Source organism: Roseibium sp. MMSF_3412 (assembly GCF_030733265.1).
In the GTDB taxonomy this organism is placed as follows: Bacteria; Pseudomonadota; Alphaproteobacteria; order Rhizobiales; family Stappiaceae; genus Roseibium.
Genome location: NZ_JASHJI010000018.1, coordinates 1 through 57,671 on the forward strand (window position 1 = coordinate 1; position 57,671 = coordinate 57,671).

The 57,671-nt window shown below is 57.8% G+C and carries 48 protein-coding genes (1 of these 48 running past the window's edge); 22 read left to right on the top strand and 26 right to left on the bottom strand.

Annotated features, from left to right (window positions below; translation table 11 throughout):
- Positions 1-158: 158 nt before the first annotated feature.
- Positions 159-1,166 (bottom strand): TIGR03842 family LLM class F420-dependent oxidoreductase, encoded by a 1,008-nt coding sequence (locus RBB49_RS23570; RefSeq protein WP_306145359.1) that lies wholly within the window; start codon positions 1,164-1,166, stop codon positions 159-161.
- Positions 1,167-1,411: 245 nt separating this feature from the next.
- Between RBB49_RS23570 and cofD the strand changes: the two genes are divergently transcribed.
- From cofD to cofE, 5 genes are read left to right on the top strand one after another with little or no spacing between them, the layout of a single operon-like run.
- Positions 1,412-2,374, top strand: coding sequence for a 2-phospho-L-lactate transferase (cofD, locus tag RBB49_RS23575; protein WP_306145360.1), 963 nt, complete (start codon positions 1,412-1,414; stop codon positions 2,372-2,374).
- Position 2,375: 1 nt separating this feature from the next.
- The gene (gene cofC / locus RBB49_RS23580; RefSeq protein ID WP_306145361.1) at positions 2,376-3,041 is read left to right on the top strand and encodes a 2-phospho-L-lactate guanylyltransferase; all 666 of its coding nucleotides are present in this window, start codon (positions 2,376-2,378) and stop codon (positions 3,039-3,041) included.
- Positions 3,038-5,416 (top strand): 5-amino-6-(D-ribitylamino)uracil--L-tyrosine 4-hydroxyphenyl transferase CofH, encoded by a 2,379-nt coding sequence (cofH, locus tag RBB49_RS23585; RefSeq protein ID WP_306145362.1) that lies wholly within the window; start codon positions 3,038-3,040, stop codon positions 5,414-5,416. Before cofC ends, cofH begins: the two co-directional genes overlap by 4 nt.
- Before the next feature lie 29 nt (positions 5,417-5,445).
- Entirely contained in the window at positions 5,446-6,450 is a 1,005-nt protein-coding gene (gene fgd / locus RBB49_RS23590) for a glucose-6-phosphate dehydrogenase (coenzyme-F420) (protein WP_306145363.1), read from the top strand.
- A 7-nt stretch (positions 6,451-6,457) separates the two neighbouring features.
- On the top strand, positions 6,458-7,216 hold the full coding sequence (gene cofE, locus RBB49_RS23595) for a coenzyme F420-0:L-glutamate ligase (RefSeq protein WP_306145364.1): 759 nt from the start codon (positions 6,458-6,460) through the stop codon (positions 7,214-7,216).
- Between the two features lie 7 nt (positions 7,217-7,223).
- Here the strand turns inward: cofE and RBB49_RS23600 are convergent, their stop codons facing one another.
- From RBB49_RS23600 to RBB49_RS23675, 16 genes are read right to left on the bottom strand one after another with little or no spacing between them, the layout of a single operon-like run.
- Positions 7,224-7,529, bottom strand: a complete 306-nt coding sequence (locus RBB49_RS23600) for a YciI family protein (protein WP_306145365.1) — start codon at positions 7,527-7,529, stop codon at positions 7,224-7,226.
- A gap of 8 nt (positions 7,530-7,537) precedes the next feature.
- On the bottom strand, positions 7,538-9,499 hold the full coding sequence (locus RBB49_RS23605) for a TRAP transporter large permease subunit (RefSeq protein ID WP_306145366.1): 1,962 nt from the start codon (positions 9,497-9,499) through the stop codon (positions 7,538-7,540).
- A gap of 14 nt (positions 9,500-9,513) precedes the next feature.
- Positions 9,514-10,566, bottom strand: a complete 1,053-nt coding sequence (locus RBB49_RS23610; RefSeq protein ID WP_306145367.1) for a C4-dicarboxylate TRAP transporter substrate-binding protein — start codon at positions 10,564-10,566, stop codon at positions 9,514-9,516.
- 25 nt (positions 10,567-10,591) lie between these two features.
- The gene (locus RBB49_RS23615) at positions 10,592-10,984 is read right to left on the bottom strand and encodes a YciI family protein (protein ID WP_306145368.1); all 393 of its coding nucleotides are present in this window, start codon (positions 10,982-10,984) and stop codon (positions 10,592-10,594) included.
- Between the two features lie 12 nt (positions 10,985-10,996).
- A complete protein-coding gene (locus tag RBB49_RS23620; RefSeq protein ID WP_306145369.1) occupies positions 10,997-11,653 on the bottom strand; it encodes a malonic semialdehyde reductase in 657 nt (218 codons plus the stop codon).
- A 19-nt stretch (positions 11,654-11,672) separates the two neighbouring features.
- Positions 11,673-12,509 carry a 3-keto-5-aminohexanoate cleavage protein gene (locus tag RBB49_RS23625; RefSeq protein ID WP_306145370.1) on the bottom strand — a complete coding sequence of 279 codons (837 nt, stop codon included), beginning with the start codon at positions 12,507-12,509 and terminating at the stop codon, positions 11,673-11,675.
- 1 nt (position 12,510) lies between these two features.
- Complete coding sequence (locus RBB49_RS23630) at positions 12,511-13,398, bottom strand: intradiol ring-cleavage dioxygenase (protein WP_306145371.1); 888 nt, start codon at positions 13,396-13,398, stop codon at positions 12,511-12,513.
- A gap of 10 nt (positions 13,399-13,408) precedes the next feature.
- Positions 13,409-15,166, bottom strand: coding sequence for an FAD-dependent monooxygenase (locus RBB49_RS23635; protein ID WP_306145372.1), 1,758 nt, complete (start codon positions 15,164-15,166; stop codon positions 13,409-13,411).
- Between the two features lie 21 nt (positions 15,167-15,187).
- On the bottom strand, positions 15,188-15,766 hold the full coding sequence (locus RBB49_RS23640) for a VOC family protein (RefSeq protein ID WP_306145373.1): 579 nt from the start codon (positions 15,764-15,766) through the stop codon (positions 15,188-15,190).
- Position 15,767: 1 nt separating this feature from the next.
- A complete protein-coding gene (locus RBB49_RS23645) occupies positions 15,768-16,850 on the bottom strand; it encodes a branched-chain amino acid ABC transporter permease (RefSeq protein WP_306145374.1) in 1,083 nt (360 codons plus the stop codon).
- 10 nt (positions 16,851-16,860) lie between these two features.
- Positions 16,861-17,724 carry a branched-chain amino acid ABC transporter permease gene (locus RBB49_RS23650; RefSeq protein ID WP_306145375.1) on the bottom strand — a complete coding sequence of 288 codons (864 nt, stop codon included), beginning with the start codon at positions 17,722-17,724 and terminating at the stop codon, positions 16,861-16,863.
- Positions 17,721-18,428 carry an ABC transporter ATP-binding protein gene (locus tag RBB49_RS23655; protein ID WP_306145376.1) on the bottom strand — a complete coding sequence of 236 codons (708 nt, stop codon included), beginning with the start codon at positions 18,426-18,428 and terminating at the stop codon, positions 17,721-17,723. The genes RBB49_RS23650 and RBB49_RS23655 overlap by 4 nt, the downstream gene beginning before the upstream one ends.
- Complete coding sequence (locus RBB49_RS23660) at positions 18,428-19,147, bottom strand: ABC transporter ATP-binding protein (protein WP_306145377.1); 720 nt, start codon at positions 19,145-19,147, stop codon at positions 18,428-18,430. Before RBB49_RS23660 ends, RBB49_RS23655 begins: the two co-directional genes overlap by 1 nt.
- 52 nt (positions 19,148-19,199) lie before the next feature.
- A complete protein-coding gene (locus RBB49_RS23665) occupies positions 19,200-20,480 on the bottom strand; it encodes an ABC transporter substrate-binding protein (RefSeq protein WP_306145378.1) in 1,281 nt (426 codons plus the stop codon).
- A 24-nt stretch (positions 20,481-20,504) separates the two neighbouring features.
- On the bottom strand, positions 20,505-21,566 hold the full coding sequence (locus tag RBB49_RS23670; protein WP_306145379.1) for a maleylacetate reductase: 1,062 nt from the start codon (positions 21,564-21,566) through the stop codon (positions 20,505-20,507).
- A complete protein-coding gene (locus RBB49_RS23675) occupies positions 21,563-22,438 on the bottom strand; it encodes a dioxygenase (protein WP_306145380.1) in 876 nt (291 codons plus the stop codon). The genes RBB49_RS23670 and RBB49_RS23675 overlap by 4 nt, the downstream gene beginning before the upstream one ends.
- Positions 22,439-22,535: 97 nt before the next feature.
- Here RBB49_RS23675 and RBB49_RS23680 point away from each other — a divergent pair, with 97 nt between their 5' ends.
- Positions 22,536-23,486: a LysR family transcriptional regulator gene (locus RBB49_RS23680; protein ID WP_306145381.1), complete on the top strand. Its 951-nt coding sequence runs from the start codon at positions 22,536-22,538 to the stop codon at positions 23,484-23,486.
- Between the two features lie 293 nt (positions 23,487-23,779).
- Here RBB49_RS23680 and RBB49_RS23685 read toward each other — a convergent pair whose 3' ends face one another.
- Positions 23,780-24,196, bottom strand: a complete 417-nt coding sequence (locus RBB49_RS23685) for a universal stress protein (protein ID WP_306145382.1) — start codon at positions 24,194-24,196, stop codon at positions 23,780-23,782.
- A 368-nt stretch (positions 24,197-24,564) separates the two neighbouring features.
- Between RBB49_RS23685 and RBB49_RS23690 the strand changes: the two genes are divergently transcribed.
- Positions 24,565-24,942 carry a nuclear transport factor 2 family protein gene (locus RBB49_RS23690; RefSeq protein WP_306145383.1) on the top strand — a complete coding sequence of 126 codons (378 nt, stop codon included), beginning with the start codon at positions 24,565-24,567 and terminating at the stop codon, positions 24,940-24,942.
- A 34-nt stretch (positions 24,943-24,976) separates the two neighbouring features.
- Positions 24,977-27,019 carry a trypsin-like peptidase domain-containing protein gene (locus tag RBB49_RS23695; protein WP_306145384.1) on the top strand — a complete coding sequence of 681 codons (2,043 nt, stop codon included), beginning with the start codon at positions 24,977-24,979 and terminating at the stop codon, positions 27,017-27,019.
- A 4-nt stretch (positions 27,020-27,023) separates the two neighbouring features.
- On the opposite strand, the gene RBB49_RS23700 is transcribed toward RBB49_RS23695, so the two are convergent.
- A complete protein-coding gene (locus RBB49_RS23700; protein ID WP_306145385.1) occupies positions 27,024-28,268 on the bottom strand; it encodes a S8 family serine peptidase in 1,245 nt (414 codons plus the stop codon).
- A gap of 366 nt (positions 28,269-28,634) precedes the next feature.
- The gene (locus RBB49_RS23705; protein WP_306145386.1) at positions 28,635-29,309 is read right to left on the bottom strand and encodes an exopolysaccharide biosynthesis polyprenyl glycosylphosphotransferase; all 675 of its coding nucleotides are present in this window, start codon (positions 29,307-29,309) and stop codon (positions 28,635-28,637) included.
- Positions 29,310-30,015: 706 nt separating this feature from the next.
- On the opposite strand from RBB49_RS23705, the gene rfbC reads away from it, so the two are divergent.
- The 5 genes from rfbC to RBB49_RS23730 all read left to right on the top strand — a co-directional run bounded on the left by rfbC (position 30,016) and on the right by RBB49_RS23730 (position 35,134).
- Positions 30,016-30,567 carry a dTDP-4-dehydrorhamnose 3,5-epimerase gene (rfbC, locus tag RBB49_RS23710; RefSeq protein ID WP_306145387.1) on the top strand — a complete coding sequence of 184 codons (552 nt, stop codon included), beginning with the start codon at positions 30,016-30,018 and terminating at the stop codon, positions 30,565-30,567.
- Between the two features lie 7 nt (positions 30,568-30,574).
- Complete coding sequence (gene rfbB, locus RBB49_RS23715; RefSeq protein ID WP_306145388.1) at positions 30,575-31,630, top strand: dTDP-glucose 4,6-dehydratase; 1,056 nt, start codon at positions 30,575-30,577, stop codon at positions 31,628-31,630.
- Positions 31,627-32,475, top strand: a complete 849-nt coding sequence (rfbD, locus tag RBB49_RS23720; RefSeq protein ID WP_306145389.1) for a dTDP-4-dehydrorhamnose reductase — start codon at positions 31,627-31,629, stop codon at positions 32,473-32,475. Before rfbB ends, rfbD begins: the two co-directional genes overlap by 4 nt.
- Positions 32,472-33,347, top strand: coding sequence for a glucose-1-phosphate thymidylyltransferase RfbA (gene rfbA, locus RBB49_RS23725; RefSeq protein ID WP_306145390.1), 876 nt, complete (start codon positions 32,472-32,474; stop codon positions 33,345-33,347). Before rfbD ends, rfbA begins: the two co-directional genes overlap by 4 nt.
- Before the next feature lie 176 nt (positions 33,348-33,523).
- Complete coding sequence (locus RBB49_RS23730; RefSeq protein WP_306145391.1) at positions 33,524-35,134, top strand: hypothetical protein; 1,611 nt, start codon at positions 33,524-33,526, stop codon at positions 35,132-35,134.
- A 104-nt stretch (positions 35,135-35,238) separates the two neighbouring features.
- Here RBB49_RS23730 and RBB49_RS23735 read toward each other — a convergent pair whose 3' ends face one another.
- The 3 genes from RBB49_RS23735 to RBB49_RS23745 form a co-directional block, all read right to left on the bottom strand.
- Positions 35,239-36,186 (bottom strand): glycosyltransferase family 2 protein, encoded by a 948-nt coding sequence (locus RBB49_RS23735; RefSeq protein ID WP_306145392.1) that lies wholly within the window; start codon positions 36,184-36,186, stop codon positions 35,239-35,241.
- A gap of 136 nt (positions 36,187-36,322) precedes the next feature.
- Complete coding sequence (locus tag RBB49_RS23740; protein WP_306145393.1) at positions 36,323-37,213, bottom strand: glycosyltransferase; 891 nt, start codon at positions 37,211-37,213, stop codon at positions 36,323-36,325.
- Positions 37,214-37,261: 48 nt separating this feature from the next.
- Complete coding sequence (locus RBB49_RS23745) at positions 37,262-38,629, bottom strand: O-antigen ligase family protein (RefSeq protein WP_306145394.1); 1,368 nt, start codon at positions 38,627-38,629, stop codon at positions 37,262-37,264.
- A gap of 616 nt (positions 38,630-39,245) precedes the next feature.
- On the opposite strand from RBB49_RS23745, the gene RBB49_RS23750 reads away from it, so the two are divergent.
- The 6 genes from RBB49_RS23750 (at position 39,246) to RBB49_RS23775 (ending at position 48,339) form a co-directional block, all read left to right on the top strand.
- A complete protein-coding gene (locus RBB49_RS23750) occupies positions 39,246-40,712 on the top strand; it encodes a lipopolysaccharide biosynthesis protein (protein WP_306145395.1) in 1,467 nt (488 codons plus the stop codon).
- A gap of 474 nt (positions 40,713-41,186) precedes the next feature.
- Positions 41,187-44,165 (top strand): right-handed parallel beta-helix repeat-containing protein, encoded by a 2,979-nt coding sequence (locus tag RBB49_RS23755; RefSeq protein WP_306145396.1) that lies wholly within the window; start codon positions 41,187-41,189, stop codon positions 44,163-44,165.
- A 466-nt stretch (positions 44,166-44,631) separates the two neighbouring features.
- Positions 44,632-45,567: a glycosyltransferase family A protein gene (locus tag RBB49_RS23760; RefSeq protein ID WP_306145397.1), complete on the top strand. Its 936-nt coding sequence runs from the start codon at positions 44,632-44,634 to the stop codon at positions 45,565-45,567.
- Between the two features lie 146 nt (positions 45,568-45,713).
- On the top strand, positions 45,714-46,631 hold the full coding sequence (locus RBB49_RS23765) for a polysaccharide pyruvyl transferase family protein (RefSeq protein ID WP_306145398.1): 918 nt from the start codon (positions 45,714-45,716) through the stop codon (positions 46,629-46,631).
- Between the two features lie 352 nt (positions 46,632-46,983).
- Positions 46,984-47,700 (top strand): SGNH/GDSL hydrolase family protein, encoded by a 717-nt coding sequence (locus RBB49_RS23770; RefSeq protein ID WP_306145399.1) that lies wholly within the window; start codon positions 46,984-46,986, stop codon positions 47,698-47,700.
- Positions 47,701-47,976: 276 nt separating this feature from the next.
- Entirely contained in the window at positions 47,977-48,339 is a 363-nt protein-coding gene (locus RBB49_RS23775; RefSeq protein WP_306145470.1) for a DapH/DapD/GlmU-related protein, read from the top strand.
- Between the two features lie 117 nt (positions 48,340-48,456).
- Here the strand turns inward: RBB49_RS23775 and RBB49_RS23780 are convergent, their stop codons facing one another.
- Positions 48,457-51,456 carry a right-handed parallel beta-helix repeat-containing protein gene (locus tag RBB49_RS23780; RefSeq protein WP_306145400.1) on the bottom strand — a complete coding sequence of 1,000 codons (3,000 nt, stop codon included), beginning with the start codon at positions 51,454-51,456 and terminating at the stop codon, positions 48,457-48,459.
- A 538-nt stretch (positions 51,457-51,994) separates the two neighbouring features.
- On the opposite strand from RBB49_RS23780, the gene RBB49_RS23785 reads away from it, so the two are divergent.
- The gene (locus RBB49_RS23785; RefSeq protein WP_306145401.1) at positions 51,995-53,191 is read left to right on the top strand and encodes a glycosyltransferase; all 1,197 of its coding nucleotides are present in this window, start codon (positions 51,995-51,997) and stop codon (positions 53,189-53,191) included.
- Between the two features lie 39 nt (positions 53,192-53,230).
- On the opposite strand, the gene RBB49_RS23790 is transcribed toward RBB49_RS23785, so the two are convergent.
- A complete protein-coding gene (locus RBB49_RS23790) occupies positions 53,231-54,490 on the bottom strand; it encodes a glycosyltransferase family 4 protein (RefSeq protein WP_306145402.1) in 1,260 nt (419 codons plus the stop codon).
- 269 nt (positions 54,491-54,759) lie between these two features.
- Between RBB49_RS23790 and xrtD the strand changes: the two genes are divergently transcribed.
- Positions 54,760-56,370, top strand: a complete 1,611-nt coding sequence (xrtD, locus tag RBB49_RS23795) for a VPLPA-CTERM-specific exosortase XrtD (protein ID WP_306145403.1) — start codon at positions 54,760-54,762, stop codon at positions 56,368-56,370.
- 75 nt (positions 56,371-56,445) lie between these two features.
- Positions 56,446-56,763 carry a hypothetical protein gene (locus RBB49_RS23800; protein ID WP_306145404.1) on the top strand — a complete coding sequence of 106 codons (318 nt, stop codon included), beginning with the start codon at positions 56,446-56,448 and terminating at the stop codon, positions 56,761-56,763.
- A gap of 801 nt (positions 56,764-57,564) precedes the next feature.
- Here the strand turns inward: RBB49_RS23800 and RBB49_RS23805 are convergent.
- On the bottom strand, positions 57,565-57,671 hold the end of the coding sequence (locus RBB49_RS23805; RefSeq protein WP_306145405.1) for an ExeA family protein. Its footprint extends 781 nt past the window's final position; 107 of the gene's 888 nt are visible here — the last part of the coding sequence; the start codon falls outside the window, past its right edge; the stop codon is at positions 57,565-57,567.

The window sequence follows — 57,671 nt, forward strand, 5'->3', positions numbered from 1 at the left end:
GCGAGGTGAGGCCATTTTGCCGTCCTTCGGATTTGGCCGTTTCAGCCATCTGCAGCGTCGCGAAAGGCTTGAAAATGAAGCACATTTCCTGCGCTTTCACTCCTTGCAGTTGGTCAAAACGATCCAAACCAAATTGACTTCATTTATGAGCCCGTACCCTAGGCTTTCCTGAAGCCCGGGATAATCTCGTTGCCGTAATCCGCGATGATTTTTTCCTCATCGCCACTGTCGAGATAGATGTTGAACTGGGTGACGCCGGCTTTCTCAAGCTCTTTCAGCTTCGCAATGTGCTGATCGGTCGTTCCCAGGACGGCAAAGGCATCGACGATGTCATCGGTAATGAAGTCCAGGAACGGATTGTCCTTCTGCCCGTGCTTCGAATAGTCGTAACCGCGCCGCTTCTCGATATAGGACGTCAGGCTCGACGGAATGTCTTCGTGGTCTGATCCGTATTTTTCGACAATGTCCGCCACATGGTTGCCGACCATGGCTGGGAACCATTTTACGTGCTCGCGCGCGCGTTTGATGTCTCCCGTATATGCGGGTGCTGCGGCCATGATCCGGTAGTTGTCCATGTTGCGGCCGGCTTCCTCGCCGGCTTTGCGGGCAGTGTCTCCGAGCCATTTGCAGATACCGGGATCCGCGATCTGCAGGATCAGCCCGTCGCCGACTCGGCCGGCCGTTGCCAGTGCTTTCGGCCCGTAGGCCGCGATCCAGATCGGCGGCTCGTGGCCGACCGCCCATGGGAATTGCACGGGTTCCGGGCATTCGCCATACTGGGCTTCTTCACCTCTTATGAGCTTGCGCAGCACGTCCGTGAACTCTTCGACGCGTTTCAGCGGCGCCGGCTTCATGCCCATGACGCGCACGGCGCTGTCACCGCGGCCGATACCGATGTCGAACCTGCCGCCGGACTGCTTCGCCAGAGAGCCGAAGAGGCTCGCGGCGACAGACCAGTCGCGCGTGTTCGGATTGGTCACGCACGGACCGAACCGCATGTGCTGGGTGTGCTCCATACACATCGCCATGGCCACGTAACTGTCCCGCCAGAGGATATGGCTGTCGTAAAACCAGCAATAGGTGAAGCCGGCATTCTCGGCTTGCCGAACCAGCGCCTTGGCACGATCAGCATCGACAAAACCCTTGAAGCAAATTCCAAATTCCATCCCGGTTTCCCCTTGCAATCGCACCAGTCACGGCACCTGTCATATTCTCGCCAGGCACTTGCTGTCAGCCGTTACCTTTCCGCGAAACAATGGGGCCGTCAATATTTTTTGACCATTTGATAAAAATTTATGCACTCAACCACTTGATCAATGCCCGTTCTTGGGCACTACTTGAAACTCGCGTCGGGTCCGTTGAATTCAAGGCACCCCCCAGACACTGAACCGCGCTACGAGGTAGACCCCGAATGGGTTCAAAAAAAGTGATAGCGCTGTCCGGTGGTGTTGGTGGCGCAAAGCTCTCGCAAGGTCTGGCAAACGTCATGCCGCCGGAAGATCTGACGATCGTCGTGAACACGGGCGACGATTCGCTTCACTATGGCCTGTTCGTGACGCCCGATATCGACACGCAGCTCTACACGCTGTCCGGCCGGGCGGATTTGCAGCGCGGGTGGGGACGGTCCGATGAAACCTGGAACGCAATGGATACGCTACGCGAACTTGGCGAGGATGTCTGGTTCAATCTGGGTGACAAGGATCTCGGGCTGAACCTGCTGCGGACGATGCGAATGGCGCGCGGAGATCGTCTGACGGACATTACCGCCGATTTTGCAAAACGCTTCGGGCTGACCAGCAGGATACTTCCCATGTCGGATGATGCGGTCAGCACCCAGATAAGATGTTCGGACCGCGACTACGAGTTTCATGAGTGGTTTGTGGAAGCAAAATGCGCTCCCCAGGTCGTGGACGTCGTTTTCAGGGGAAGCGAACAGGCGACCGTGACGCAGGAAGTCCGGGACGCCTTTGATGATCCCGCGCTTGCTGCCGTGATAGTGTGTCCGTCCAATCCCTATTTGTCGATTGCCCCGATCCTGGCGGTGCCGGGGATGGCGGATTTGCTTGCGCGGTGTCCGGCCCCGGTCGTCGGCGTCACGCCTGTTGTCGGCGGCGAAGCGATCAAAGGTCCGACCGCGGCCATGATGAAAGGCTTCGGCCTTCCGGTGACCGCTGCAGCAGCGGCGTCCATCCACGCGGATTTGTACGACGGCTATGTGGTTGACACCCGGGACGCAGACCAGGTGCCGGAGTTCGAAAGGATCGGTTCAGGTCTCGCCGCAACAACGCATGATACGATGATGGTCGATCTGGAAGCGAAATCGAGCCTGGCAAGGTCCGTCCTCGATTTCGCACGCAAGCTTGAAGGATCGTGACATGACGGTGTGGGCGCTCCTTCCGGTGAAGAAATTTGCAGAGGCGAAGACCCGCCTCGGCACCTGGTTGCCGGATGCACAACGGGCCGGACTTGCCCGTGCCATGTATGAGGATACGCTTGCCGCGCTTGCCGCTTCTACCGGGATCGAAAGGATTGCGGTGGTGAGCAGCGACGAACAAGCACACGCCATCGCAACCCGTGCAGGTGCGCTCTGCCTTGACGATCCCGGGCTGGATCTGAACGCCGCGCTGGAAGCAGGGCGTTCCGAACTGTTGTCCATGGGCGCGTCGATCATCGTTGTTTTCCCGTCGGACATTCCGGCACTTCGCCCGCAAGATGCCGACGCAGTCGTGGACGCCGGCCGTGAAGGCCGTGCGGCCGTGATCGTGCCTGATCACCTGCGCACGGGAACGAATGCGCTCCTGCTGCACCGGACCATGCCGCTTCGGTATTCGTTCGGACCGGACAGCTTCGAGGCGCACACACGCCTGGCGCGGGAAAGCGGGGTTGAGATGCACATGCTCAGGCTGCGCAACATTGAATGCGACTGTGACACGCCGGAAGACATTCTCCGCTTAACGGCAGTTCCGCCAGGCAAATTCACCACCCGAAGCCTGGAAAACCTGAAGCCCGCTTCGGAAGGTTCCGTGAGGTTCGCACGATGAACATACACCAGCACCGCTCGCTTATCAGCTCGATCATGGGCGCAGACGACATCAGCGGCCTGATGGCTGAGAGCCGGGCGAAACGGGATGCCGGCTTCGGTTCGATCGTCACCTATTCGCCCAAGGTCTTCATTCCGCTGACAAAGGCGTGCCGCGATGTCTGTCATTACTGCACGTTTGCCAAGCCGCTGCGCAGCGGTCAGAAAGCCTATCTCGAGCCTGAAGAAGTGCTTGAAATCGCCCGGCAGGGCGAAAAGGCGGGCTGCAGCGAAGCGTTGTTCACCCTGGGCGAAAAACCGGAGCTGCGATACAAGGCAGCACGGGAGGCTCTGGACAGGCTCGGGTTCGAGACCACGCTTGACTACCTGGCTCATGTCGCCGGGCTGGTCAGGGATCAGACTACGCTGCTGCCGCATCTGAACCCCGGAACGCTGACAAGGGAAGAGTTTGCGCAGCTCAAGCCGTTTGCAGCGTCGATGGGCATGATGCTGGAAACGACGTCTGAACGCCTTTCGGCCAGAGGCGGACCTCACTTCGGCAGTCCTGACAAGGCACCTCGCGTGCGGCTTGACACGCTCGATGCGGCCGGTCAGGCCGGTGTCGCATTTACGACCGGGCTGCTGGTCGGCATTGGCGAAACGCGAGAGGAACGCATCGACGCCATCCTGAAAATCCGTGCATCCCATGAACGCTATGGCCACGTGCAGGAAGTTATCATTCAGAACTTCCTTCCAAAGCCGGATACGAAAATGCGGGCCTTTCCGCCTGCGGACCCGTTTGAACACCAGTGGACCATTGCCGCCGCCAGATTGCTGTTGCCCGACGACATCAGCCTGCAGGCACCGCCCAATCTTGCAGCCGGCAGCGGCGCGGAATTGCTGGAAGCCGGAATAAATGACTGGGGCGGTGTTTCGCCGGTGACAATCGATCACGTCAATCCCGAAGCGCCGTGGCCGTCCTTGGACAGGCTGTCGGACATCACAGCCTCGGGTGGGAAAACACTGGCGCCGCGTCTGACAATTTATCCGCGCTTTCTGAAGAACGCGGAGACATGGCTCGACCCGAATATGCGCACCAGTGTGCTTCGAGCAAGCGATGCCGAAGGTCTCGCATTCGAAGGACGCTGGACACCCGGTGCTCTTGAAACACCACCCGTGATCCGCCCGGGCGGATCGGTCGATCCCGCCATCCGGGAGATACTGGACCTGCCACCTGGAACGGAACTGGACGAAAGGCAGATCGTTTCCCTTTTTGCGGCCCGGGGAAAGAGCTTTCACGCTGTCTGCGATCATGCCAACCGGCTGCGGCAAAGCGTGAACCGCGATGAAATCCACTACGTCGTCACGCGGAACATCAACTACACCAACGTGTGCACCTATAGCTGTGCGTTCTGCGCGTTTTCGAAAGGCAAGACGCACGAGACGTTGCGCGGGCCCGCCTACGATCTGGATATGAAGGAATTCGCCAGGCGCGTTTCAGAAGCCTGGGACCGGGGAGGCACCGAGATTTGCCTCCAGGGAGGAATTCACCCCGATTACACCGGCGAGACCTATCTCAATCTGCTGCGGGTCGCACGGCAGGCCGCGCCCGGCATTCACATTCACGCCTTTTCGCCACTGGAGATCTGGCAGGGAGCCAGAAGCATCGGCCTCTCGCTGACCGAGTTCCTGTCGCTTCTGAAAGAAGCCGGACTGTCCTCCTTGCCCGGGACGGCCGCCGAAATTCTGGATGACGAGATACGCGCGCTCATTGCTCCGGACAAGATCACGACCGACCAGTGGTTTGACGTCATGGAGGCGGCGCATGGTCTCGGTCTGAAGAGCACTTCAACGATCATGTACGGCCATGTGGAAGCCCCGGTGAACTGGGCCCGCCACCTGTTGCGGCTGAGACGTCACCAGCTGAAGTTCAACGGCTTTACCGAATTTGTTCCGCTTCCTTTCGTGGCGCTGGAAGCGCCGATGTATCTTCGCGGTCATTCCCGCCGTGGACCGACCTGGCGAGAGGCGGTTCTGATGCATGCAGTTGCCCGGATCGTGTTCCATGGCGCGATAGATCACATTCAGACGTCCTGGGTGAAGATGGGTCCCGAGGGGGCCGAAGTGTGCCTGCGTTCCGGTGCTGACGACCTCGGCGGCACGTTGATGAACGAGAGCATCACGCGGGCGGCCGGTGCCGTTCACGGCCAGGAATTCGCACCGTGGCAGATGGAGGATCTGATCCGGTCGATTGGCCGAGAGCCCGTTCAACGCTCCACCGTTTACGGACCGGTGTCCGAGGAACGCAGGCAGCGCGCCATGCAGGCCGCCCCTCTGGACGCGATGGTGAACACGCCGTTTACGGGCAAACGCCTGCGGCAATCGCAACAAGCATAGTAATTTTAAAACTCGACTGGAGTATCCCAATGTTTCGCATCGGCTATAAAGCGTCGGCAGAACAGTTCACACCCCGGGCATTGATGGAATATGCAGTGCTGGCCGAGGATCTCGGACTGGACAGCGCGTTTATCTCCGATCACTACCAGCCATGGCGGCACACGGGCGGCCATGCACCCCATGCCCTTGTCTGGCTCGGTGCGACAGGGGCCCAGACCAGGAGAATCCAGCTCGGAACTTCGGTGCTGACACCGACATTCCGTCACCACCCGGCCATGATCGCTCAGGCTTTCGGCACACTCGGTTCGATGTTTCCCGAGCGGATCATCTTGGGGGTCGGCACCGGTGAAGGGCTCAACGAAGTGCCCGCCATCGGTTGCGAATGGCCGGAACGGAAGGAAAGGTTCGCGCGCCTGCGCGAGGCGCTGCGGCTGATCCGGCAGCTCTGGCGCGAAGACCGCGTCAGTTTCGAAGGAGACTACTACAAGACAGAGAGCGCGACGATTTACGACCGGCCCGAAAAGCCCGTCCCGATATATGTCGCCGCCGCCGGTCCGATGATCGCAAAATATGCGGGACGCTTTGGCGATGGTTTCATTTGCACCTCAGGCAAGAACCCCGCGCTTTACGCCGAAACGCTTATCCCGAACCTCGAAGCGGGCTTGCAGCAGCAGGAACGGCAGCCGGATGCCGTCGACCGCATGATCGAAATCAAGCTTTCCTTTGACACGGACGTGGCCCAGGCCAAGGAGGACACGCGGTTCTGGGGCGCTCTGGCCTTGACCCCGGAACAGAAAATGACCGTGGAAGATCCGCTTGAGATGGAAAAACTCGCCGATAGCCTGTCATCAGACCAGACCGCCAGCCGCTGGATCGTTTCGGCGGACCCGGACGAAGTCGTTGAAAAAATCAGACCCTACACGGATCTTGGTTTCAACCACCTCGTGTTTCATGCCCCGGGTCCCGATCAGGCCCGCTTCCTGCACCAGTTCGCAGAACATGTGATGCCGCGCCTTCGCGCTGCTTTCGGTTGACGCGGCCGTGGCACGTCTTTGCCTTGAAACGCTTGACGATTTTCCGCTGGTGGAGCCGGGGGACGACCTTGGCGACCTCATCTGCGCGTCTTTGCACGCCGCAGGGCAGAGCCTGAAGGATGGCGATATTCTGGTCCTGGCTCAAAAGATCGTTTCCAAGGCGGAAGGGCGCTACCGGACCCTTGCCGACATCGTGCCCGGAGCAGACGCACGCGCGCTTGCCGCTGAAACCGACAAGGATCCGCAACTCGTCCAGGCGATCCTGGATGAAAGCACCGAGGTGGTCCGCAAACGCAGGGGCGTCCTGATCGTCCGGCACAAGCGTGGCTGGGTCATGGCGCAGGCCGGCATCGACCAATCGAACATTGAGGGAGGCGACGCAGGCCGTATTCTTCTGTTGCCTGAAGATCCGGACGCTTCCGCCTTCAGACTGAAAGAAGTACTTGAACACCGGTATGGAGTTGCGCTCGCGGTCGTCATCGCCGACAGCTTCGGACGGCCTTTCCGGAACGGCACCACGGGGATCGCGGTCGGCGCAGCCGGGCTGGAAAGCTTCATCGACAAGCGCGGCGAAACAGATCTTTTCGGCAAAGAACTCATGGTATCAACGATCGCGCATGCGGACGAGATCGCTTCGGCGGCCTCCGTTCTTATGGGACAGGCTGACGAGGGCAAGCCGGTTGTCCTGATCAGGGGGCTCGACAAATCGAAGCATGTCCCCGCTTCGGCTCTGATCAGACCGATCGAAGAGGATATGTTCCGGTAAGCCGCTTTCAGGTACCGTTCATGTTGTTTTGCCGGACGTGGACGGCAGAGATTTCGACCGTCTCCCACACATCCGCGGCCTTGAGCGGGTCGTCTGCAAAAAGCTGTTCGATCCGGGTCCGGTCTGGCGCATCCAGCAAAAAGAAGGAGCCGCACATGGTCTCGCCATCATCTTCCGTAAGCGGGCCGGACAGCAACACCTTTACGCCTTGGCGGGCAGGGGCCTCGCCGAGATAGGCGCGGTGAAGATCGATGACGTCCAGGCGCTGGTGCAGCGCATCCGGCCGGTCCTTGGCAAAGACGACAAAATGCACGGCAGCTCCTATTCAAACACAAGGCTGAGGGCCGGAATGAAGGTGAGCAGCAACGTAACGATCGTCATCATGACCACGAACGGAAATGTGCCGATGAAGATGTCGCCAAGCGTGGTGTTCTTGTCCGAGATGGTCGCCTTGACCACGTAGACCGTCAGTCCGAAAGGCGGCGTCAGGAGACCGATCTCCACGGCGATCACGGTGACGATGCCGAACCAGATCAGGTCGCCGCCAAGCCCGGTGACGATGGGCAGCGACAGCGGCAGAAGGATCAGCATGATCGAGGTGGAATCGAGGATCATGCCCATGACGATCACCAGGAGCAGGTAGATCATCATGAAACCCATCAGTCCGAGCCCGGCATCGGAGAACAGCAGGGTGATCTCCTGCGGGATCGTCGACAGCGTCAGCATCCTGGAATACATCGACGCGGCGATGATCAGAAGGAGGATCGAGACGGACACCAGACCGGTGTCGACCAGGACCTTCCAGAACCGGGCCCAGGTCAGGCTGCCCTTGGCAACGGCGACCGCTATGGAGGCAGCAGCTCCTGCCGCGCCCGCTTCCGTCGGTGTGAAGAAGCCGGAATAGATGCCGCCGAGCACGATGATGACGAGCACGGTGATCGGGATCAGCTTGACGACGGCAGTGCCCCAGGTTTCGCCCTCGATCACGGCTGGCCGGTCGCTTTGCATCACCATCTTGGGCCGGAAGCGGGCCATCAGGTAGATCCCGACACCGAAGACCAGCGCCAGGAGGATGCCCGGCACGATGGCAGCGAGGAAAAGCGCGCCGACGGACTGTTCCGCCAGAACGCCGTAGATGATCAGTAGCAGACTTGGCGGGATCAGCATGCCGAGGACAGAAGATCCGGCGACCACCCCGAGCGCGAAGCGATTGTTATAGCCGTTGGCCACCATCTGCGGCACCGCGACCCGTGAGAACACAGCCGCCGAGGCGATGGAAATGCCGGTGATCGAGGCAAAAACGGCGTTGGCGGCAACGGTCGCCATGCCCAGGCCGCCCCGGATCTTCTGCAGCATCCAGGCAGCGACCCGATAGGCATCGCGGCCGATATCCGCCGTGTCGACGATCAGGCCCATGAGGACGAAAAGCGGCACGACGCCGAACAGATAACGGTTGATGGCCCCGTCCGCGGCCAGTGCCAGCGAGCGCATCGCGACATTCGGATTGTCGCGGATCAGCCAGATGCCGAGGAAGCTGAGCAGGATAAGAACGACCGCGATATGCGCGCCGGAGAAGATCAGCATCAGCATGAAGAAGATGGCGGCGACACCGATCTCGATCCGTCCGAGATCTGCAAAAAACACCCCGTAACCGAGTATCAGCAGAAGCGCGAACCCGATCAGGATGGGCAGACCCTTGGGCGGCAGATCGACGGAGTGGCGGATTGTGAGGGGTTCCACGCGCGAGGCATTCAGGATTTCCTTCACATCGGTGAGCACCTGCGTTGCAAAGGCGAGACATGTCAGGATCGAGCCACCGAAAAGGCAGGCCTTGATCGGCCAGACAGGCGCGGTGAAAACGCCCTGCGCACCGAAAAACTCGTTCTCGATCCAGGCATCCACGAGCTTCGGCCATGTGCCCCAGGCGATCAGGGCGAAGACAAAAATGCCCGCGAGATGAAAGAACACGCGCATGACGGCGGCTGCGAAGGGCCTGTGCTCTTCGATACTGCCGATGAGAATGTCGGTGCGGGTCATGCGCCCGCTCATGACGGTGTGACCTGCCTGCAGAAAAACGATGGCAACGATGGAGTTGGCAACGATTTCCGCAACGCCCTGAACGGGCGAATTGAAAAATGTGCGGCCGATGATGTCCGAGCAGATCAGCAGCATCAGGCAGAAGATCCAGATCGACGCGGCCGCACTGACGGCGCCGGTGAGCGAGGAGACCCCGTTCACCGTCCGGTCGGCGCCGTGGCGGAATTGTCTTGATGTGATCGCCACGGCGAGCCCTCCGCTTATTTCTGCGTCCAGTCGATGCGCGGCTCGAGGCCCGCATCACGCACCTTGGCCATGTAGGCCTGCAGCACATCTTCAGCGCCTTTGGAGGCATTGGCGTCGGACCAGTCCTTGGCAAGATTGGGAAGACCGTCGGACCAGGCCGTGACTTCCTCGGCCGGCAAGGTCGTTACGGTCGCGCCGGCCTCCGGCAGTTTTGCGAGGAAGTTTTCATAGCGCTGCATCACCTCTTCGGCGTGGGCCACGGTGTATTCCTCACCAAGCTCCGTCAGCACCTTGCGCACATCGTCAGAAAGCCCGTCCCAGACATCCTTGTTGATGCCGAGACCACCGGTCATCTGCGCCCCGATCCCCACAAGCGTCACGTAGGGAGCGACCTCGTAATGCTTGTTCGGAAACGCGCCGGTGATGATGACCACCATGCCGTCGGCAACGCCGGTCTGGATCTGGTTGTAGTAGGTCGGCAGTGCCCCGTTCACCGGAACCGCGCCCAGATGCTTGATCCAGTTGGCAGACGGGCCGGGTGCCAGGATCTTGCGGCCTTCCAGGTCCTTCAGGGAATTCACCGGAAAATTCGTCAGAAGGTGGTAGGTTTCCACACCGCTGGCCCCGAGGAAAACGACATTCTGATCGTCCCAGGCCTTTTGCAGTGCGGGCAGTTCGCGGTGCAGTTCATTCATGATCTGCAGCGTCGCCACAAGATCGTCGGACACGAACGGCGTGAAATAGGTCATGTTCTGGAGCGGCATCTTGGAGCCTTCCCAGAGCGTGCCGACCCAGCCGGCATCGGTCAGACCGTCACCGACGGCTTCAAGCGTGTCCTTGAAGCCGTAGAGCGATCCGCCATAGGCTTCGGTCCACTCGATCCGGTCATCCGATCCCATCGCCTCCAGGCGCTTGTTGGATTCGCCGACCACCAGCGTGGACAGCTGGCCCACCCAGGGCAACACGGTTGGATGGCTGGAAGCCATGGTCAGGTTGTAGGTTTCGGCTTGCGCCGGTGCTGTGGCTGCCGCCACAACAAGGCTGAGTGCAGCTATCATGCGTTTCATCGTTGTTCCTCCCAAATAGCGGTCATCAGGAGACCGCGTGGCGTCCTGTCGAGAAATTCACCTCGACCGTGATCCGGCCTTCGTTGAGCAGCCAGGGCCGGATCGTGAAACTGCGCGCACCCGAGGAATGCATCGGGTCCGTCTCGGCGATCTCTCTCGCGTGGGCGAGGTTGTCGGCACGTATGATCACCATGCCTTCGCCGTTCCAGGTGTGTTCGTCATCGGCCCAGAAGGGACCGGCGCCGAGCATGATGCCTCGCTGTTCCAGGTCGACCTGGAACTTCAGGTGCTCTTCGATGTTTTCCATGACCGGCCCCATGCCGTTGGTCGGGCTGGTGAAGACGACGAAGAGCTGCTTTTGCAGCATCCCCGCCGAGGCTTTCAGGATGTCGTCCTTGGTGATGTGCGGGCCTGACATTGCATGATCCTCCTAAAGTGTCTGGCAGACGTCGGCGTAGTCGAACCTTGGCAGCCGCCGGAAAATCTTCGACGTATCGGCGTAGCCGAGGTTCACCAGAAAATTCGATTTGAGGGAGGTGCCATGGAAGAATTCCTCGTCCACCTTGTTGTTGTCGAAACCGGACATGGCCCCGACATCCAGCCCGACGGCTCTGGCGGCGAGCATGAAATAGGCACCCTGCAGCGTCCCGTTCCGGAAGGCGTTCACCTGAGCCGCCGTCGAGTTGTTTCGGAAGATGTCCTGGGCACCCGGGTTCGGCGGGAACAGCTTGGGCAGTTCTTCCCAGAAGTTGAGGTCATAGGCGATGATCGCCGTCACCGGTGCGGTGCGCATCTTGGGCCTGTTGGCTTCCATCAGGCAGGGTTCCAGCCGGTCCTTAGCCTCCTCCGAGCGGATGAATAGCACCCGCATAGGCTGCTGGTTCATGGACGTCGGACCCATTTTTGCGATGTCATAGAGCGCATGAAGTGTCTCTTCGGACACATCGCGGTTTTGCCAGCCGTAATGGGTGCGGGCGGCAGTGAACAGAAGCTCGAGGGTGGTCGGGTCCGCTGCGTGTTCCATCACCTGGAAGGCACGGGCGGCCTCTCTGGCTTCTGCGTGGGCGGCTTCGAAGGGATCGCTCATTGAAAGGGTCCTGGGTGTTTCATGGGGTGTGTTGAGAAAGGCCGAGCAGAGTGCGGGCCTCGGAAGCCGTTGCGACCGGCCGGTCATTCGCCGCACAGATCTCCGCCGTTCGCTTGACGAGGGCGGCGTTCGACGGCGCGAGCCGGTCCCGGTCGAGACGGATATTGTCCTCAAGCCCGGTGCGGGCATGGCCGCCGGCGGCAATCGACCATTCGTTCAGGGTGATCTGGCTCGCACCGATACCGGCGGCGCACCATTCGGCATCCGGCATCAGGCGTTCGACTGTTTTCACGTAGTAGTCGAATACGTGTTTGTCCGCGGGCATGGCGTTCTTCACGCCCATGACGAACTGGATGTAGATGTTGCCCGGGATGCGTCCGTCGCGGTTCATTGCCGCCGCCTGGTGGATATGGCTGAGGTCGAACGCCTCGATCTCCGGCTTGACGTCGTGGGTCTTCATTTCCCCGGCCAGCCAGTCGACGAGGTCCGGCGCGTTTTCATAGACGCGGGTCGGGAAATTATTCGAGCCGACCGAGAGCGAGGCCATGTCCGGTTTCAGCGGCAGCATGCCGCCGCGTTCCTTGCCCGCGCCGGACCGGCCGCCGGTGGAGAACTGGATGATCATGCCGGGGCAGTGCTTTTCCAGGCCTTCCTTGAGGCGGGCGAATTTTTCCGGATCGGAACTCGGGGTCTGATCGTCATTGCGCACATGCGCATGACAGATCGTTGCCCCGGCCTCGAACGCCTCCTGGGCGCTTTCGACCTGCTCGGAAACCGTGATCGGCACGGCCGGATTGTGCTCCTTGCGCGGCAGGGAGCCGGTGATCGCGACGCAGATGATGCAGGGCTTGGACATCTTACGCCTTCTTCGGTGCCAGCACGAAATCGAATTCCACGTCCCAGAAAGAGGGCCCGCTGAAGCCGGCCTCCCGGGTCTTTTCCGGGTCCTCGATCTTGCGGAAGTCAGCAATCAGGCTTTTCTTCACGCCGAAGACGCTGTCGGAATCGATATATTCGTCGTCCGGGTCGAAGATATGCGTGGTCAGCTCGTCGTAGCCGTCCTTGGACACGATGTAGTGAAGGTGAGCCGGCCGGAACGGGTGCCGTCCAAGCCGGTTGAGCATGTCGCCGACGGGGCCGTCTGCCGGGATCGAGTAATGCTTCGGCTTGACCGCCCGGAACCAGTATTTGCCGTCTGGTCCGGTCCGGAACACGCCGCGCAGGTTGAATTCCGGCTGGATGCCCTTCTGCTGGACGTCGTAAAAACCTTCGTCATTGGCCTGCCAGACATCGATCTTCACCCCTTCCATCGGGTTGCCGTCGATATCCTTGACCATGCCGCGCACCAGAAGGTCTTCGCCTTTCTCGTCGAGGCAGATGTTGTGGCCCATCTCGTATTCCGGGGCATCGCCCAGGTGGAACGGGCCGAGGACGGTGTTTTCCGAGGCTCCCGTCGGACGGCGCGAGTTGACCGCATCCACCAGCATGGAGACGCCGAGCACATCGGACAGGAGGATGAACTCCTGGCGCCAGTCATCGCATTTATGGCCCGTCGCCGTCAGGAACTGGATGGCCTTGAACCATTCCTCCTGCGTCGGCTCGATCTCCTTGACCGCCTCGTGCAGCTTGCGCGTTACGACTTCCATGATTTCCTTGAGGCGCGGGTCGCTGGCGTTCTTGTTGCGGCCCGTGACCACTTCCGCAGAGTTTTCTTCGGTGAAATAACCAAGTTCGTGAGCTTCCATCGGGCTCTCCTTAGCGTGCAAGAATTTTGGAAAAGACGCGCCGGAGATCTCCGGCGGGATCGCTGGTCAACCCCGTGCTGCGCCAGGCGACGTGCTGATCCGGGCGCACCAGAACGCAGCCCTTGTCGCTGACTTCACGTGCCCGCGCCCAATCACCGGTGTGATCGACGTATTTCCGGCGCGGACCGATCACGTGCACGACGACGTTGAGGCCAAACTCCGCACCAACCGACCTGGCGGTTTCTTCCCAGGCTTCGCCGCCGATGCCGGTGAAGAGGGTGAAGGTTCCGCCACCGCACAGGTCAAGCGTCGAGAACTTGTCACCGCTGTCGTGATCGAACAGCCAGCAATGGGGAATGCGGGCTCCGGGCCATGTGGTTGCCTGGTAGTGAAGTTCGGCATCACGTTCGAATGCCGGTTCCGGCTGGCCATCCGTTTCGATCGCGCTCGATTTGTAGCGCTGGTTCATTTCCACGCCATGGGCGTCGAACTCGTACTTCTTGAAGGCGATCGCCTTGCGGATGGCTTCGCGTTGGGTCTCGGCGGCATCGGTGCTGTCGCAGCGGGCAACCAGGTTCTGCTGCATGACTTCCGGATCGACGCCTTCGCCCATGCCGAGCGCTTCGAAGATCGGGCCGAACTCGGCAATGGACTGGTTGGCACGCGTCACGATCTGTCTGGCGACCGGCGCCCGTTCGACGCTGTAGCTGTCAAGCAGCGCTTCGCCTGCCTGACCCTTCAGAACCGCCGCAAGTTTCCACGCGAGGTTGAAACTGTCCTGAATGGACGTGTTGGATCCGAGGCCGTTCGACGGCGGATGCCGGTGCGCCGCGTCGCCCATGATGAACACGCGGTCCTTCTGCATGTGCGTCGCGTACATGTTGTTGACGGTCCAGGTGTTCGCCGAGATCAGCTCGATCGTGAGATCCGGATCGCCCACCAGCTGGCGGGCAACGTCGGTCGCCATGGCTTCATCGACTTCCGGAGCCGGCTGGTTGATGTCGTAGCCCCAGACAATCAGCCACTCGTTCCAGGGACGCACCATCCTGACAAGACCCATGCCGATGCCGCCGACATCCGCACCGGGCTGCATGATCCAATAAAGAACGGATGGTCTGTGCGCGACATATTTGGACAGGTCCGCCCTGAACAGAATGTTCATCGATCCGCCGACACCCATCTTGCCCTCGAAAGGCAGTCCGGCATGTTCGGCAACAAGGGAATTGCCGCCATCGGCACCGACAAGATACTTCGAACGGACGGTGAATTCCTTTCCCGACAACCGGTCGAGGCACGTGGTGGTGACACCTTCCGCGTCCTGTTCGTGGGAAAGGTACTGGGACGACATGCGCGCCTGGGTTCCCCGCGAACAGGCCGTCTTGAACAGAAGCGGCTCCATGAAGGTTTGCGGCAGGTCGTTCATCATCGTGGGCGAGGCCATCAGGTGTTCCGCCTTGGACAGCGGATGGTTGCCCCAGCTTTTCATGCGGCCGATTTCCTCGCCTGCAAGGCTTTCGCAAAAGACGTTCTCGCCCATCAGTTCCTGATGCGCTGCGAACAGATAGGCTTCGTCCTCGACGTCGCGCCCGAGATCCCTGAGGACCTCCATGGTGCGCTGATTGGTGATGTGCGCACGCGGCGTGTTGGCGAGCCAGCGATAGCGGTTGATCGCCATGTTTTCGATACCGTAGGTCGACAGAAGCGCCGCTGTTGCAGAGCCCGCCGGGCCGGTGCCGATGATCAGGACATCGGTGCTGAAATCAGCCATTTGTCTTTCCTCCAAAATCGATCAGGACCGGGGATCCCAGAGGCGCGCCTCGAAATCCGCCTCATAGGCCTTGCCGTCCGGGTAACTCACAAGTTCAAGCTGCATGCCCCAGGGGGCGAGGAAATAGACCCAGGTTTCACCGGCGGACGGGCCCTCGCTCATCGTCGTCGGCGCACCCAGCACCTCGATGCCCTTGTCCTGCAGGTAAGCGACCGCGCCATCCATGTCGGTGGTGTAGAAGGCGAGGTGATGCCCGCCGATGTCGGAGTTGCGCGGCGGCTCGTTTTTCTGGTCCGGTGCGGTGTACTGGAAGATTTCCAGGTTGGCGCCGTTCGCGCAGCGCACGAGCCGCATGGCCGGGATGGTCGCCTTCGGATCGACGTTGAGGTGATCTTCCATCCAGGTGCTGTCGCCGCCCGAAAAGGGGCCAAGCGGATAAAACGCCTGGCAGCCGAGCGTCCCGGTGAAAAACGTAACCGCCTGTTCCAGGTCAGGCACGGTGAAGCCGATATGATCCATGCCTTTCATGCCGGGCAGACCCTCGGCCGCCGCCATGGAACCGCTTGCGATCAGGCACAGGGCCGCAAGTGACTTTTTCATTTCAACCTCCCGGTTTTTCGGTGGAGCCGCCGGAGAGCCTGCGGCGGATGGGAAAGAGTTCGATGCCGGTGCGGTCTGTGAAGAGGCCCCAGAGGCCGCGCGGTGCGAACAGCATGATGACGATGCCGAGCAGGCCGAGGACCAGGAGGTACCAGGAGCCGTAGCCGGACAGGGAATTCTGTAGGGCGAAGAAGATGAGGACGCCGATGATCGGCCCCTCGATCGTGCCAATACCGCCGATGACGACGATGAAGATTACGTAGGCGGTCCAGTCCAGCACGGAGAAGGCGGCGTCGGGTGAAATCCGCGCCTTCTGCACGTAGATCAATGCGCCTGCGAGACCTGTAATGAAAGCGGTACTCAGGTAAACGATTGTCTTCAGGCGCTGCGCGTCAACACCGACCGAGCGGGCGGCATTCTGGTTGTCGCGCACCGCTGCGAGGCCGAGCCCCTGGCGGGAGCGCAGCAGCCGGTAGACGACACCGACCGTGACGACAGCCAGGATCAGTGCGAGCCAGAACGTGATGACATCGGTGGCCACGGATGTCTTGAAGCCGAACGTGTCTTTCAGAAAATCGAGGCCGAACATGTCCCGGGTCGCGCTGCGGGGCAGGGATGTACCCGTGCCGCCGCCAAGCGCCTTCCACTGCGCAACGGTCAGGCGCACGATTTCCGCAACCACCCAGGTGCCAATGGCGAAATAGGCGCCCTGCAGACGGAAGGTGAAGAAGGCGGTCGGGATGGCGAGCAGGGCAGCTGCGCTCCCGCCCAGCAGGATCGAGACGAGCGGATCGAGATCCAGAAGAATGACACCGCCGAACATGGCGTAGGCACCGATGCCGACAAAGGCCTGCTGTCCCACGGAGACGAGGCCCGCATAACCGGCGAGCAGGTTCCAACCCTGCGCCAGCACCAGCATGGTGAGGATGAAGAAGAGATCCTGGATCAGGCTTCGCGAGGCATAGAACGGGGCGAAGGCCAGAACGATCACGAGAAGGGCGGCAAGGCCGAGGAACAGCGTCGAGGTGCGCGTCCGTGTCTCGACGGACCAGGCGGTTCGGGCTGTTTGGGTGGATGTGGTCATGGCAGCCCCCTCAATCCACGGCCCGCGGGAACAAACCGCGTGGCCTGAACAACAGGACGATGACAAAGGCGACATGACCGGCAAGGATCTGCCATTCCGGGTTGATGGCAGCTCCCAGCGTCTGCGCCACGCCGATGATGATGCCACCGGCAAGCGTGCCCCAGAGCGAACCAAGCCCGCCGATAATCACGGCCTCGAAGGCATAGATCAGGCGCGCCGGACCGATCGTCGGGTCGAAATTGGCGCGGGTTCCGAGATAGAGCGCGGCAATCGTCACGACGACCATCGCGATTCCGGTTGCGGTCGCGAAGATGTTCTGGGGACGGATTCCCATCAGACTTGCGGTGACGGCGTCGTCCGATGTGGCGCGAAAGGCCCGGCCAAGCGAGGTGCTGTAAAACAGCCGGTTCAGACCGACAATCACCAGAACCGCGGAGAGGAAGGTCAGAAGCGGCATGACGCCGACATTGAGAGGACCGAGTGCCAGAGACGCGGTTTCCAGTGCGCCGACGGAAAGGCGCTGGCTATCGGCGGAAAATCCCTCCAGAAGCGCGTTCTGGATCACGATCGACAGGCCGAAGGTGACAAGCAGTGGCGGCAGGATGTCGGGCCCGAGCGTCCGGTTGAGAACATGCATCTGCAACAGCCAGCCGATACCGAACAGGACCGGAGCCGATATCAGTGCCGCCAGGAACGGATCGATACCGAGCAGCGTCACCAGCACCAGGATCAGGTAGGCGGCCATGACAATGAGATCGCCATGGGCAAGGTTCACGAGCCGCATGATTCCGAAGACAAGGCTGAGCCCTGCGGCAAAGAGCGCATAGAGGCCGCCGAGCAGGACCCCTTGGACGATTGTGTCGGCCCAAATCATGCGGCAGCTCCGAAATAGGCGTTGTGAATGGCATCGCGGCTCAGATCGGAGGGAGCGCCTTCCAGCGTGACCCGTCCTTCCATCATGCAGTAGACGCGGTCGGCGACTTTCAGCGCCTGGCCGATATCCTGTTCCACCACGACGATGGAGGTGCCGGTTTCCTTGATTTTCGGCAGCGCGGCGTAGATGTCCTTGATGATCACCGGCGCGAGGCCCAGGCTGATTTCATCGCAAAGGAGCACGCGCGGATTGGACATCAGCGCCCGTCCGATCGCGACCATCTGCTGCTGACCGCCTGAAAGGGCCGTGCCGGGATTGAGCCGGCGCTCTTTCAGAACCGGAAACATCTCGTAGACGGATTCAAGCGTCCATGCGCCGCTCACCTTGCGGCCGTGCGCGCCGATGAGGAGATTTTCCTCGACACTGAGCGAGGGAAAGAGTTTGCGCCCCTCGGGCACCATGGCGATGCCCTTCTTCACGATATCGGCCGCGTGGGCGGAACCGATCCGGTCGTTGTCGAATATGATCGCGTCCGCCCGGTTGGTGAGAACACCGGAGATCGAGCGCATCAGTGTGGTCTTGCCGGCCCCGTTCGCGCCGATGATGGCAACGGTCTCGCCCTCCTGGAGCCGGATATCGACCCCGAAGAGCGCCTGGAAGTCGCCGTAGTGGGCGGTGAGATTGTCTGTCTGAAGCAATGCCATCACACATCGATCCCGAGATAGATTTCACGCACTTCCTGCGAGTTCATGATGGCGTCCGGTTCGCCGATGCCGATCACCTTGCCGAAGTCGAGCACCAGAAGGCGTCCGGCGACGGAAGTCAGGGCATTGAGGACGTGTTCGATCCAGATGATCGACATGCCGCCGGAATGGATCTTCTTGATGGTCGCGACTAGCGCGTGGCATTCGCCCTCGGTGAGCCCGCCTGCGATCTCGTCGAGCAGAAGCACCTTGGGCCGGGTCGCCATGGCGCGGGCCAGCTCCAGGCGTTTGCGCTCCAGAAGGCTTAGACGCCCGGCGACTTCATTGGCCTTTCCGATCAGCCCCGTCTCGACAAGGATATCCGCGCATTCATCGGAAACCGCGCTTTCCGGCAGTCTGTTGCCGAAGGCCCCGGCAACGACGAGATTTTCGAAAACCGTCAGTTTTTCAAAGGGCTGCGGGATTTGAAATGTACGGCCCAGCCCGCTCAGGCACCGTTCCATCGGCGGGACATGTGTCACGTCCCGGCCGAGAAATTCGATCCGGCCCTCATCGACCGGCAGATTGCCGGTGATCAGATTGAACAAGGTCGACTTGCCGGCGCCGTTCGGTCCGATCACCCCCAGGGCCTCGCCATTCGCGAGATCAAAGGTAATGTGTTGCGAAACGCGCAGCGCACCAAAGGCCTTCGACACATTGTCAAGCGCCAGGATCGTCATTGGTTCACTCCCTCAAGCCGGGCGCGGACACCAGGTCCACGACCGTCAATCCTCAGGTGATCGGTTCCATCTTGCCGCCGGTCGGAATGTCCGGCGCGGTCTGGTTGTCGGTGATGACCAGGTCGTAGCCACCACCGTCCTTCAGACGCCACTGACCGCCGACCAGTGGCGTCTTGGCAACGTTCTTCTGGGCAAAGGGCGGAAGGCCCTTCCCATCCCAGGCAATGGGCCCGACGATGGTGTCGAGTTTCGTTGCCGCGATGACTTCCGAAACCTCGTCGGCGTCCGTCGGATCACCGGCGCGCTTCATGACATCCGCCGCCAGTTCGAAGAGCGCGTGCACGAATCCGATGGGCTGTGTCCAGGGTCGTCCGGTGGCTTCGGTGAAACCCGATGCAAGCTGGCCGGAGCTTTCACCCGTGAGCGAGGACGAGAACGGGTGTGTCGGGCTCCACCAGACTTCCGACGAGAGGTTGTTGCCGGCATCGCCGAGCGCTTCGACAGCCTGCGGGAACAGGATCGCCTTGCCGATCGAAGCGACTTTGGGCGTGAAGCCCTGTTGCTTGGCCTGTGTCCAGAACGTGGTGAAATCCGGCGGGATCATCACTCCCGTGACGATGTCCGCATTCGCCTGTTTGAAGGCGTTGATCTGCGCGGTGAAATCGTCCGTCAGGTTCTGGTAGCGCCCGGGGTCGGTCAGGCCGTAACCGAGCTTCTCAAGCACGGGGGGAAAGCCCACATTCGGGTCGCCCCATGCATTGCCGTCGCCGTCATTGGGGAAGAGACCGCCGACCTGCTTGTTGGTGTCGAGCTGTCCCCACATGTTGGTAAAGACCGCGATGACATCCTCCAGGCCCCAGAAGAAATGGTAGGAGTAGTAGAACGGCTCCCAGCTTCCAGGATCGCCTGGGTTGCCCTGCTGGCCGATGAACCAGGGCTGCCAGGGCGCGACCGTCGAGATGCAGGGAATTTCTTCGCTTTCGCATGTGGTCGTGACCGGATTGGTGGTTTCCGGGGTGGAGGCCACCAGCATCAGGTTGATCTCATCGTCGATGATCAGTTCGCGGGCGACTTCCGCGGCCCGGTTGGGGTTCGACTGGCTGTCCTTGACGATCACCTCGATGTTGAGGCCTTCTGCCTTCGCGGCAGCGTTGAAACCGCTGATGATGAAGTTGTCGGCTTCGGCGAAAGCGGCGAGGGGGCCGGTTTGCGGGCTTACATAGCCGAGCTTGATCGGCGTTCCCTGCGCGCGGGCAGGCAGGGCCAGACCCGACGAGCCTGCAAGAGCGGCCGTTGCCGCGGTCGATTTCAAGAATGTGCGTCTATTCAACATGTTGGTTCCTCCCAGACCATGTGGTCAGACTGCGGGGCGCGTACCTTCCCAGGCGTCCTGCAGCAGATTACGGATGGACGCGCGGTCGATCGGGCGCGGGTTCCAGTAAGGGTTTTCAGTTGCAATGTCGGCGGCGCGCTCAAGGTCTGCTTCGCTCAGGCCAAGGTCCTTGAGCGCCAGCGGCGCGCCGATACGTGCCGAGAAATCGAAAAGGCCCGCACCGGGTGTTGTCCCGAACAGTTCGGCAAGCGGCTCCAACTGGTTGGGAACGGCACCCGCGTTGAACCCGACGGTATGCGGCAGCATGATGGCGTGGGTTTCCGCGTGCGGCGTATCGAAACTGCCGCCGAGCGTGTGGCAGATCTTGTGATGAAGGGCCATGCCGACAGTACCGAGGACCGTGCCGCAGAGCCACGCACCATAGAGCGCTGCGGAGCGGGCCTCGGTATCTGCCGGGTCCGCCTTGAGCAAAGGCAGAGCCTCGCTGAAGGCTGCCAGACCTTCGGCGGCCATCAGACTGGAAACGGGATTGCGGTCCTGCGCATAAAGCGCTTCGGCGGCATGGGCCATGGCGTTCAGGCCGCTGGTGATCGTCATGGTCAGCGGCAGCCCGGCTGTCAGATCCGGGTCGTAGATCACAACCTCCGGCAAGATGCTGTCGCCGCGCACCGTTGTCTTGCGGCCACCTTCCGTCTGGCCGAGGATCGGCGTTACCTCGGACCCGGCATAGGTTGTCGGGATGACGATCTGGGGCAGGTCTGTCCGGTAGGCAATTGCCTTGCCGAGGCCGGTCGTGGAGCCGCCGCCAAGCGAAACGACGCAGTCCGCGCCGGACGCCTTTACAAGCGCCGTGGCCTCTTCGGTGACCTCCACGGGCGTGTGCATGGCTGCTTTCGTGAAGACACCGACGGCAAGGGGCCCAAGCTCTTCGGCAAGCTGTGCACCGTCGTCCGCCTGATGCGGTGTTGACAGGACCAGCGCTTTCCGGCAACCGAGCTTTTCCACCCAGGCCCCTGTTTCTGCGCGCTTGCCGGCACCGAAGACAATATGGGCTGCGCTGCCTCTGTAGGTGAACGCACGGGTCATGCATCAAGCTCCTGTCTGACCGGATTGAGGTGGAAGTCGATATCGAGTTTCAGCGCTGTATCCGCTTCCGTACCGGCCTGCTTGAAGGAGCCGATAAGGCCGGGCTTCACGCTGAAAAGCGGGTCTTTGCCGAGGTTCGGATCCTCTCCGTCGAAGATCTGCGTGGTCAGGGTCTCGAATCCGTTCGCCGTTACCTGGAAATGGACATGGGCAGGGCGGCAAAGCGGCGCGCCGAGTCTGGCCAGCAGGTCGCCAAGCGGGCCATCCTTCGGCACTTCGTATCCGGAGGGGCGGATGGTTCGATAGGAAACGCGGCCGGCATCGTCGGAAACGAAATGGCCGCGCAGATTGTGCTCCGGCTGCAGGTCCGGCTGCTGGTTTTCGTAAAAACCCTGTGCATTGGCTTGCCAGGTTTCAACGCGCGCACCGGCGACGGGGCGGTCGTCAAGGTCCATGAGTTGAATTGTGACATCGACAGGTGTACCCGCACCGTCAAGCGAGATGTTTTCACCCTGTTGCATCAGCGGGGCGTCCGGGCGGTAGAACGGTCCGCGCATCGTATTCGGCGTCGCTGTATCGGGACGGTCCGAATTGAGCGCATCGACAAGCGCAGACATTCCCAGAAGGTCTGACACCAGGACCCACTCCTGGCGCCGGTCGTCGCACAGGTGGCCGACTTCCGTCAGGAATTCGATCGTCGCGCGCCAGTCATTCAGGGTCGGCCGGGTTTCCCGGATGATGGCGTGCAGGTGCTCCGCGACCTTGCTGAGCACCAGGGTAAGCCGCGCATCCGAAGTCGTGTCCAGCCGCTCGGCAAAAAGCCGGTCGGACGTTTCCGTCTTGAAAAAGGCGATGTCGGACATGCCGGCCATGGTTCCTCCCAACGGTCATTTCCTGACCTCTGGGAAAAGTTAATGGGCGGATAAGTGCAGTTGATGATTTTTGAGGCCGGTTTTATAACAGATTGCTATGAAACTTGATGAGCGACATCTAATTCAACTTGCTGCCGTCGTTCAGACCGGCAGCGTGACGGAAGGGGCCGAATTGCTCGGCATGACCCAGCCGGCGGTCTCGCGCACCCTGTCCTCGCTGGAGAAGCGTCTCGGGGAACCGCTGTTCCAGAAAGGGCAGCGGCCGTTGCTGCCGACCCCTCTGGCCCAGGCCCTGGCCGATCAGGGGATGGTGATGCTGTCCGCGTCCCGGAAGGCCTCGGAAACGGTTCAGAACTTCCAGGAAGGCAAGGCTGGGACCGTGCGGGTTGGCGGAACGCCGTTCTTCATGGATGCGCTCATTTCCAGCATGACGGCAGAATTCCAGAACAGTTTTCCGGAGATCAGGGTCGATCAGAGCTATGGCTATGTCCGGGACTTGCGCGAAGCCATTCATGCGGATCGTATAGATCTCGCGATCTGCCCGATCGACATCCTCGGGGAGGGATCGGGCCTTGTGTTCGACGAAATCCTTCCAGGGCGGAATGTCGTTGCCTGCAGTGCCCTGCATCCGCTTCTGGACAATCGCCGGACCGGGGCGCAGGAATTGCTCGAATATCCATGGATTGCACCACCGCCCGGCAGCCCGCTCTACGCCGATCTTCATTCGATCCTGCTTTCGCTCGGAGCCACCGAGATCAAGGTTCGGTATTCAGGTGGTTCGCTTGCCAGCGTGATCAACTACATGACCCGCACCAATGCCCTGACGGTGTTGCCGCACAGCGTCGTCTTTGCGTATCGCAAGGAGCGGACCATGACCGCGCTGCCGTTCCAGATCCCGCATCCGGACCGGGCGCTCGGCATCCTGCGCCTTGCTGATGCCCCCTATCTGCCGGCCGTTGACAAATACGCCAGGCACATCGCCGACGGCTTCAATGCCCTCCGCCTGCTCATCAAGCGTCACGAGGACTCCGTGGTCTGGGGCGGTTAGCGAAAGGCAATCCGGAATAGGTTGAGCGCGTTCATGCTTTGACGGTTTGCCGACAGTGCCGGTGAGAAACAGAAATGACAAATGGTCTGGGCGACCATTTCAACAGTCATTTAATTGTCCAATTGTTTTGAGCGTGGATCTGCAGCCGACCCAGACGTCTGAATTGGCCGACACATTCGGCCTGCTCCCGGATTCAACTCGGCTTTCGATCGTGCTGGCGTGCGTGGATCAGGAACAGTCCGCAGGCGAAATCGCCGAAAATCTGAACGGTCCTGCCTGCGGCTATGTGCTGCTCACATGCGCACAACCATCACCGAACACTTCGCATACCTGGCGAGTTTTCCTCCAATCGACGGCCAGAAATGGTCAATCAGGTGGGGCACATGGCTTGCTATGATGACGAGATCGGAGCCGGTTTCGTCGATTGCGCGCATCAGTGTATCGTCGATATCAAGCGTGGGGTCATGCGCGATTGTGGAATGGGCCGATGTTTCGATGCCGAACCTGGCTGCTTCTGCCGCGGCAAATTCGCCGAGTTTCCGCGCAAACTCTTCCGGATTGTGCGCCACTTCACTGGGTTGGGACGAGGTGACGCCCACATAGACAACGGGAACGTTGTAGTGTTTGGCAAGATCACCGGCGCATTCGAGTGCGGCACCCAGTTTTTCGACATGCGCCAGATCAACCGGCGCCATGATACGCTTGAACATGATACTTCTCCGCGAGCTGGGCGAGGAAAGGCAGCGCTGCCAGCGTGCCGCTGCAACCCGGCAATCTAAACATTCGGGTTCTTTCCTGCCATGGTTCTCGCACGAGGGTAATCAATTCCGGTCACTGGGGGCAAACGTCCACGCGCAAGCGCGTTCCCTCAACCGGTCGACTTTCGCAGCCCGGAATACCGGAGGGCGCATCACCCGTTCGGGCGCATGGCGGCATTAACCCATGGCGATGTCCGGCTCCACGAGATCGGCAGCGCTGAAAAAAGTTTGGGTCTTTTTTGCCTTCCGGCGAAAGTGATTGGGTCTTGCCGCTGCTGCCCTGAACCGCGATAGTCTCCTTGCAGGCGAAGGAAGGAACGATGCCGGAAGAAGAGGATTTTCAGTCATTGTTCAACACATATGTGGCCCGGTATCGGGCCGCAGATGCATCGGGTTGCGCAGCGCTGTTCGCGTCCGATGCGGAACTTTTTTCTCCCTATGGCCCGCCGGCTGTCGGGCGGCCTGCCATCGAAGCTACTCATCTGGAGTGGTTCGACGACGCCGCCGGAACCAAGAACATCAAGGTGGTGAGTGCGGGCAGTTCGGGTGATCTCGGCTGGTGTCTTGCGCATTTCAGTGAAGGCAACGAAGGCCAGGGAACCTCTTTGAACGTGCTGCAACGCCAGGCGAGCGGAACCTGGTTGATATTGCGGTGCAGTCTGAATGAATTGTCGGGGGCGGACCCGAGTGAGCCTTAAGCCTCCAGCGCGCCTTTACTTGCGGAACAAACCGATGCATCTGATCTGCCGTTTTTCGACCATTGCTGGTTTTCTGGCCGTGCTGCTTTCAAGCCCCCTACCGGCGCAGGCGTCGCCGGAGGGTGCATTTGAACATGTCGTGTCGGTTCTGCCGGTCTGGCCCGGCCAGCAGCAGGGCGGTGCCGGTGCCCGTCCGGGAGCGGCACCTGAGGGCAGCGGTGTGGTTGTGCGTCCGGACCTGATCGCCACGGCCTATCACGTTGTTGAACCGGCCGAGCGGATCGACATACGTCTGTCCGACGGCAGAATCCTGCCCGCGCGCCTGATCGCCGGTGACACGGCAAGCGACATCGCGCTCCTGGGTGTTGACGCCGGACTGACGCCGATCGAATTTGCTCCAAGTCCGGGCCTTGCCCAGCCGGCGTGTGCGATTGGAAACTCCTTCGGTCTCGGACTGTCGGTTACCTGTGGTGTCGTGTCGGCAAAAGGCATCACCAATGCGGGCTTCAATCCGGTGGAAGACTTCGTTCAGACCGATGCGGCAATCAATCCGGGAACGTCGGGCGGTGCCTTGATCGACATGGACGGGCGGTTGATCGGTTTGGTTTCAGCCATTTTCGCGTCCGATGCGGATGCGAATATCGGTGTCAACTTTGCCGTTTCCAACGCGTTGCTCAATCGGGTGGTTGATGCCCTGGCATCAAAGGGAGAGGTTGAATACCTGGCGGCCGGCTGGCGTCTCGAGTTCGCCGACCGCGCGCAACTTGCCGAAATCGCGGCTCCCGAAGTGCGGTTCGTTCAGCCTGGCGGACCCGCAGAAACGTCGGGGATAGAGGCTGGCGATCTTGTCCTTCAGATTGGAGAACGGCGCATTCAAACGCCAAGGGATGCCGTGACGGCGTTGGCCCTGTTGCCCGCTGAAACCGAGAGCGTACCGGTTGTCGTTCAAAGAAGAGGGGTCCGGACTCCCGTCAGTCTTTCGTTCGGAACCGAACCCAAGACGGATGAAACGGTTTCCGGGCCGGTCGATCCAGAGTGCCCGCATCCCGAAGCCGTTTGCCGCCAGCGCCAGGCCGTCTTCCCGATTTCCGCTTACGACCCGGTTGCAAGTGCAACGCGCATTTCCGGCGATCTTCTGGTCACCAACAGGCATGTGCTCGGCGACCGCCTGGAGGCGACGGTGCACACACCTGAAGGACCGAAAACCGCGAAGATCGTCCCGTCTGCCTTTGAAGGCGACCTGGTCTTGCTGAAAGTGGAAGGGTTGCCGGCGGATGCCGCGATCCTGGAACCGGATACGCAAGGGTCGGCGACAGACCTTTATTTTGCGGTCGGCGCGGATGTGGCGCGCCGTGAGATCAGGGTGTTCGAACCGGGGGATCTGATCATGCCGCCTGCGGAAGGGGCGGAGCTCGGCCGGCTGCACGTCAGGGCGCATATGCAGCCCGGCGTCAGCGGGGGCGCGCTTGTCGGTGAAGACGGCCGGTTGACGGGAATTGCCGTCGGCGGTGGCGACAAGCGTTTCGAAGCAATCCCGGTTTCCGCGGTTGAAGAACTGTTGCGTCAAATGGAAGATCCGGAAGCAGACAGAATAACCAGGCGGCTGGGCAAGAATTTCGTTGCCTGCGCGGCAGCCATCGAAGCCGTGGCAAATGCCCAGGACCGGGCGGAACAGACAGGTCAGGTTTCGCAAGCCTGCGCGCGATCCTCAAATCACGGCCAGTTGCTGGAAGCAGGGCGTGTACTGGCACAGTCCGGCGACTTCGACGCGGCGGTGGATATGCATCGGCAGGCGGTTCAACAAGTCCCCAACTCCATCAATTCAAGACTGTCCCTGCTTGTGTCCCTTCAACTGGGCGCACGGTTCGAAGAAATGACCGAACATGCCCGCTGGCTGATGGCGGCAGCGCCCGATGATCCGCAGGCGCTACGCTTTTCCATCCAGTCTGGCGTGTGGGGCGGTGATCCGGCACTTGCCGAGGAGGGCTACCAGGCGCTGCTTAAGGCCGATCCCAGGCAGGCGCAGGCTGCACGGCGTTTCATTGATGCCGCGCCCCCGAGGCCGGCGCGCCGCTGATACCTCAATCGGCTTCCGGGTCGGGAATCCAGCCGGCGGAAACGGACCGCTCTTGCTCGAAGGGAGACGGGACGGCGCGGTCAAGGATCCGGCCTTTCAGGTCCAACGCCGTGAGATCCGGCTCCCTTTCAAGCAAACGGGCGGCGAGGGCGGCAAGACGCGGGACCGCATAGCTTGATCCGGAGGCAACTCCCGATGCGCCGCGAAAATCCGTCACGTCCATGTTCTCTGCCGGCACCATGAGGTCAACGCTTGTGGCGCCCCAGTTGGATCCTTGCGCCAGGCGCCCGAACGCATCCGCCGATGTGACTGTCAGGATGTTGTCAAGGTTCAGTGCGGCCGGATAGACAGGGGTCGCGTCGATATCGCGCCCGTCGTTCCCCGCCGATACGATCGCCAGAATATCCTGGCCCTCGAGCGCCGAAGCAAACGCCTCCCAATCGCTTGCCTTTCGGCTGCCAAGCGGCATGGCGAGGATCTTGACACCATTTTCAATGGCATGTCCGACCAGGTCCGCCATGCGCGTCATGTCCGGCCGCGGATAGCGATAGGGAACGAGTGCAGCGTCCGGCGCTTCCCGCGCAACAATGGAGGCCACGGCGGTTCCATGACGGATCGGAAGAAAGGCCCCGCGCGATGTATCGCCGTCATACGGCCACGCATCAAGGTTCCAGAAATCGTACCCGACGGGCGTCCCGTCTTGCCGACGGGCGAGCCTGTCGCTGAAGACGGGAAGGTCGTAGGCAAGACCTGAATCGACCAGTCCGATGCGCACGCCGCCGGGGTCCGCGCCCGGTGGCCAGGGCGCCTGCAGCGTTTCCGTCCAGCGCAGCGTCCGAAGGTCGCCATCCAGTTGATCAAGGAAGATCCAGGGTTTCTTGCCCGCGCGGATTTCACGCGCCGATCGCACAACGCAGCTGCCATCGGCAATTGCCAGGAAACGCGAATCAGTATTTTGACCGTTCTCCACGGCCACAGAGGCACGAAACTGGCGCAAGGTGCCATTCGCCAGTCGCAATTGAAGCGCGAGCTCTGCGCCCCCGGGCAGGGCGAAACGCATCGATACCCGGTTGGGCGTGCCGGTTGCGGGCTGCTGTGATTCCTCAAGCAGCCAACTGCCGGGCAGCACGTTCTGCGCAGCCAGGCCGCTCATATCCGGATCGGTGCAAACACGGTCGATCGCAAGTGCGACCCAGTCGCGTGCGTCGTTGCTGTCCTGGGCGATTGCACCGGTGGCAAAGGCGCACAATGTGAAAACCCGAAGGATATACGCTCGGAACTTCCCCTTAAGGCGAGGGAACAACTTGGCCGGGGGCGCAATGCTCTGCCCTTTTTCGCGGTTAAAACAATGTTTCACCAAGCCGGAGTGCCCCGCTGCGTTTCAGGTCAGAGTCTCGTTCCGAGATGCAATTTAGGGCGCGAAATGCCGTTGGTCCATTCCGCCGGCAGGTTCCACAAATGTCCAGTTTCCTGCTGTCAGAACGGCCCGCATGCAAGCGCGCATGTGGGCTGTTCCTTCTGCGGAAACCAAAACGGAGCCAATGCATCGCATCAGCTCCGTCGTCAGGTAGCGTGTTGGCTCAGATGGAACCGGGCCAGCGCGGCAATGTCGGGGTCAGTAACCCTTGCCCTTGAAAAACTCCTGGATCACCGTGTTCACGATGATGCTCACATCGAGAAACAAGGAGCGGACCTCAATGTATTTGAGGTCGTAGTAAAGGCGCATGGAGGCCGCATGGGCCGTTCTGGTCTCACCGCGGAAACCGTTGACCTGCGCGAGGCCCGTGATGCCGGGCTTTACGCGGTGGCGCAGCTGGTAGCGCGGATCGAACTGCTCATATTTAACACCGTTTGCAAGCATGCCGGGCACATGCGGGCGCGGGCCGACGAGCGACATTTCACCCTTCAGCACGTTAAACAATTGCGGCAGTTCATCAAAGTTGCTTCGGCGCAGGAAACGCCCGATCGGTGTGATCCTTGGATCGTTCTTGACCGTCTGGCGGACGCCTGACTGATCGCATTGATCGACATACATCGACCTGAACTTGTAGGCCTTGAAGGTTCTTCCACCAAGACCGTGCCGATCCTGCTTGAACAGGACAGGACCCTTGCTGGTCAGTTTTATGGCGATCGCCAAAATGGTGAAAAGAGGTGCCAGCAGCAAAAGGCCGCACACCGCACCGAACAAGTCCAACCCGCGTTTCAGGACGTTCGATGTTTGAGAAGAAATCCTTCCTTCGACTGCGTGACCCAGATCCGTATTATGAAAACCATAAACATTGTCTGTCATTCTCAAAACTCTTACTTATTTATTGTAAATGCTCGCTAAAACGCGGACATCAGGCTTCTTCGTAAAATTGCCCACCACTAAAAAAAACCGTGGTACCCATAAATTTGGTTAATCGGACGTTAATCGAATGTGCGGTGAGATGCAACTTCAATTTTCATGCCGATTGAGTGGGCGAACAAATTTTTGATCGGAAAATCAGGCTGATAGGCGGTTCCTCCTCGTGCAAGTTTCTTGCAACGCGCCGAGCGGCGCCCGGCGTTCTGCGGCTGTGTGGGTGCGAATTCGGCGCGCCTATTTGGTTTTGAGCACCTTGCCGGCGCTGTTGCATGTTCCCATCGACGCGAGCGCACATCGGCCCGTGTGCGGCATAAAGTCCGGTCATCGTCCCGGTTGGGCGCTTCGAAAGGAACCCCTGGAGGCGCGTTGGCAATTGCGGCAACCGTGGTCCCGCGTTGGACGGCATCTCGCGGCGGGAAGGGTTTAGATAAGATTTTCGTCGAATTTACCAAAAATCCAACAGGTCGAACAAAGCCTGTGTTTTCTTACGCCGATATGAGTATAGTCGCCGCGATAAAGTACCAGGACCGGTGCAAGCTGATCTGCCCGATCAGCACGTTGAAGTTGGTTGGCCAGCATATATTGAGCATTTTGCGGGGTACGTATCTGCTGTTGATGCCTCCTCCGCCAAGTCTGTTTTGAGGTTGAAATGATTGTCGAAGAGACCGGGTTGCCTGGTGTTTTTCTGATCACGCCGCGGCGGTTTGGAGATAACAGGGGTTTCTTTTCTGAAAGCTGGAGCAAAAGAGCATTTGAAGATGCCGGGATAAGCGCGGAATTCGTGCAGGACAATCATTCCCTGAGCGCCGTGACGGGCACCGTGCGAGGGCTCCATTTTCAAGCGCCCCCACACGCGCAGGCAAAGCTTGTCAGATGCGGACGGGGACGGATTTTCGACGTTGCCGTCGATATCCGCCGGGGCTCACCAACCTACGGAAACTGGTTTGGAACAGAACTCAGTTTTGAGAACGGGAAGCAGTTGTTCGTGCCCGTGGGATTCCTGCACGGGTTCATGACGCTCGAACCCGATAGCGAGATCATTTACAAGTGTTCTGATTTCTACGCCCCCGAATGTGACGGGGCGGTTCGTTGGGACAGTTGCGGCATTGACTGGCCGCTTGAAGGTATCGAGCCGGTTCTGTCTGACAAGGATGCGGCGGCGCCTGCCTTGGCTGCATTCGAAACACCTTTTGAGGTTTGAGGGTTTGATGAAAATTCTTGTTACGGGAGGAGCGGGCTTCATTGGCTCGGCCGTTATCCGACTTGCGGTTCAGCGTGGCCTGAACGTTGTCAATCTCGACGCGCTCACCTACGCAGCGTGCCTCGACAATGTCGCGATGGTTGCTGACAGCCCTCTTTATGCATTTGAGCAGGCGGACATTCGCGACCGGGATGTATTGAAGCGGATCTTCGCCGAACATCGCCCCGACGCGGTCATGCATCTTGCTGCGGAAAGTCATGTGGACCGGTCCATTGACGGTCCCTCCGACTTCATCGAGACCAACATTACCGGCACCTTCAACATGCTCGAGGCATCGAGGACCTACTGGCAGGAGGCCGGCAAGCCGGAAACGTTCCGGTTTCACCAGATCTCGACCGATGAAGTGTTCGGATCGCTCGGAGCCGAAGGCCTGTTTACCGAAACGACCGCTTATGACCCGCGCAGTCCGTACTCCGCATCGAAGGCCGCCTCCGACCATCTTGTAATGGCGTGGCACGAGACCTATGGGCTCCCGATTGTTCTGACCAACTGCTCGAACAACTACGGGCCGTTTCACTTCCCGGAAAAGCTGATTCCCGTCGTCATTCTCAATGCGCTTTCCGGCAAACCGATCCCTGTCTACGGCAAGGGAGAGAATGTGCGTGACTGGCTCTATGTGGAAGACCATGCGGACGCGCTGCTGCTGGTTCTTCAAAAGGGCGCGCCTGGACGCAGCTACAATGTCGGCGGCGAAAACGAGCGCCGGAACATCGACCTTGTGAGGACCATCTGCGATCTGCTCGATCAAAAGCGTCCCAAGGCCGACGGCTCCTATTCCGATCAGATCACGTTTGTCACCGACCGGCCAGGTCACGACATGCGTTATGCGATCGACCCGACGCGCATTCGTGAAGAACTCGGATGGAAACCGTCCGTGAACGTCGAGGAAGGCCTTGAAAAGACCGTTGAGTGGTATTTGAACAATGAAAGCTGGTGGCGGGCCTTGCAGGACCGCAAAGGTGTTGGTCAAAGGCTCGGCGTGAAAACGGACGCCAAGTCATGATCCTTGTTTTTGGTTCCTCCGGACAGGTGGCAACCGAATTGCGTGAGCGCCTGCCTGACGCGGTGTTTCTGGGCCGCAGGCAGGCCGACCTCTCGACCGGTGCGGATATTTGCCGGACGATTGAGGAAATCGGTCCGGAGGCGATCATCAATGCCGCCGCTTATACGGCCGTGGACAAGGCCGAGGACGAGGAACATCTGGCACTCAAAATAAACGCGGACGCTCCCCGGATGATGGCTCAGTCAGCCGCCAGGCTTGACATTCCGATGGTTCACATTTCGACCGACTATGTGTTCGATGGCAGCGGCGGCGAGCCCTTTCCGACTGACGGGAAGACAGCGCCGCTCGGCGCTTACGGGCGCACGAAGCTGGCTGGCGAGAAGGCGATTGCGGACATCGCCCCCAACCATGCGATCCTGCGCACCAGCTGGGTTTTCTCCGCGCATGGTGCGAATTTCCTCAAAACCATGCTGCGGCTTTCTGAAAGGCGCGACCGTCTGACCATTGTTGCCGATCAGGTCGGCGGGCCGACGCCGGCCTCGGCAATCGCGGCAGCTTGCGTGACGATCGCGGGCGTATTGAAGGACGAACCATCGAAGACCGGCACTTACCACTTTGCCGGAGCGCCTGATGTGAGCTGGGCGGATTTCGCACGCGAGATCTTTAGCCAGGCGGGTCGAAAGGTCAGTGTCGAGGACATACCGACAACGGCTTATCCGACGCCGGCGAAGCGTCCTTTGAACTCCCGACTGGATTGCAGGTCGCTGTCCGCATTCGGGCTGGATCGCCCCGACTGGAAGGCAGGCGTTGCAGACACTTTGGCAAAACTGGGTGAAACCGCATGACAAATCGCAAGGGCATTATTCTCGCAGGGGGATCCGGTACACGGCTGTTTCCGCTGACAATGGCCGTCTCCAAGCAGCTGATGCCGATATACGACAAGCCGATGATCTACTATCCGCTGTCCGTTCTGATGCTGACAGGCATCCGGGAAGTTGCGATCATCACGACCCCGGAGGATCAGCCGCAGTTCAAGCGGCTTCTCAAGGATGGCAGCCAGTGGGGCATGCGGTTTGAATACATCGTCCAGCCGTCCCCCGACGGTCTTGCGCAGGCCTATATTCTAGCCGAGGATTTCCTGGACGGAGCGCCTTCCACAATGGTTCTCGGCGACAACATCTTCTTTGGCCATGGCCTGCCGGAAGTGCTCGCCGCGGCCGACAGCCGCGAGCGGGGAGGGACCGTGTTCGGATATCACGTCGCGGATCCGGAACGCTACGGCGTCGTGAAGTTCAATGACACGGGTCTTGCGGAAGAAATTATCGAAAAGCCGGCGGTCCCGCCGTCGAACTACGCTGTAACGGGCCTTTATTTTCTCGATGGCGATGCTCCGCGCCGCGCACGCGAAGTAAAGCCGTCGCCGCGCGGCGAGCTGGAAATAGTCTCGTTGCTGGATACGTATCTGCGCGAAGACGCGCTGAAGGTGGAACGCATGGGCCGTGGTTTCGCCTGGCTCGACACGGGGACGCACGAATCCCTGCTTGATGCCGGCAATTTCGTCAGAACACTTTCCGTCAGGCAGGGCATGCAGTCGGGCTGCCCGGAAGAGATCGCCTATGACAATGGCTGGATCGACCGGGAGAAACTTCTGGAACATGCAGAAGTGTTCGGGAAAACGGAATACGGAAAGTATTTGAAGGACTTGACCAGAAAATAGGTGAAGTCGATTGAGAATTGCGGTGAATTGCTGCGACTATGTACCCGAGAGTAATGGAGTTTCGCATGTGATGTCGGGCCTAGCCTTCCGGGGTGACGGTCGGGATTTCACGGATCTGAATTGAGTGGTCGGTGCCGGCTTTTGCCGTGAACCGCTGTCCGGGGGATTTTTTTCCGATGAGTTTTGGTGTGCTGCTGGGTCTGCCGATGGGGCGCCGCAAGTTTCTCGGCGCTGCATTGAGTGCTGGCGTCTTCTTGCGAGGCACGGCAATTTCATCCGCTTCGGAAATTGTCGTGACATTTGGAGAGCGCACAAAGGCCGGACATGGCGGCGTACCGGTCGACGGCCAATCGATCGAGAGTGGCAATGAGGCCGGTCACTTTGAGATCGTGGACGGTTTCCTGGTCGTGTCCGAGGCCGGCGAGGGGAAACTCGCCGCTCCTTATGATCTCCTCTTGAACAGTGGCCAAAGGATCAGCATTCCCGAGATTGAAGCAGCGACATTCAGCTGTAAGGCCGATGGTGCGGAAATCGACGCAGCCAATGTCGACCACGTTCTCAACCAGACAACCCCCTCGACCATTTCAATCCGGGGAGGCGCGGTCAAAGACCTGCGCTCAGGCGATGCCGGTCCCGGTTTTCTGGATGAGCGGACCTGGCTCAAGCGGGACTTTTCCGGCAAACACCTTACGGTAAAAAGTGCCGATCCGGACAATCGTGCCGAGTTCTGGGACTGGCGTCTTCTGGTTCAAGGCTCTGACGGAATCACGTTCGAGAACCTGAGCTTTCGGCAAACGGACCAGCCGGTGCTAGAGAAAAACTTCACAGGCGCATTTATTTCCGACGGTGGTGTGACGTCGACCAAGAACATCGGTGTTGTCGGTTGCGACTTTATCGGCCGCGACCTGGATATATCACTCGATTGGTACGGCTTGCACGAACAGGCCTATCTGCCGACAGGCTGTGTATTGTCTTCAACGAGCAACCTGACGATCGAGAACAACACCTTCTCGCGATTGCATATCCCCGGTTCGTTCAAGATGAAGGGGAAATGCTCCCTGCAAGGCAATTTGGCCAGCTACTGCTACTACGATCTGTACAATCTGGTCGGGACATCGAAGCCGGCGGCAAACGGCGCCAAGATCATCAAGGACAATGTAGGCACCGTCGTATTCGGAGCGCGGTGGAACAAGGCGGCAGGCCCTCACGGCGACGGGTTCCAGCTTGTTTTCGGCTGGCTGACCGAAACCACGATTGAGAACAACGCCATTTTCATGGGCGATGTGGGACGCCGTCACAACGGAGACGACCAGCAGACCTGGTTCGGATCATCGGGAACCGGACTTAAGGATTGCGCGCTCAGGGGCAACCTGTTTCTCGGTCAGTCCCTCCATGGGATAACGATACCGAAGATCGAGAATGTTGTGATCGAGTACAATACCTGCCTGGAAAACGATCCGTTGAATCCTGTTGGACAACGTCTGAAACCGACATTCAATCTTGGACAATCGTCGGCCGCCGGCAAGATCATTGTTCGCAACAACATCACCGCCGGACCGATAAATCTCTACAACAAGCGCTCTGCCGCGTTCGAGTTGTCCGGCAACGTCATCGTGGACAGGACCGGTTCAGGTGGAGCCGTTTCATATGGCGATGCGTTTGCCGGTCCGTTTCCGCCAACGACACTGGCCGAAGCCCTTCGCGCATTTGCTCCGCTTCCGGGCTCGGCTGTTGACGGCAAGGGAGCAATTGAACCGGACGGGAAGTTCCGGACAAGTTTTGAATGAAGACCTGAGACACTTGCCGGGGGCGCGGACAAAGCTCCGGCGGTGGACATGGATTTCGGGAAGGCGGCACGGTGCGGTCTTGAGGAGAGCCCTTGTTTCAGGCGTTACTCCCCTGAAATCCATTCGTTCTGACGTTTGGCGATCGACGTCCAGACGTCGAGGGAGTCACGATGCGAAGCCTTGTTGCCGGTCCGTGAAAGCACAAAATACGCAGACCGCCTGACGTTCACGTGCAGCTTGAACAACAAAACGCCCAAAGCAACCTGACCGTCAGACCAGTGCTTTCGGATAAACCTCATCTTTGCTCTGAGAAGACGAACCATCTTGTCTGAGCGCACCGGCTCCGAAGCGCCGCCGTAGTGCACGATGGAAGCGTCGGGGGTAAAGAGTGCTCTGACGCCTTGCTTGTTGGCGCGATAACACAGGTCAGCCTCTTCCGCATACATGAAGAAGTCGGTGTCGAAGCCTTCGAGCTGATCCCAGAGTTTCCGTGTTGTCAGAAAGAAGCAACCCGTCACGATTTCGACCTCGCGAACGCGGTCGCGTTGCCACTTGCCGTATTCTTCCCTGTTGATCAGATCGGATTTCGGGAAAAGGCGCGCCAGGCCCGTTGCGCCGGTGAAAAGGGACCACGGGGACATGAACCTCCAGCAGGAAGTCGGATTGAGCGATCCGTCCTTGAACTCGGTCCGGCCACCAAAAATGCCTGCGTCAGGCCGGCTCAGCGCAAACGACATCAGATTGTCAATGGCACCGTCAAAGCACACCGTGTCAGGATTCAGCAGTAAAACCCACTCGGAATTCGTCGTTTTGATCGCTTCGTTGTTCGCTGCGGCAAAGCCGATGTTGTCCTTGGAGCGAATGAGCTTTGCCTGTGGGAACTGCTGAGCAATCAAATTGGCGGAATCATCGCTTGAATCATTGTCGAATACGGTCACCTCGAAGTTTGCGACCTTCGTGGTTTCGTATACCGACCTGAGTGCATCCAAAGTCAGGTCGGCGGTGTTGTAACTCACAATGATTATTTCGAGCGTCGGATAAGTGTCTGTCATCTAATTTGTCTGTTCAGGAATGAAATCGCCGAAGCGATCTTACCCGGGAAGTCCTTAATTTCGTTACTCGGAGACCTGAGCAGCAAATTGCTGTTCCTCTCAGGGTGAAATTTTGGTGAGTGGTTGCTTTGCGAAGTTAGCGGGCTTCCTTTCGAAGCTTGGCAAAAATGCTTGAAGCTATGGCTTTCGAAACGTACCGCCAGTTGAACGGTTGCAGTTTTGCCGCTTCTTTCGCATGGCTGCTGGCCTCGCGATAGCGTTTGTTGGCCAAAAGACCGCCCGAGACGCGGTAATGGTGGCGCGCCAGTTCTTTGGGGTAAGCGCTCCAGAGTTCCGAGTGCTTTCCCAGAAGCTGAATCTGAGCGTTGACCCGGTTCTCGGACGAGCGGGTGATCGAGTTGCTTGACATGTGCTGTTCGACAAGAACTTCATCGAGAAAAGCGATTGGCCCTTCCAGCGATACCCTGATCATCATTTCCCAATCATCCAGCGATCGGAACTCCGGGTCCATACCGCCAATCTTTTCAAACACATCCCGGCGGATCATGACCGTCTGTGTTGAAATGAAACTGTCGCTCAGAAGCGAACTGACAAGATCTCCTTCAAGGTGGCTGGTGATGTCGTTGGGGACCCGGAGGATCTGGACGCCATCCTCAAAACAATCCATCGCGCAATAAACAGCCACAAAATCGCTGTCTTTGACTTTTTCAACCTGTTTGGAGAGCTTGCTCGGATACCACAGGTCGTCGCTGTCCTGAAACGCCACCCATGAAGATTTTGCCAGCTTTGCGCCAGCATTGCGCGCGCCGGCGGCCCCCTTTGGCCCCTCGTTGACGATCACCTGAAGCCGGGGGTCTTCGATTGACCGCAAAACCTCGAGCGTCGCATCTGTCGAGCGGTCGTCGACGGCGATGACTTCGAAGTCCGGATAGTCCTGCGACAACACGCTGTGTATCGCCTTTTCAACGGAGCTTTCTCTGTTGTAGCAGGGGATGACAACGGAAACGCTTTGTTCTGCATCGCTCATGAAAGACAAATTCCCATCAGAAAGACAAGCAAGCCGTAGTGTCGGTGATCATGTTTTTGTCAGTTGCGGCTTTGATCGCTTGCGCGTGTATTGAGCCCGTCGAACCCTTTTGGCTGGCGCTTCGTCTTCTGCACTTGTCACGTCCTGGTCACTGGTCGACATGATGTAATGCGCCACAGCACCGCCGTATCCGAGCAAAATGAAGAAGAACGGCAACATCTTTCCGAAGAAGGCAACGGTCGCTCCCGCCAGGAACAGGGAAATGAAGGTGAAGCAAAGGGCCTGCCGCAGTCCATCCAGCCGCTGGCTTACTTTGTCGTGAGCATAAAGCTTGCGCATGATCAGATACAGGATCATCAAGATCAGGATGATCCCGGGAAAACCACCCTTCATCGCCACGAGCAACCAATTGTTGTCGATGCTGGGCGACATCCAGCCGGGGCGCGTCCACTCTTCTGGCCGAATACCTATGAACGGGTTTGCGAGGACGTCGTCGATGCCGTTTTCCCAGATGTGAATACGGTAGTAGCCGGACTGAGGGTTGAGCGCCAGGCTGGTTGCGATGATGCCGATAGGACCACGATTGCTGAGGAACGAAAGCGCCGTGAAAACAAAGGCGCATGACCCGATCAAAAGCATCGCGCGATGCTGAAGGAAGCGCGAGCAGCGTTCACCCACCAGAAATGCAAGCTGAATTATCATGGTCAGGATGGGCGCGGAGGAGGCTGACAGGATACAGCCAAAAGCGAGCACTGCCGACTTGAAAACGCCGGAGACATTCGTTTTCGCTGTCGCAAACACCAGACTGATCATCGACGAACAGAAAAGGCCGTACAGAATTGGATGTTCGAAGATTGATGCGGCACGCAGCATGCCGAGGCGGTAGTCTTCCTGGATCCAGTAGTAGTAGCCTGAAATGCTTCTCGCGATGTCGTGTACGAACCTCTCCTGCAAAATGACCGCTTCGGGAAAGGCGAGAAGTATCGCCGGGATCATCAGGATAAAAACCAGATTTGGGAAGGCGAACAGCTGTCCCGGCGACTTCAGCAGGAAACGTATGACGAAATAAGGTGTAACGGTTTCGACAAAATACGAAACACCGGGTTCGAAGCCTGCGCTTCCTCTCTTCAGGATTTCACAAGCGAGAAACCAGAAACCTTGAATCAGAATGAGATTGTCGAAGATCCTGAGCTGTTTTCGTTGCTCGAAAAATTTGAAGATGACGTAGAACGTGAGGAGGAACGCGAGCGCCCTGTAAAGCGGAAGGAACAGACTACCGGCGCGAATGGACAACTCGATTGGAACGAGAATCATCAGAGAAAGCAACAGAAACACCAGAATCGGCACTTTTTGAGCGCCGAGCGAAGACTGGTGGTCTTCTCGTTCGACCTGGTTGCCAAGTGACCGGTCCGTCAAATTGAACTACTCCTCGAGAGTTGTCTAAGCCGTTGGTTTTATCGTTTCAGCTATAGGAAAATAATCTGCCTGGTGATTCTTTTTTCGAATTCGATACGCAATTAAACAATAGCTTTATTAATCAAAGCTGGCATATCCAGCCCGGGAAATTCAACAAGAGGAAACACGCATTGGCGCGTTGTCACCCTTTGAGCCGATCGGATGTGTTTCGCTGGTTTTCTCCACTGCGTACACAATGATCCGGCCGGCGCGACTATATGTTCTATTTCATTTGCAAAAAAGTGGGTTTCCTGGATCGGCGATGTTTTGTGAAGGCAAATTTGCCGAAAGAGTAAATAGGTTTTCGTTGCACGGAGATCGCATTGCATGCCCTTTTTCAGGCAACGGCGAATGTACGGATCAAGGTTCTTTTTTTAGCGGACCGGATGCGCAATGACAGGCGAGTGTTATCAAGATGCTCTTTATAAACACATTGATGGTAGACAAATCACGCAGGACGTTCGGTTACAGCGTGACTGACAGGCTCATGGCTGCATGAGTTGGGATCGGCTTCCGCAAAAAATTTCGGTTCACTCCATTTTCGTGGAAGTCCCGTCCAAGCGTACGAAAGATTAAAATGAAACGACTTGTAGTTTCAGGAGCAATGTGGGTCGGCATTGGCCAAGCCGTGCGAATGCTGACCACCTTCGCGACTGTATTTGTTCTTGCAAGGCTGCTGACGCCGACCGAGTTCGGCGTTATCGCGATCATCATTGCGATCGCACTGGCCGCAAACGTGCTGGGTTCATTCGGATTGGGGCCGGTTGCAGTCCAGAAGGAAGAAATAAACGACGACGAATTGAGCACGATTTTCTGGTTCAATCTCGTTGCCTCGGCCGCGCTGACGCTTTTCATCGTGGTCAGCGCCGAATGGATCGCGATTTTCCTGGAAGCTCCCGAGCTCACGTTTCCGTTGCAGGTTTCCGCGATCATCTTTCCGGCAACAACGGTTCGTGTCGCGCACCGCGCCATTCTGGAACGCGCATTGAATTTCAAAAAAATTGCGCTTGCGGAAGTGATCGGCACGATCGCCGGGGCCGCTGTCGCCGTCGGCCTGGCGTTCTGGGGAGCCGGGATCTGGGCGCTGGTGGGCCAACAGATCACCTTGGCCGTGACGGCAAGCGCGTCTTATTTTTTCATGAGCCGATGGTTGCCGCGCTGGCATTTTTCTTTTGAAAAATGCATCGAGTTTCTGGTGACGGGATGGAAGCTGACGGTTTCGGAAATTCTGGTTCTGTTTTCGACCAACATCAACAGGCCGATCATTTCGATTGCATTGGGCATCGAAGCGCTTGGCTTTTACAATTTTGCGCAACAGCTGATCAGCTACCCTTACCGCAATGTTGCGGCCGTGCTGCAAAGCCTGTTGTTTCCCGTGTTGTCGCGCGTTCAGAACGAAGAAGAGAAGTTTACCCACATACATCTGAGTTTCCTGCACATCCTGGCGCTGGTCATGACACCGATCGTCGTCGTCATTTTTGCGATGGGCGAGAAAATCGTGCTGGTGTTTTTTGGGGCCAAGTGGCTCCCGATCGTCGATTTCCTTTACCTGATAGGTTTCGCGGCGCTGATCGGCGCGTTCAGACAGGCCCTCAAAAGCGTTCTCCTGGCCAAGGCAAAGGCAAATGTGCTCATGGGTATCGAGACCGCGAGCACGATCTTGAATATCAGCGCGTTGCTGATTGGAGTGAACTACGGTCTCAAGGGTGTTGCCCTGTGCACGCTGATTGCTGCTTCGATAACGTTGACGCTCACGATCATATTTTTTGTCAATTATCTGAACTATCAGTATCAGGCATTTTTCAAGGTTCTGTTTCCGGTGTGCTTGAGCAATGCCCTAACGGCGCTCGTGCTTCTCGCAGACCCTGCGAAATATGTGACCGACAGCGCGTTCGTAAATATTGTCCTGTCGGTTTTGCTGGCAGGCGTCATTTATGTTCTGGGTGAACTTTTGTTCGACAGAAAACGGTTTTTGTTCTTGTTGAACACACTCCAGGAAGCGCTCCTCAAGCGTCCGAAGCCAACGATCGAGAGTGCGCAGTAAACAACAGCGCCCGGCGAATTCAAGGGCCTATCCGGCCGGAAAAAGTGAAGTCAGTTCGGGTGCAGCTCAAATGCCCGCATTCGCGCTTTCTCAAGCGGAACCACTGCAATACGCGCCGCCGCAGGATCAGGCATTTCTTCAAGACCGGCGTGCACACAGTGCAGCGTCGCCCTGCATTGGCCGGAAGAGCGTGGCGCATCCTGATATGTTTTGTACCTCCTTCTCCATCGCCGGTTGCTTCAGGTGAAGTGGCTTCAAGGTCGAATGGATTGTGTCTTGTTCAAGTGGAACGCAATTATTTGATATTGCCATGTCTTTGTTCATTCAGAAAAAATCCTGAAAAATTATAGTAAAGAAAGTGTTTAACCGTTCAATCAACCTGTATAAAAATTGAACTGTTGTATTATATCGAATATAAAACTGATTTTGATACTTCGCTAGCTACCGGTTACTTTCTGGGAGCAAGCGAACGCCATGGAATATGTCGTTAATAGTCAGGCAGAGTTGAACGAGGCACTCAACAACGCGGTTGCTGGCGACAGCATCGTCCTCGCCAAGATAGATGACAGCTACACCATCCGCATGCATGACATGGACTTCGCTGGTGAAGGAATATCGATCTCCTCCCAGGATCCGAACGACATGGCGATTGTCGACACGATCCATCTGACCGCGTCTTCAAACATTCATTTTTCACATCTCGATGTGAACTCCCACACCTACGATTCTGGGCGTGCCGACTGGCTGACCGACGTATATGTCACCGACAGCAGCGACATCTCGCTTTCCAACTCGGTGTTCTCGGGAGACGCGACCGAAGCCCGGTTGACAGCGGACAGTTACGGTGCGGAGTCCTTTGCCACAATCCGGGAATCGGATGGCTTTGTCCTCGAGAACAACACCATTTCGAACTACAATTTCGGGCTGCTTCTGTTGGAGACCACCGACGTAACGGTCAACAACAATGAATTTCACAGCCTGCAGGGCGATCCGATCCGGATGGGTGGCGTCCAGAACGTGGATATCACCAACAACAACATTCATGACCTGCTGGGTACGGACGAGAGTCTGAACCACATGGACATGATCCAGATCTGGTCGACGTCCACGACCCTCGTCACGAGCGATGTCACGATCTCCGGCAACATCCTGGATGCCGGCAACGGCGTTGCCTCGCAGAGCATCTTCATCCGCAACGAGAAGGTTGACACGTCGGAGAACGCCAACCTCGAGTATTACTATTCGAACATCACAATCGAAGACAACCTGATCTACAATGGTCATTTGCATGGCATCACCGTTGGAGAAACGAACGGTCTTGTGATCAACAACAACACGCTGGTGACCAACCCGCAATCGAGCATGATTGTCGCAGGCGGGGAAAAGAACGTTACTTACAACCCTGCCATCAACGTTGCCAGCTCCTCGACCGGCGTGACGATCACGGACAACGTTACCTCCGCCGTCACGGCACCGGACAGCGCCAACGTTTCCGGCAACTACCTTGTCGACTACGTCAACCAGTCGGCCGACAATTACGTTGGCAACGTGCTGGTGTTTGCGCAGAACGGCGGTGATCTGTCGCTTGATGACTTGAAGTTCAACCCTGACGGCCCGCTGGGTTCTTCCGATATCGGCGCCAAGGTGTCGCAGTTCGACGATACGCCGGACGCTCTTACGCCTGTCGTCACATTGGAGAAGGTGAGCGGCCTCGAACAGGTCTTGAACCTCAGCGCTGACTATACAGCGGACGCGAATGGCTTTGTCGACGCGTCCGATGCGACATTCACGTGGACATTCGAAGACGGCACCGTCTTGAGTGGCCAGACGGTCCAGGTTGCGTTCGAGCAAGCCGGTGAGTTGAGCGTGAGCCTTACGGTCGAGACAGACGGCGAGAAGGTCACTGTTGAAAAGACCGTCCATGTGGAAGACCCGGTCATTTTCTCCATCAGTGCTGACAACGGAGTCGTTGAAGACAGCTCTTCCAATGATGTTGATTTTGTCGCCAAAACCGTGTCCGACACAATCCATATCGGCGACGGCTCCACCTTCGAGGTGACCCGGAACAACTCAGAGATTTACAGCCTCGAGCAGTTCACGTTGAGTTTCGACATGAAGCGCGACGCGGTGTCCGGTCTTGCTGAAACAGTCGCCATGCTGCACCAGTCCATGTCGCTGAAACTGACGGATGACGGGGAACTTAGTCTGGGACTGACCAACAATGAGGGGGATCGGTTCGAACTGGTTTCCTCGGGCGCGGATTTGAACGACACCGGCTGGCACAATGTCGTTCTGAGTTTCGACGGCATTGCCGGCAACCTTGAATTATATGTCGACGGCAACAAGGTCGGCGAAATGGAGGCCGACGGTTCGACCAAGAACAAGGAATACTGGGGGCTTGTGTTCGGCAATCCCTGGAAGTCCGGCAACGGCTTCAAGGGAGAACTCGACAACATCAAGATGACGTCCGATCCTTATACGACGCCACAAGTCTCGCCGCCCGACATTTCGGATCCGGACGAACCGGTCGATGAGCCTGTCATCCTCAAGTTCACCGATGACGACGATGCGGGCACCGGTATCCGGGTGAGCGACTACGATGACTATGTCCAGGACAAGGGCACGGTGGCAGTCTCGAGCGAAGGTGAGAGCATCACACTCTACGGGAATGCCTGGAAGGTCCTCGATATTGAAACGAATATCGACTCAGACACGGTGATCAGCTTCGACTTTGAAGCGGACATCATGGGTGAGATCTTTGCCCTCGGCTTCGTGAAAGACGGCAAGCTCCTGCAGGAGAACGTTGTTCAGTTTGGAGGCACGCAAGACTGGGGTCATCAGTATGGCGACCAGTACACGACAGCAGGCGTCTCCCAACGATTTGATCTGATGGTCGGACAATACCTTGAGGGGACGGTCGACCAGATCGTTCTGATTGCGGACAACGACGCCTATGGCGGCGGTACGACCAATTTCTCGAATATCTCGATCGCGGCAGAAAGCAACGAACTCGAGGTAAGTGGCGTCCAATATGACATCAAAAGCTACGAGGCCGGCGTTCAGGACTTCGGTTTGAGCGAAGTCAGCGAAGACGGCTCGGAAATTACGCTCACGGGCAACGCCTGGAAGCAGATCGAAAAAGATATCGTTATTGATGAGGACACGCTGCTTTCCTTCAACTTCGATTCCCGGAACGAGGCCGAGATTTACGCGATCGGTTTCCTGAAGGACGGCAAGGTCGAGGAAGACCACGTCTTTGAACTGGAAGGAACTCAGAACTGGGGAATACAGGACCTCTTCAACGAAGGCGATGACGGCTTGTTCAATATCAATGTTGGAGACTACTTCCAGGGAGAGTTTGACGGGCTCGTTTTGATTGCAGACGATGATCGGAAGAAAGACGCGGACGCAACGTTCTCGAACATCTCAATCGGCGACTGGGACCTGGCCTGACCAACTCGGCATCCGAAATCCGTTACCTTGTGCAGAACCACCCGGCAACACTGTTGCCGGGTGGTTTGCTTCTCAAGCTCGTTTCGCGGTCTGCGCAATTTCTATCGGCGGACTGTTGCCCTTCCTGACAGCCGAGCGAAGAAGGCACCTGCATGAGCGCGGGAGACTGGTTGATGGACCCGCAAATGAGGCCGAGATGGTTTGGACCTGACCGGATTTCGTCATTCACATGCCATTTCAGTCGAATTTATGGGCCCATCTCCTTAGGATCATGCAGTGCAATTAATCCTAAACGAACATCACATAAACCGGTGTTGATCTCCTTTGGTCCCAAAATGTATTAAGTGCAAGCCGGCGCGCCAAGTTGGTGCCGTCCGTGGTGTTTCAAAACGGCAGAATGTCAAAATCGATTTCCTCCCGCATGCCAACAGACTAAGCGATGGATATCATTGGTGAGGCCCCAGACGTGGAACTTTCGATTGTTATTCCTCTCTTCAATCGCGCGGATCTGATCGGCGCCTGCATTGAAAGACTGCCGATCTCCTCCGGCGTTGAACTGATCATCGTTGACGACGGGTCAAGTGACGGCTCTGCAGAGGCCGCCAGAGCGGCAATCTCAAAACATCCGGCAAAGGATCAGATACGCCTTATCGAGCAGGAAAACGCCGGTCCGGGTGCGGCACGGAACAAGGGTGCGGCGTCTGCGGCGGGCGACTGGCTGGGGTTTCTCGATAGTGACGACCTTTGGGCACGGGAAACGGTCGCCGATGTCGTCAGCGCAAAAAAGCATCATCCGGACACCATCATGATGTTTTTGCAGACCAGGGATTTTGTGACGGATCAGGGACCGCCCGGAGACGATCCGCGAAAAACGGATGTCGTGAGACACGACCGCTTCCTGGCGGCCGTCGAGCAAGAAGAAGACATGCGATTTGCCTCGTGCAACGTCGTTGTTCGTAAAGATGTTTTTCAAAGCCTCGGCGGGTTCACCGGCGATGTTTTGTGTAGCGAAGACAGCGATTTGTTTTTGAGAGCGGATCGCCACGGGCCGGTATTGTGCCTGACGGGGCCCTGGCGCGTAGCGCACCGGGTTGGGGAAAATGATTCCCTAAGCTTGAATGCGCCTAAGGTCATCCAGGGTTACGAGTTCATGCTTGCTCAGGACACTAAGGGCGAATATGGCCAGAGCGACAGTCTCAAGGAAGCGTTTTTTTCCAAGGCTTCGGTTTATACGATCAGGGTCGCATTCGCCTGCGGATACGTGGCAACCGCCTACAAGCTTTTCTTCCGGGATTTTGGAAGGATTTCCCGGCCAACAACGAGGCACTGGGTCTGGCGTTTGCCCCTGACACCGTTGCTCAGTCTGATCAGACCCAAGAGTTTTCCGATGCGATGGAAGTGAGCAGAGCCATTTTGATGCGACACAAATCCGCCGTAGCCGTCAGGGGGACATTCCTCATCGCAGGAGCGATCTGTTCCTGATCCTCAAACCAAGCCAGGGGTCTTTGACGTCTGCGAGCGAATTCCAAAAGAATTGGATGTAAATACATGGACTTGTTCTACTATCACGACAAGGCGGGCAATTTTGGTGACGACCTGAACGCCTGGCTTTGGGACGAACTCCTGCCTGAGTTCAGGGACATGGATCCCGGCGTGACACTGGTCGGCGTGGGAACAATCCTGAACAAAGACCTCGATTTGCCGAGCACGAAAAAGCTGGTTGTCGGTTCAGGCTGCGGATATGGAAATCTGCCGGAATTTGACGACGAGGACGGCTGGGATATCCGGTGTGTGCGTGGTCCTAAAACCGCAAAGCAGTTGGGCCTCGATCCGGAGTTGGGTGTCCTTGATCCGGCAATGATGATCCCCTTGTTGCCTGAGTTCGCGGGCATCGAAAAGAGCGCTGACAGCGTCATTTTTATCCCGCACCATTCCACGGCTGAGCGGCACCCATGGAGCGACATTCTGCGTGGTTCAGGTATTGACTTCACGTCGCCACGCGGTGAAGCAAAGGAAGTGATCAGGAAAATTGCCGGCGCGCGCCTGGTACTTGCTGAATCCATGCATGCCGCAATCCTTGCAGATGCCTTTCGCACTCCATGGATTCCGGTCTCGCTTTCCGACACGTTCAACCACTTCAAATGGAACGACTTCGCCCAGTCGCTTGGCATCGACCTGAAGGTGATTGAGCTTTTTCCTGAAATCGCAAAGATCAAAACATTGCTGGGCCGGTCTCCTGCGCACCAGGGTTCGCCCGGAGCAGGGTCAGCGCAAAGCCGACCGGCAACGGCGCCGGCTCCTGGGTGGCGTCGAGCGATACGAATTCGGATTGAACGACTGTTGCTGCGAGGCAGAATGAAGAATGTGTTGGGTACGCGGCCAACTCTGAGTGACGAAAACACTCTCAGATCAAAGCAGGAAAAGCTCCAGGCAATCCTTGATGTGATCCGTAATGACTATTCATGAGCCCCGCAAGGCATCTGCGGCGTAAAGACCCTGAACGCCGCGCAGGCAAAAAGCCCGATGCGAACCGAGCCACTATTGAAGGGCGTTGTGGTGGCGGGGACCGGCGGCTTAAAGAGGCAAGGAAGCACACATCCATTTGTTCGCTTGACCGCCGGGCTGAGCCGAGCGGCACAGTCTGAACGTATCAGGCTTCGGCAAGGCTCAGGTTGAAGATGACCCATAGGCAACTCAATTGCCATTGATATGCAGGCGATGAAGCGGCTGCAGCGCGGAAGACGGACGACTGTTACATTCGGGTGCGCCCATGCTACCCTAAGCCCAACCTCGCTTTAACGACGGGAACAACTGGTCAGTGAAGCAAATCATCGCGTGCGAGGCATTTGAAAAAGGTCTTTTTCTGGTCCTGTCGAGAAGCAGGATTTTGCACACACTTCTGGCATTTCTTAGCTTGTTGAATGTGTGCCGGGCCGAGATCGGACAGCACGAGGCGGACGACGGCTTGAAAGTTGTAGCGTTCGGTACATCATTTACGTCGCGCGCACTTTGGCCGGAGCAACTGGAACAATTGCTGACAGAGTGCACTGACCAGGATGTGACCGTCACCAAGGTGGCCAGGGCAGGGGCAACGTCGGATTGGGCCCTGAAAAACCTAGCTTCCGTTGTGGCAGAAAAACCGGACGTCGTCGTGATTGAATTCTACATAAACGACGCGGCGCTTAACAGGGCCATGCTGCCATCGACGAGCAGTGAAAATTTTTCGAAGATACTCAAGGCATTACGTTCGGATTTGCCTAACGCACGGGTGATCGTGACTGTCGCACACACACCTTGGGGCGTGAGCAACTGGGCGCGCCCGTTCCTTCAGTCGTACATTTCCGCGCATCTCGATGCCGCGGCGGCTTTGGACCTTGAGGTCATCGATTTTTCAGCGAAATGGGCAGCCTTCCCCAGGCGATCCCTTGAACAACTGATCCCGGACGGACTTCACGCCGACCCATCGGCGGAAGCTGAACTCATGGTCCCTGTTCTCGCGAACGCCATCGCTCCGCTGGAGTGCCAGGACGGCTGACTGAAGGAAAGCCGCTTCCGGCAAGGTGGTGGCATGGAAGTTGAAACGAACAAAAGACTGAAATTTAATGTATTGGTATCGAAGATGCCTTATCGATTTTTCGGAAGTCTATAGCAGTAAGCCAGGATCGGAAATGGCACTATTTTTTAGTCTCCGATACTGGTGCGTTGTAAACAGAAAGTGTTTGTGTTGATGTTCAAGTCATTGAATCAATTCATCCGTCTTCAAAGAGCGCTGGTCGCCATCAAACGTCAGTATCTCGTGAAAGTCTGGGGGATGAATATTCATCCGACAGTCGTTATGTCGTTGAGTGCCCGTCTGGATAAAACGAACCCTGGTGGTATTCACATAGGGGAAGGGACATACATCGCGTTCGACGCAGCAATACTTGCACATGACATGACGCGGGCGATGAAAGTGGACACGCGGATTGGCAAAAACTGCTTCATCGGCGCAAGAAGTATCATCTTGCCGGGCATCGAGATCGGCGACAGTTGTGTGGTCGGGTCAGGCAGTGTTGTCACCAAGAGCATACCGGCCGGGTGCGCGGTCGCAGGAAACCCGGCCAAGATTCTCCGCGAGAACATTGAAACGCTCAAGTTCGGTCGTCTCAAGGACAAGGTGCCCGAAGAAAAGTAGAGAAGGCGGGAAGGGCACTTACGCAAGCACCTGCATCTCCCCAACATCCTCTGCTGCCCTCATCGTGAGGTGAATACCGGGCGGACAGCCGTCAGTTCTCGGCCATGGCCTTGAGCGTCAGGCGAAATCCGCATCTCCGATAGTGATGTTTGAGAATGTCGCATCTGCGTCGGCTTTCAGATCGTCATCTGCGATCAGGACAATGCCGTCGAACTCTCCCCGGAAGTGATCACCAACCAGGACCTCGTAATGGCCGTCCTCTCCTGACTCGAACAGATCCTGTCTGCCCCAGTTTTGCGTGCCTTCCAGTTCAAAGACGTAGTCTTCCCGGATCTCGCCATCCTTGAGGAAGCCTATGGCGTAAATCTCGGCTTCGTTCCGGGATTCGAAGTTGAACGAAAGCAGCGTGTCTTCGGTGACAGTGAATTCGGTTTCGATTTTTTTCCAGGCGTTGCCGGTGAGCGTTACTTCCGTTGAATCGGCGCTGATTGCGGCAAGGCCGTAGTCCTGGATTCCTGTCTTGAAGCTTTCGACCGGCAACTGGATGCCGTTTACCAGGAGAACATCCTTCGAATTGATGGATATATTGGAGAAATTCGTGGTTCCGCCGCCATAGGCGTCGTTGTCCGCGATCAGGACAATTTTTTCGACAGAACCGGTAACGTGCTGGCCGACCTTGAGTTCAAAACGTTGAGATACGCCAGTCGTGGAGTATTGTTCGCCGAGCTGATGGCCCCAGTTTTGCGTGCCGCCAAACTGGACAACATTCTCTTGAACGAGCTTACCGTCTTTGACAAAGCCGAGGGCGAAGATTTCGCCCATGATGTCCGCCTTGAAGTCGAAACTGATGACCGTATCCGCATCGATGTTCGTCTGCAGGTCGAGGACTTTCCAGGCATTGCCGTAAAGCGTGATGCTTTCGCCTCCACTCGAGACGGTTACGGTGCCCTTGTCCTGAATATTGTCATCGAAGTTGCTCACCCGAATTCCGGCACCTGTGCCGTCGTCATCCGTGAACTTGAGAATGATGGGTTCAGCTGAAGAGTTGTCCGGAGGGCTGCTTGACGGCTGATCCGGAACGGTGATGCCGGGCTGCGAATATGGCGTTGTCGAATAGGGGTCGGACGTCATCACGATATTGTCCAGTTCTCCCTTGAAGCTGTTGCCAGACCTCCAGGGATTGCCGAACACGAGCCCCCAGTATTCCTTGTTCTTTGTGGAGCCGTCGGCCGACATCTCACCGACCTTGGCACCGTCTACAAATATTTCCAGATCGCCGCCGATGCCGTCGAAACTCAGGACAACGTTGTGCCAGCCGGTGTCGTTCAAATTCGCTCCTGTGGAAACCAGCTCGAAGCGTTTACCCGCGTCATTGGTCAACCCGAGAGCCAGCTCGCCTTCTTCCGTCAGGGTCAACGACATCGCCTGATGAAGCATGGCCAGGGTTTCGTCCTGACCGGAAACGGCTTTGCGTTTCATATCGAAGCTCAGCGTAAACTGATCGAGGCTGTAAATTTCCGAGTTGTTCCGGGTCACCTCGAAGGTGACACCCTGTCCGATATGGATCGTCTCCGCGACGTTACCGGCAACGAAGTCGACATTGTTGGGGGAACTGTCTGTCACCTTGCCGCTTTTGGCGGTCAGGGAGAAAATAACCGGATCTTCGACATAGACAGTCTTGCTAACCGTCGCCTTTTCACGGGCTGTCTGAACCGTGAGACTCACATTCAGATCACCTGACTGATCGAACGCCACCTGTACAGATTGCCCGCGCAGGACGGTTCCGTCTTCGAATGTCCATGTGAATGTTGCATCGGAGGCGCTGACAAAGCCTCTTGCATCCGCTGTATAGTTTGCCTTCAGGATGAAAACCTGTTCCAGCCCGTTCACTTTCTCCAGCGTGACAACAGGGTTCAGCGTGTCGGGACTACGGTCGAACTGGGACACCTCGGCACCGATGGAAGAGGAACCCAGTGGACCGTTGGGACTGAGCCTCAGGTCCGAAACGTCAACGTCTCCACCGTTTTGTGCAAACAAGAATACGTTGCCGACATAGTTGTCGGCCGACTGGTTGACGTAATCGACGAAGTAGTTCCCTGAAACCCGGGCGCTGTCCGGCGCCGTGATGGCTGAGGTGATGTTGTTCGTGATCGTCACCCCGGTTGCGGCATTCGCAACGTTGATGGCCGGGTCATAGGTAACGTTCCGGGTTCCGCCGCCGACGATCATGCTCGATTGCGGGTTGGTCACCAGTGTGTTGTTGGAGATGACAAGACCGTTCGTTTCTCCAACGGTGATCCCGTGCAAATGCCCGTTGTAGATCAGGTTGTCCTTGATCGTGATATTCGAGTAGTAAAATTGAAGATTGGCGTTCTCTGACGTGTCCACTTTTTCGTTGCGGATGAAAATGCTCTGCGAGGCGACGCCGTTGCCTGCATCCAGAATGTTGCCGGAAATCGTGATGTCGCGTGTAACGAGGTTCGTGGAGGTCGACCAGATCTGGATCATGTCCATGTGGTTCAGACTCTCGTCCGTGCCCAGCAGGTCATGAATGTTGTTGTTGGTAATGTCGACGCGTTGAACCCCGGCCATCCTGATCGGATCGCCCTGCAGGCTGTGAAACTCGTTGCCGTTGACTTTGACGTCGGTCGTTTCCAGAAGGAGCAGCCCGAAATTGTAATTCGAGATCGTGTTGTTTTCCAGAACGAAGCCGTTCGACTCGCGGACCGTGGCAAAGGATTCAGCGACGTAGCTGTTCGTCGTCAATCGCGCCGCAGTGGCGTCTCCTGAAAACACCGAGTTTGAAATCGAGATGTTGCTGCTGTCGGACACATACACATCCGTCAACCAATCAGCGCGGCCCGGATCGTAGGTATGCGAGTTCACATCGAGATTTGAGAAATGAATATTGGAAGACGCGGTCAGATGGATCGTGTCAACGATCGCCATGTCATTCGGGTTTTGCGAGGAGATCTTTACGCCGCTGCCGGAATAGTCCTTGTCATGCATGCGGATGTTGTAGCTGTCGGCTATCTTGACGAGGACGATGCTATCGCCAGCAACAGCTTTACTGAGGGCCGCGTTCAACTCTGCTTGACTATCGACGACAAATTCCATGGCGTTCTCTTGCTCCGGGTATCTGCAAATTTGGAACAGGAAGCGGACGAAATGCGAAACGAGATAGGTCCGAGCTGTCGCCACTCCAATTTGGTGACGATATCTCCTATGTTTGCTGTTTAAATCGCGCTTAATCTCTTAACAAATATCGTTATCCACGCTTTAAATCTCACAATTTGGAATGAACGTGCCGTTCAGTCGTGTTTGGAGCAGCAAAATCAGCTGCGGCGAATCTGAATCGGGTGTTTTTGACAGGCGGCTGCAGCGCAAGTGGTTGAGGACCTGACTGCACACTGCGGTCGTTTTTCCTTTCGCGGACCAAATTCAGCCTGGGAGCAAGGCCCTTTCGTGAACGCAATGTGTGCCATGTGCTGCACCCGGTCGCGCCTTTTGTGAACAAAGAGGGGTGCGCCATCAGAAGATGATCCGGAATGCAGGTGGAAGAGAAATTTACGGTTTTGTTGATAAGAGCAGTCGAACAGCGAAAAAGATTTCTGGATTACAATCTTTCAGCGAATTGAACCAAGGGAACTCTGTGATGCCGAAGGTGATTGTGCACATTTCGGGCGACTACCCGGATCGCATTCAGGCGGGAAAAACAAAGGCTGTCAGCAGTCTCGTCGATGCTGTCCGCGACACCTTCGACCAAAAAATCTATTCCATAAACCGAACAACTCCATCCGCGTTCGCCGTTGCAGGGAAGCTGTCGCGCAACCCCGTACGGCCGCGTTTCGACATGCAGTTCGAGCCCGAAGACGAAGACGTCACGGCGATCCGGTATGGTGGGTTGCAAGGTGGCCTTTACATGGAATCCGCTCTTTTGAATGTGGCAGATCGCATTGCAGAGGACCTGACACGACGCGGCATAAAACCTGACTTCATTCATGCGCACAAACTGACCATCGAGGGTCTGATCGCGGAAAGACTCAGCAGCATTTTTGACTGCCCTTATGCGATTTCAATCCAGGTGAACACGGACCGGAAAATCCTGAAGTTTCGCCCCGACCTTCGAAAGAGCTTCCGCCGCATCTACCACGCTGCGGCGCTTGTCTTTCCTTTTTCCGTTGTCGGGCAGCGCGTGTGTGACGCCGAACTCGGAATGCGCGGCGGCCCGACGATCCTTCTGCCGTGTACATCCCCTGAAGACCGGATCATCGCTCCGAAGATTGCAAATCCACGCCTTGCATCCGTCTTTCACCTCAAGGACTATCGCAACAAGAATGTCCTCGCACTGATCAAGGCGAGCGCTTCACTGCAAGAGAGGCATCAAGACTATTCCTTCCACCTGTACGGAGGTGGCTCGGCAGAAGACGAAAATGAAATCGACACGCTGATTGCAGACAACAAGGCGACCTCATTCGAACGCAAGGGTCCGATTGCGCACGAAGAGGTCCAGGCAATGCTCAACGGAATGTGCGGTTTCGCCATGGTTTCAAAGCGGGAGACGTTCGGGATGGTCTTCCTGGAAGCGTTGCTCGCCGGCTGCCCTGTCGTTTTTCCGAAAGACTGGGCGATTGACGGATTTTTCGACGACGCCGATTTTGCCCTCGGCGCGTCCGCAAGTGATTTTCCGGCAATTGAGGCCGCAATGGACAAGCTGATTGTTGATCAGCACGCATTGAAGCAGGAGTTGGCGAATTGGCAGGAGACCGGGAAACTTGCCGCGTTCCAGAGGGAGAGTGTCGTGGAGACGTATCGGAAAGCGGTGACAGAAACCCTTTCCGTCCCGGCATAGCGTTGCGGTGGTCTGCGGTTTGCCAGTCTGCCGCGGCAATTACTGCGACAGGCTGACCGAACCCTCGATTTTCGCCGGTGCCTTCGGTTGCAGGAGCGTCCTGTAGGCATCAAGCATGGAGTGTTTCTCGATATCCCAGTGGAATTCCCGCTGCGCCCGGTCGGAGGCGTAGGCGGACATCTTTGCGCGTTTCTCCGGGTCGGCAAGAAGCTCCATCATACCCTGAGCGAGGCCTTCCGGTGTGCGGTCGGGCACAATGTGCGCTGCTTCCCCGGCGTCGATTTTTGCCTGCTCCAGGTCGAATTGTACAAACGGCATGCCGAGCGCCATATACTCGAACACCTTGTTCATCGAAAGCTTGTCGTTGCACACGTTGGGCGGATCGGGGATGACGCCAATATCACAAGCCGACAGCTTCTGGAGCAGGGGTTCGCCCGACATATAGCCCGTGAACTCGATATGGTCAGTCAGTTTCAGCTCCGCCGACATTTCGCGCAGCCTGTCATAGTCGGGCCCGTCGCCGATGATCACGCAACCGATATCGTCGCGTCCCTGAACATTCACGATGTGGTCCATAGCGCGAACGAGATATTCAACGCCGTCCTGTTCGGCCATGATGCCGACATATCCTGCCAGGAAACGCCGGCCGCGCTTGGCGTTCTCATCGGGCTGGGTTCGCTTGAACCGTTCGATGTCCGGAAAGCTCCTGACAACCCAAACCTTTTCAGGCGGCATCTTGCCGGTGTCGATCGCCCGGCCCTTGAGCGTTTCATTCGTTGCCAGACTGCCGTCCGCCAGCTTGAAGGTACACTTTTCAAAGAAAGTCAGCAGGCGGTGAAAGAAGCCTTTCTTACCGAATTTTACCTCGTAAAGCTCCGGATTGATGTCGTGCTGGTCGAAAAGGAATTTTTTCCCGAAAAACAGTTTGTGAAACAGCGCCACGAGAAAGATGAGATCAGGCGGGTTGCACGCATGGATCACGTCGAAGCCGTGACGGCGCAGTACCTTTATCGAAAGACGCATCTCATGAAACAAGGCAGCGGAATACTCCGCGAGGTAACCAAGCGCGCCAGAAGCTTCCAGCGGCAGGTTGTGCCGATAGATATGGATTCCGTCGAGCGTTTCCTCGAAGGACGTATGCTTTTTGCCGGTCGGGCAAATAACGGAAACCTCGTAACCAGCTTCACGCAGGGCAGTTGCCTCCTGCCACACGCGGCGGTCGAAGGGTACTGGAAGATTCTCGACGATAATCAGGACTTTGCCGGCCACAGGCAGTGGTTTGCTGTTTGGTTCAGCCAACGATCCAACTCCTCGACGTGCAATTCAATATAAAAATCATGCCTGATATAGGGCGAACTTGATCACAAGGTCAAACGGAACCTGCACAAAAACAAACCAGATCCTTCGTTAAGATTAATTCGTCTTTTTTTTTAGTAAAATTTGCATGATCTGCGCATTTTCACCAATAATTTAGTTACAAAAAGGCGCAGGATATGGGATTAAATACCCCAAGATTTTAAGTGCGGCCGGTTTGTTGGCCGAAGCGTCGATTTTGAACGGAACCATTCATGACTGCCGATATTCGTAACGACAATACCGTGGTGCCGAGTGACATTCTTTCGCTCACAAAGCGCGCAATTCCCTGGATCATCGTCGCTTCTCTGGGAGCGGCAGCGTTTTTCTGGGATGGACTGATTTCCCTTGGTGCGGCTTGGTCGCGGCCGGAGTACAGCTACGGCCCCCTGGTTCCCCTGATCACGCTCTACATGACGCTTCTGGAGATCCATCGTCATCCGGTCAAGCCTGATCACGGCAGCCGAATTGTAGGTATGGCGGTCTTTGTGCTGGCGCTTCTCGTGGGGCTTTTGGGCAACCTGGTCGAGATCCCGGATATCATCACCTACGGCTTCATTCTTTATGTCGGCGCATTCATTCTGTTGCTTGCGGGAACCCGGGAAGGCTTCAGGTTCTGGCCCGGTTGGTTGCATCTGATCTTCATGCTGCCCCTGCCGCAGTTCGTCTATCTCAGTGTCTCGACCCATCTTCAGGCCGTTTCTGCCGAAATCGGGGTCGCCGTCATTCAGTTGATGGGAATTCCGGTATTGCTTGACGGTACCGTGATCGACCTTGGCGAATACAAACTGCTTGTCGCAGAGGCCTGCAGCGGCTTGCGCTACCTGTTTCCGCTGTTCAGCTTTGGCTGGCTGATGGCCGTTCTTTACAACGGTCCCAACTGGCACCGGGTGCTGATTTTCTTCGCGACGATCCCGGTCACGATCCTTATGAACTCCTTCAGGGTCGGAATGATCGGCGTCCTCGTCAATCACTTCGGTATCGAGCATGCCGAGGGCTTCATTCACTATTTCGAAGGCTGGGTGATCTTCATCTCCTGTACGGTCATCCTGTACATGCTTGCCTGGGTGCTTTCGCGCTATTTCTCATTCGGGCGCGAACGTCCGAAATACATTATCGGAATGGATTACGAGGGCGTTCTCGGTCCGCTCAAGAAGTTTCCTTCGGTCAATGCGGGAAAAGCCTTCATTGCAGCTTCGATCATCGCATTGGTCGCAGGCGTGGCGTGGCAGTTGACGCCGGCACCGTCCCCCACCTCGATCAACCGTCTGCCGCTTGGCATTTTCCCGATGCATGTCGACAACTGGCAGGGCAGGGCGACAATCCTCGACAGGGATATCGAGCAAGTACTGGGTGCGGATGAATATCTCCTGGCCGACTACAACTTCGAGAACACAAACGTCAATCTGCTGATGACGTTCTACAAGTCGCAAACCAACGGCTCGGGTATTCACTCGCCGGAAATCTGCTTGCCTGGTGGCGGATGGGAAGTGTCGAAGTGGGAGCAGAAAACGGTCACCGTCGGAGCGGGCGACCAGGCAAAATCCATGAAGGTCAACCGCGCGATCATCCAGCTCGGACTGCAACGCCAACTCGTCTATTTCTGGTTTGAGCAACGCGGCAAGCAGATCACCAATGACTTTGAAGCGAAGTTTGTGTCCATGTGGGATACCTTCTCAGAAGGACGCTCTGATGGCGGCCTCGTCCGGGTCGTCACACCGATCGCTCCAGGTGAGGACGTGAACAACGCTGATGATCGTCTGCAGTCATTTCTTGAGGGTGTCGTCCCCATGCTGCCGGCGTATTTCCCGGGCATCGAGGCTTGAACCTCAGACAGTAACGACGGCGATCTGCCGAGCGGCCGCACCCTTGATTAAACCGGGGTAGCGGCCGTTTTTCTTTTGTTTGCTGAGTGCGGGCGCGCAACGCGGGCGAACCGGGCGACGAAGCACCGTGAACCCGCCCTGGTTTCCGATGAGTACACTGCGCAGGCGGTTGCAGAGCAGCTGCACATCGGCACGGCGCTCGGATTGTGCAACTGTCCCGGCACACCGGACGATGGGCTGACACCCATTCCTGCGCCGGAGAAAACCCGTCCGGAAAGAGACTTCCAGGCTGCTTTCGGCGCAGAGCGCGCAGATCCCGGAAACAAGGGTTACAGACCACATACGGCCCGGAAGATCGCTGCCTCTTACGGACACATGCCCGGATCCTCGTGACGGTTATAAGCCGCCGAGGCGGTCTAGGGTACGGACTCCTAAATGAAGTCAATTTGGTTTGGATCGTTTTGACCAGCTGCGAGGAGCGAAAGCGCAGGAAATGTGGTTCATTTTCAAGCCTTTCGCGACGCTGCAGATGGCTGAAACGGCCAAATCCGGTGGACGGCAAAATGGCCTCACCTCGCAGCGTCACCGCGCTTGACCGGGCATAAAGCCCGCTCTACTCACGCTTTCTCGCGAGATTTTGCCATTTCTGCCGCCAAATCGGCTTCATTTATGGGTCCGTACCCTAGAGCTCTTTCCGGCCAATTTGGATCACCTGGCTGAGGACATCGGTGTAGTCGGGTCAGCGGATCCCGAAGCGCGATGCAGTGCATCGTTCAAGCGGCACACCGCAGCCGATGGGCCGGGCATCCTCACCCGTTTCGGAACGCATTCATGCGAGAACCATCTAGATTGGCCGGAACAACCCCTGGAGCGCGAATAGCTTCTATCGGGCAGCCTGCGGTGCGCTCGTCAAGGCTCTCCCGGTGGTTCGCGGCGCCTTGGGCATTGATGTGCGGGAAAGAAATCGGTGATGGGCAGCTTGTCGCCGTGGTTGCCCGTCAGGGAAAACCGCGGAGCGATTGCCACGCGCGGTCTGCCAATACCAACTGTTACGAAGCTTCGATGCGCTTGTGTTTCGGCGCTTATCTGAACGCTGCGGAGCCAAAAGCCGGGAAGAGGCGATGCGGCACGCCTCCCGAACCCATCAGCCATTGCCGATGCTGTCGCTTCAGTTCCCCAGCAGGTAGATCTGGTCTACTGCTGAAGCGCCAGGTCCGGCTGCATCGTGAACACACCGAACCGCCGTTTGTCGTCAAGCACACGCTTGACGATGTCGGGAGTGATCTCTTCCGCCTCGGTGG

Excerpts from the sequence above, each read along its gene's own strand:
- RBB49_RS23570 (WP_306145359.1), bottom strand. The coding sequence starts at position 1,166 with ATGGAATTTGGAATTTGCTTCAAGGGTTTTGTCGATGCTGATCGTGCC.
- cofD (WP_306145360.1), top strand. The coding sequence starts at position 1,412 with ATGGGTTCAAAAAAAGTGATAGCGCTGTCCGGTGGTGTTGGTGGCGCA.
- cofC (WP_306145361.1), top strand. The coding sequence starts at position 2,376 with ATGACGGTGTGGGCGCTCCTTCCGGTGAAGAAATTTGCAGAGGCGAAG.
- cofH (WP_306145362.1), top strand. The coding sequence starts at position 3,038 with ATGAACATACACCAGCACCGCTCGCTTATCAGCTCGATCATGGGCGCA.
- fgd (WP_306145363.1), top strand. The coding sequence starts at position 5,446 with ATGTTTCGCATCGGCTATAAAGCGTCGGCAGAACAGTTCACACCCCGG.
- RBB49_RS23610 (WP_306145367.1), bottom strand. The coding sequence starts at position 10,566 with ATGAAACGCATGATAGCTGCACTCAGCCTTGTTGTGGCGGCAGCCACA.
- RBB49_RS23615 (WP_306145368.1), bottom strand. The coding sequence starts at position 10,984 with ATGTCAGGCCCGCACATCACCAAGGACGACATCCTGAAAGCCTCGGCG.
- RBB49_RS23620 (WP_306145369.1), bottom strand. The coding sequence starts at position 11,653 with ATGAGCGATCCCTTCGAAGCCGCCCACGCAGAAGCCAGAGAGGCCGCC.
- RBB49_RS23625 (WP_306145370.1), bottom strand. The coding sequence starts at position 12,509 with ATGTCCAAGCCCTGCATCATCTGCGTCGCGATCACCGGCTCCCTGCCG.
- RBB49_RS23630 (WP_306145371.1), bottom strand. The coding sequence starts at position 13,398 with ATGGAAGCTCACGAACTTGGTTATTTCACCGAAGAAAACTCTGCGGAA.
- RBB49_RS23635 (WP_306145372.1), bottom strand. The coding sequence starts at position 15,166 with ATGGCTGATTTCAGCACCGATGTCCTGATCATCGGCACCGGCCCGGCG.
- RBB49_RS23640 (WP_306145373.1), bottom strand. The coding sequence starts at position 15,766 with ATGAAAAAGTCACTTGCGGCCCTGTGCCTGATCGCAAGCGGTTCCATG.
- RBB49_RS23645 (WP_306145374.1), bottom strand. The coding sequence starts at position 16,850 with ATGACCACATCCACCCAAACAGCCCGAACCGCCTGGTCCGTCGAGACA.
- RBB49_RS23650 (WP_306145375.1), bottom strand. The coding sequence starts at position 17,724 with ATGATTTGGGCCGACACAATCGTCCAAGGGGTCCTGCTCGGCGGCCTC.
- RBB49_RS23655 (WP_306145376.1), bottom strand. The coding sequence starts at position 18,428 with ATGGCATTGCTTCAGACAGACAATCTCACCGCCCACTACGGCGACTTC.
- RBB49_RS23660 (WP_306145377.1), bottom strand. The coding sequence starts at position 19,147 with ATGACGATCCTGGCGCTTGACAATGTGTCGAAGGCCTTTGGTGCGCTG.
- RBB49_RS23665 (WP_306145378.1), bottom strand. The coding sequence starts at position 20,480 with ATGTTGAATAGACGCACATTCTTGAAATCGACCGCGGCAACGGCCGCT.
- RBB49_RS23670 (WP_306145379.1), bottom strand. The coding sequence starts at position 21,566 with ATGACCCGTGCGTTCACCTACAGAGGCAGCGCAGCCCATATTGTCTTC.
- RBB49_RS23675 (WP_306145380.1), bottom strand. The coding sequence starts at position 22,438 with ATGGCCGGCATGTCCGACATCGCCTTTTTCAAGACGGAAACGTCCGAC.
- RBB49_RS23680 (WP_306145381.1), top strand. The coding sequence starts at position 22,536 with ATGAAACTTGATGAGCGACATCTAATTCAACTTGCTGCCGTCGTTCAG.
- RBB49_RS23685 (WP_306145382.1), bottom strand. The coding sequence starts at position 24,196 with ATGTTCAAGCGTATCATGGCGCCGGTTGATCTGGCGCATGTCGAAAAA.
- RBB49_RS23690 (WP_306145383.1), top strand. The coding sequence starts at position 24,565 with ATGCCGGAAGAAGAGGATTTTCAGTCATTGTTCAACACATATGTGGCC.
- RBB49_RS23695 (WP_306145384.1), top strand. The coding sequence starts at position 24,977 with ATGCATCTGATCTGCCGTTTTTCGACCATTGCTGGTTTTCTGGCCGTG.
- RBB49_RS23705 (WP_306145386.1), bottom strand. The coding sequence starts at position 29,309 with ATGACAGACAATGTTTATGGTTTTCATAATACGGATCTGGGTCACGCA.
- rfbC (WP_306145387.1), top strand. The coding sequence starts at position 30,016 with ATGATTGTCGAAGAGACCGGGTTGCCTGGTGTTTTTCTGATCACGCCG.
- rfbB (WP_306145388.1), top strand. The coding sequence starts at position 30,575 with ATGAAAATTCTTGTTACGGGAGGAGCGGGCTTCATTGGCTCGGCCGTT.
- rfbD (WP_306145389.1), top strand. The coding sequence starts at position 31,627 with ATGATCCTTGTTTTTGGTTCCTCCGGACAGGTGGCAACCGAATTGCGT.
- rfbA (WP_306145390.1), top strand. The coding sequence starts at position 32,472 with ATGACAAATCGCAAGGGCATTATTCTCGCAGGGGGATCCGGTACACGG.
- RBB49_RS23730 (WP_306145391.1), top strand. The coding sequence starts at position 33,524 with ATGAGTTTTGGTGTGCTGCTGGGTCTGCCGATGGGGCGCCGCAAGTTT.
- RBB49_RS23735 (WP_306145392.1), bottom strand. The coding sequence starts at position 36,186 with ATGACAGACACTTATCCGACGCTCGAAATAATCATTGTGAGTTACAAC.
- RBB49_RS23740 (WP_306145393.1), bottom strand. The coding sequence starts at position 37,213 with ATGAGCGATGCAGAACAAAGCGTTTCCGTTGTCATCCCCTGCTACAAC.
- RBB49_RS23750 (WP_306145395.1), top strand. The coding sequence starts at position 39,246 with ATGAAACGACTTGTAGTTTCAGGAGCAATGTGGGTCGGCATTGGCCAA.
- RBB49_RS23755 (WP_306145396.1), top strand. The coding sequence starts at position 41,187 with ATGGAATATGTCGTTAATAGTCAGGCAGAGTTGAACGAGGCACTCAAC.
- RBB49_RS23765 (WP_306145398.1), top strand. The coding sequence starts at position 45,714 with ATGGACTTGTTCTACTATCACGACAAGGCGGGCAATTTTGGTGACGAC.
- RBB49_RS23775 (WP_306145470.1), top strand. The coding sequence starts at position 47,977 with ATGAATATTCATCCGACAGTCGTTATGTCGTTGAGTGCCCGTCTGGAT.
- RBB49_RS23780 (WP_306145400.1), bottom strand. The coding sequence starts at position 51,456 with ATGGAATTTGTCGTCGATAGTCAAGCAGAGTTGAACGCGGCCCTCAGT.
- RBB49_RS23785 (WP_306145401.1), top strand. The coding sequence starts at position 51,995 with ATGCCGAAGGTGATTGTGCACATTTCGGGCGACTACCCGGATCGCATT.
- xrtD (WP_306145403.1), top strand. The coding sequence starts at position 54,760 with ATGACTGCCGATATTCGTAACGACAATACCGTGGTGCCGAGTGACATT.